General features: G+C 43.3%; 48 protein-coding genes and 1 tRNA gene (1 of these 49 cut by a window edge). 22 read left to right on the forward strand and 27 right to left on the reverse strand.

The genetic code is table 11. The features are described from left to right. The 3 genes from AB4Z45_RS19400 to AB4Z45_RS19410 all read left to right on the forward strand — a co-directional run. Positions 1-213 carry the 3' portion of a DUF4870 domain-containing protein gene (locus AB4Z45_RS19400; RefSeq protein ID WP_441878104.1) on the forward strand. 195 nt of this gene lie to the left of the window's left edge, so 213 of the gene's 408 nt are visible here — the last part of the coding sequence; the start codon falls outside the window, past its left edge; the stop codon is at positions 211-213. Positions 214-527: 314 nt separating this feature from the next. Then, the gene (locus AB4Z45_RS19405; RefSeq protein WP_441910957.1) at positions 528-1,847 is read left to right on the forward strand and encodes a hemolysin family protein; all 1,320 of its coding nucleotides are present in this window, start codon (positions 528-530) and stop codon (positions 1,845-1,847) included. 105 nt (positions 1,848-1,952) lie between these two features. Continuing rightward, positions 1,953-2,405 (forward strand): CBO0543 family protein, encoded by a 453-nt coding sequence (locus tag AB4Z45_RS19410; protein WP_441910959.1) that lies wholly within the window; start codon positions 1,953-1,955, stop codon positions 2,403-2,405. On the opposite strand, the gene AB4Z45_RS19415 is transcribed toward AB4Z45_RS19410, so the two are convergent. Then, positions 2,400-3,557 carry an AI-2E family transporter gene (locus AB4Z45_RS19415; protein ID WP_441910960.1) on the reverse strand — a complete coding sequence of 386 codons (1,158 nt, stop codon included), beginning with the start codon at positions 3,555-3,557 and terminating at the stop codon, positions 2,400-2,402. The genes AB4Z45_RS19410 and AB4Z45_RS19415 overlap by 6 nt on opposite strands. Positions 3,558-3,722: 165 nt before the next feature. Here AB4Z45_RS19415 and AB4Z45_RS19420 point away from each other — a divergent pair, with 165 nt between their 5' ends. From AB4Z45_RS19420 to AB4Z45_RS19455, 8 genes are all read left to right on the forward strand, one after another. Continuing rightward, on the forward strand, positions 3,723-4,391 hold the full coding sequence (locus AB4Z45_RS19420) for a PspA/IM30 family protein (protein ID WP_441910961.1): 669 nt from the start codon (positions 3,723-3,725) through the stop codon (positions 4,389-4,391). A gap of 114 nt (positions 4,392-4,505) precedes the next feature. After that, positions 4,506-4,907 carry a DUF350 domain-containing protein gene (locus AB4Z45_RS19425; protein WP_441910963.1) on the forward strand — a complete coding sequence of 134 codons (402 nt, stop codon included), beginning with the start codon at positions 4,506-4,508 and terminating at the stop codon, positions 4,905-4,907. A 22-nt stretch (positions 4,908-4,929) separates the two neighbouring features. Further along, positions 4,930-5,436 carry a DUF4178 domain-containing protein gene (locus tag AB4Z45_RS19430; RefSeq protein WP_441910964.1) on the forward strand — a complete coding sequence of 169 codons (507 nt, stop codon included), beginning with the start codon at positions 4,930-4,932 and terminating at the stop codon, positions 5,434-5,436. 10 nt (positions 5,437-5,446) lie between these two features. Continuing rightward, positions 5,447-6,190, forward strand: coding sequence for a DUF4247 domain-containing protein (locus AB4Z45_RS19435; protein WP_441910966.1), 744 nt, complete (start codon positions 5,447-5,449; stop codon positions 6,188-6,190). Positions 6,191-6,388: 198 nt separating this feature from the next. Next, positions 6,389-7,018, forward strand: a complete 630-nt coding sequence (locus AB4Z45_RS19440) for a TetR/AcrR family transcriptional regulator (protein ID WP_441910968.1) — start codon at positions 6,389-6,391, stop codon at positions 7,016-7,018. After that, positions 7,015-7,869, forward strand: coding sequence for an ABC transporter ATP-binding protein (locus tag AB4Z45_RS19445; protein WP_441910970.1), 855 nt, complete (start codon positions 7,015-7,017; stop codon positions 7,867-7,869). Before AB4Z45_RS19440 ends, AB4Z45_RS19445 begins: the two co-directional genes overlap by 4 nt. Continuing rightward, on the forward strand, positions 7,866-8,573 hold the full coding sequence (locus AB4Z45_RS19450) for a fluoroquinolone export ABC transporter permease subunit (RefSeq protein WP_441910972.1): 708 nt from the start codon (positions 7,866-7,868) through the stop codon (positions 8,571-8,573). The genes AB4Z45_RS19445 and AB4Z45_RS19450 overlap by 4 nt, the downstream gene beginning before the upstream one ends. Further along, entirely contained in the window at positions 8,570-9,301 is a 732-nt protein-coding gene (locus AB4Z45_RS19455) for a hypothetical protein (RefSeq protein WP_441910974.1), read from the forward strand. Before AB4Z45_RS19450 ends, AB4Z45_RS19455 begins: the two co-directional genes overlap by 4 nt. A gap of 26 nt (positions 9,302-9,327) precedes the next feature. Here AB4Z45_RS19455 and mnhG read toward each other — a convergent pair whose 3' ends face one another. The 6 genes from mnhG to AB4Z45_RS19485 are packed head-to-tail and all read right to left on the reverse strand — an operon-like array spanning position 9,328 to position 15,128. Further along, positions 9,328-9,690 carry a monovalent cation/H(+) antiporter subunit G gene (gene mnhG, locus AB4Z45_RS19460; RefSeq protein ID WP_076266573.1) on the reverse strand — a complete coding sequence of 121 codons (363 nt, stop codon included), beginning with the start codon at positions 9,688-9,690 and terminating at the stop codon, positions 9,328-9,330. Beyond that, complete coding sequence (locus tag AB4Z45_RS19465) at positions 9,674-9,958, reverse strand: Na(+)/H(+) antiporter subunit F1 (protein WP_339205809.1); 285 nt, start codon at positions 9,956-9,958, stop codon at positions 9,674-9,676. Before AB4Z45_RS19465 ends, mnhG begins: the two co-directional genes overlap by 17 nt. After that, positions 9,958-10,434 (reverse strand): Na+/H+ antiporter subunit E, encoded by a 477-nt coding sequence (locus tag AB4Z45_RS19470; protein WP_441910976.1) that lies wholly within the window; start codon positions 10,432-10,434, stop codon positions 9,958-9,960. Before AB4Z45_RS19470 ends, AB4Z45_RS19465 begins: the two co-directional genes overlap by 1 nt. A gap of 5 nt (positions 10,435-10,439) precedes the next feature. Further along, positions 10,440-11,918: a Na+/H+ antiporter subunit D gene (locus AB4Z45_RS19475; RefSeq protein WP_441910977.1), complete on the reverse strand. Its 1,479-nt coding sequence runs from the start codon at positions 11,916-11,918 to the stop codon at positions 10,440-10,442. Continuing rightward, positions 11,911-12,249: a Na(+)/H(+) antiporter subunit C gene (locus AB4Z45_RS19480; RefSeq protein WP_054025754.1), complete on the reverse strand. Its 339-nt coding sequence runs from the start codon at positions 12,247-12,249 to the stop codon at positions 11,911-11,913. The genes AB4Z45_RS19475 and AB4Z45_RS19480 overlap by 8 nt, the downstream gene beginning before the upstream one ends. A gap of 2 nt (positions 12,250-12,251) precedes the next feature. Then, entirely contained in the window at positions 12,252-15,128 is a 2,877-nt protein-coding gene (locus AB4Z45_RS19485; protein WP_441910978.1) for a Na+/H+ antiporter subunit A, read from the reverse strand. A gap of 262 nt (positions 15,129-15,390) precedes the next feature. On the opposite strand from AB4Z45_RS19485, the gene AB4Z45_RS19490 reads away from it, so the two are divergent. Further along, complete coding sequence (locus tag AB4Z45_RS19490) at positions 15,391-15,645, forward strand: hypothetical protein (RefSeq protein ID WP_441910979.1); 255 nt, start codon at positions 15,391-15,393, stop codon at positions 15,643-15,645. 23 nt (positions 15,646-15,668) lie between these two features. Here the strand turns inward: AB4Z45_RS19490 and rpsR are convergent, their stop codons facing one another. From rpsR to rpsF, 3 genes are all read right to left on the reverse strand, one after another. Beyond that, on the reverse strand, positions 15,669-15,953 hold the full coding sequence (gene rpsR, locus AB4Z45_RS19495) for a 30S ribosomal protein S18 (protein ID WP_054025756.1): 285 nt from the start codon (positions 15,951-15,953) through the stop codon (positions 15,669-15,671). Positions 15,954-16,064: 111 nt separating this feature from the next. After that, positions 16,065-16,586 carry a single-stranded DNA-binding protein gene (gene ssb, locus AB4Z45_RS19500; protein ID WP_054025757.1) on the reverse strand — a complete coding sequence of 174 codons (522 nt, stop codon included), beginning with the start codon at positions 16,584-16,586 and terminating at the stop codon, positions 16,065-16,067. A gap of 36 nt (positions 16,587-16,622) precedes the next feature. Next, complete coding sequence (rpsF, locus tag AB4Z45_RS19505) at positions 16,623-16,907, reverse strand: 30S ribosomal protein S6 (protein WP_054025758.1); 285 nt, start codon at positions 16,905-16,907, stop codon at positions 16,623-16,625. A gap of 271 nt (positions 16,908-17,178) precedes the next feature. Here rpsF and AB4Z45_RS19510 point away from each other — a divergent pair, with 271 nt between their 5' ends. Beyond that, on the forward strand, positions 17,179-17,361 hold the full coding sequence (locus AB4Z45_RS19510; protein WP_441910981.1) for a YjzC family protein: 183 nt from the start codon (positions 17,179-17,181) through the stop codon (positions 17,359-17,361). Between the two features lie 483 nt (positions 17,362-17,844). On the opposite strand, the gene AB4Z45_RS19515 is transcribed toward AB4Z45_RS19510, so the two are convergent. The 4 genes from AB4Z45_RS19515 to AB4Z45_RS19530 form a co-directional block, all read right to left on the reverse strand. Next, positions 17,845-17,935, reverse strand: a tRNA-Ser gene (locus tag AB4Z45_RS19515). An 80-nt stretch (positions 17,936-18,015) separates the two neighbouring features. Next, complete coding sequence (locus AB4Z45_RS19520) at positions 18,016-18,228, reverse strand: DUF951 domain-containing protein (RefSeq protein ID WP_054025760.1); 213 nt, start codon at positions 18,226-18,228, stop codon at positions 18,016-18,018. Next, a complete protein-coding gene (locus AB4Z45_RS19525; protein ID WP_076266582.1) occupies positions 18,218-19,093 on the reverse strand; it encodes a mechanosensitive ion channel family protein in 876 nt (291 codons plus the stop codon). The genes AB4Z45_RS19520 and AB4Z45_RS19525 overlap by 11 nt, the downstream gene beginning before the upstream one ends. A 31-nt stretch (positions 19,094-19,124) precedes the next feature. Then, entirely contained in the window at positions 19,125-19,379 is a 255-nt protein-coding gene (locus tag AB4Z45_RS19530) for a DUF3343 domain-containing protein (RefSeq protein ID WP_076266583.1), read from the reverse strand. Between the two features lie 112 nt (positions 19,380-19,491). Between AB4Z45_RS19530 and yyaC the strand changes: the two genes are divergently transcribed. Next, positions 19,492-20,100 (forward strand): spore protease YyaC, encoded by a 609-nt coding sequence (gene yyaC, locus AB4Z45_RS19535; protein ID WP_339205822.1) that lies wholly within the window; start codon positions 19,492-19,494, stop codon positions 20,098-20,100. Positions 20,101-20,115: 15 nt separating this feature from the next. On the opposite strand, the gene AB4Z45_RS19540 is transcribed toward yyaC, so the two are convergent. From AB4Z45_RS19540 to rpmH, 12 genes are all read right to left on the reverse strand, one after another. Beyond that, the gene (locus tag AB4Z45_RS19540) at positions 20,116-20,598 is read right to left on the reverse strand and encodes a DUF4446 family protein (protein ID WP_441910983.1); all 483 of its coding nucleotides are present in this window, start codon (positions 20,596-20,598) and stop codon (positions 20,116-20,118) included. Positions 20,599-20,625: 27 nt separating this feature from the next. After that, the gene (locus tag AB4Z45_RS19545) at positions 20,626-21,798 is read right to left on the reverse strand and encodes an aminotransferase class V-fold PLP-dependent enzyme (RefSeq protein ID WP_441910984.1); all 1,173 of its coding nucleotides are present in this window, start codon (positions 21,796-21,798) and stop codon (positions 20,626-20,628) included. Positions 21,799-21,902: 104 nt separating this feature from the next. Further along, positions 21,903-22,754 carry a ParB/RepB/Spo0J family partition protein gene (locus AB4Z45_RS19550; protein ID WP_441910986.1) on the reverse strand — a complete coding sequence of 284 codons (852 nt, stop codon included), beginning with the start codon at positions 22,752-22,754 and terminating at the stop codon, positions 21,903-21,905. After that, the gene (locus tag AB4Z45_RS19555) at positions 22,735-23,508 is read right to left on the reverse strand and encodes a ParA family protein (RefSeq protein WP_076266588.1); all 774 of its coding nucleotides are present in this window, start codon (positions 23,506-23,508) and stop codon (positions 22,735-22,737) included. Before AB4Z45_RS19555 ends, AB4Z45_RS19550 begins: the two co-directional genes overlap by 20 nt. A 207-nt stretch (positions 23,509-23,715) precedes the next feature. Further along, positions 23,716-24,534, reverse strand: a complete 819-nt coding sequence (noc, locus tag AB4Z45_RS19560; protein WP_076266589.1) for a nucleoid occlusion protein — start codon at positions 24,532-24,534, stop codon at positions 23,716-23,718. 585 nt (positions 24,535-25,119) lie between these two features. Continuing rightward, a complete protein-coding gene (gene rsmG, locus AB4Z45_RS19565; protein WP_441910987.1) occupies positions 25,120-25,842 on the reverse strand; it encodes a 16S rRNA (guanine(527)-N(7))-methyltransferase RsmG in 723 nt (240 codons plus the stop codon). Position 25,843: 1 nt separating this feature from the next. Next, positions 25,844-27,733, reverse strand: coding sequence for a tRNA uridine-5-carboxymethylaminomethyl(34) synthesis enzyme MnmG (gene mnmG, locus AB4Z45_RS19570; protein ID WP_441910989.1), 1,890 nt, complete (start codon positions 27,731-27,733; stop codon positions 25,844-25,846). 365 nt (positions 27,734-28,098) lie between these two features. Next, positions 28,099-29,478 (reverse strand): tRNA uridine-5-carboxymethylaminomethyl(34) synthesis GTPase MnmE, encoded by a 1,380-nt coding sequence (gene mnmE, locus AB4Z45_RS19575; protein ID WP_441910990.1) that lies wholly within the window; start codon positions 29,476-29,478, stop codon positions 28,099-28,101. A gap of 96 nt (positions 29,479-29,574) precedes the next feature. Beyond that, complete coding sequence (gene jag, locus AB4Z45_RS19580) at positions 29,575-30,198, reverse strand: RNA-binding cell elongation regulator Jag/EloR (protein WP_076266593.1); 624 nt, start codon at positions 30,196-30,198, stop codon at positions 29,575-29,577. Then, positions 30,195-30,947: a YidC/Oxa1 family membrane protein insertase gene (locus tag AB4Z45_RS19585; protein ID WP_339209793.1), complete on the reverse strand. Its 753-nt coding sequence runs from the start codon at positions 30,945-30,947 to the stop codon at positions 30,195-30,197. The genes jag and AB4Z45_RS19585 overlap by 4 nt, the downstream gene beginning before the upstream one ends. 272 nt (positions 30,948-31,219) lie before the next feature. Further along, a complete protein-coding gene (rnpA, locus tag AB4Z45_RS19590; protein WP_441910992.1) occupies positions 31,220-31,591 on the reverse strand; it encodes a ribonuclease P protein component in 372 nt (123 codons plus the stop codon). Positions 31,592-31,718: 127 nt separating this feature from the next. After that, the gene (gene rpmH, locus AB4Z45_RS19595) at positions 31,719-31,853 is read right to left on the reverse strand and encodes a 50S ribosomal protein L34 (RefSeq protein ID WP_054025773.1); all 135 of its coding nucleotides are present in this window, start codon (positions 31,851-31,853) and stop codon (positions 31,719-31,721) included. Positions 31,854-32,493: 640 nt separating this feature from the next. Here rpmH and dnaA point away from each other — a divergent pair. The 6 genes from dnaA to gyrB all read left to right on the forward strand — a co-directional run bounded on the left by dnaA (position 32,494) and on the right by gyrB (position 38,942). Beyond that, positions 32,494-33,849 (forward strand): chromosomal replication initiator protein DnaA, encoded by a 1,356-nt coding sequence (dnaA, locus tag AB4Z45_RS19600; RefSeq protein ID WP_076266595.1) that lies wholly within the window; start codon positions 32,494-32,496, stop codon positions 33,847-33,849. 321 nt (positions 33,850-34,170) lie between these two features. Beyond that, positions 34,171-35,313, forward strand: a complete 1,143-nt coding sequence (dnaN, locus tag AB4Z45_RS19605; protein ID WP_076266596.1) for a DNA polymerase III subunit beta — start codon at positions 34,171-34,173, stop codon at positions 35,311-35,313. A gap of 37 nt (positions 35,314-35,350) precedes the next feature. Next, the gene (gene yaaA, locus AB4Z45_RS19610) at positions 35,351-35,566 is read left to right on the forward strand and encodes a S4 domain-containing protein YaaA (RefSeq protein WP_339205835.1); all 216 of its coding nucleotides are present in this window, start codon (positions 35,351-35,353) and stop codon (positions 35,564-35,566) included. 27 nt (positions 35,567-35,593) lie between these two features. Further along, on the forward strand, positions 35,594-36,703 hold the full coding sequence (recF, locus tag AB4Z45_RS19615) for a DNA replication/repair protein RecF (protein WP_441910994.1): 1,110 nt from the start codon (positions 35,594-35,596) through the stop codon (positions 36,701-36,703). 30 nt (positions 36,704-36,733) lie between these two features. Further along, a complete protein-coding gene (gene remB / locus AB4Z45_RS19620) occupies positions 36,734-36,985 on the forward strand; it encodes an extracellular matrix regulator RemB (protein WP_054025778.1) in 252 nt (83 codons plus the stop codon). 46 nt (positions 36,986-37,031) lie between these two features. Next, positions 37,032-38,942 carry a DNA topoisomerase (ATP-hydrolyzing) subunit B gene (gyrB, locus tag AB4Z45_RS19625; protein WP_076266599.1) on the forward strand — a complete coding sequence of 637 codons (1,911 nt, stop codon included), beginning with the start codon at positions 37,032-37,034 and terminating at the stop codon, positions 38,940-38,942. Between the two features lie 32 nt (positions 38,943-38,974). On the opposite strand, the gene AB4Z45_RS19630 is transcribed toward gyrB, so the two are convergent. After that, the gene (locus tag AB4Z45_RS19630; RefSeq protein WP_256710812.1) at positions 38,975-39,748 is read right to left on the reverse strand and encodes a YheC/YheD family protein; all 774 of its coding nucleotides are present in this window, start codon (positions 39,746-39,748) and stop codon (positions 38,975-38,977) included. 288 nt (positions 39,749-40,036) lie between these two features. Between AB4Z45_RS19630 and gyrA the strand changes: the two genes are divergently transcribed. Then, entirely contained in the window at positions 40,037-42,520 is a 2,484-nt protein-coding gene (gyrA, locus tag AB4Z45_RS19635; protein ID WP_441910996.1) for a DNA gyrase subunit A, read from the forward strand. Positions 42,521-42,625: 105 nt separating this feature from the next. Further along, on the forward strand, positions 42,626-43,699 hold the full coding sequence (locus AB4Z45_RS19640) for an HD-GYP domain-containing protein (protein ID WP_441910998.1): 1,074 nt from the start codon (positions 42,626-42,628) through the stop codon (positions 43,697-43,699). Positions 43,700-44,078 lie beyond the last annotated feature (379 nt).

A 44,078-nucleotide genomic window follows, 5' to 3' on the forward strand; every position in this document is an offset into this window, starting at 1 on the left:
CATGCTGTACAGTCTATCGTCTTATCGGTCGCTTTCATCGCCGCTAATATTTTGTTAGGCTTTATCCCGATAATTGGTTGGCTGCTAGGGATATTGCTCGGTCTAGCCGCTTTCATTGCATGGATTGGCCTCATGCTGCTCACGCTGCAAGGGAAGCTGAATAAGCTGCCTGTCATCGGTGAGTGGTCAGAGCAGCAGGCAAATAAGTTTTAATATCGCCTAGACTACGAAATATAAGGTAAGTCGCTGCAAATCATATCCTTTCTTATATTTCAAAAACTGGACGGCCTGCTGCCGTTCTTTTTTTTATTCATTTCGAGTTCATAAGAACTATTCATTAAACCAGACAAATAATCTCGTAATCGCTAGGTATCGGCTAATATTGTTCTACTGGCTTCTCTAAATCGGTAAAATTGAGCTTTTGCAGCCGTATAACCCTTTTTCAGCGGTTTGATGAATTGGCAGAAAGTTCGTACTATTAAATAACATCAATTAAATACGAATAAGAAGGATTGTGAACATTTATTATGGGTATAGGACTTAATCTGCTATTAGTTGCTTTACTAATTGTGTTAACCGCTTTTTTCGTAGCTACTGAATTTGCAATCATTAAGCTTCGTTCCAGCCGTGTCGACCAGTTAGTCGTTGAAGGCAAGAAAAACGCAATTGCCGTTCAACGTGTTGTAAGCAATTTGGATGGTTACCTATCTGCCTGTCAGCTTGGCATTACAATTACAGCGCTCGGACTTGGTTGGTTAGGAGAACCTACCGTTGAAAAACTGCTTCTCCCTCTATTCGAGCAATGGAATCTAAACAGTAATTTGAGTCACATTTTGTCATTTCTAATCGCCTTTCTATTCATCACATTTATCCATGTGGTGGTTGGTGAGCTTGCTCCTAAGAGCATTGCCATCCAGAAGGCAGAGCTTGTCAGCTTCGCTGTTGTAAAACCGATTATTTTTTTCTACAAAGTCATGTACCCTTTTATCTGGGTCTTGAATGGATCTGCCAATGCGTTGGTTCGTTTATTTGGCTTAAAGCCGGCGAAGGAGCATGAGAATGCCCATTCCGAAGAAGAAATTCAAATTATTTTAACAGACAGCTTAGAGAGCGGTAAAATCAACAATACGGAATATGGCTACGTAAATCGGATCTTTGCTTTTGATGAAATTTTAGCTAAAGAAATTATGGTTCCGCGTACAGATATGATCGTCTTATATAAGAACAATTCGCTGCAAGAAAACATGGATATCATTCGCAAGGAACAGTATACCCGCTTCCCTGTTGCCGGCGACAGCAAAGACCATATCGTCGGGATGATCAACACGAAGCAATTGTTTCTTCAATATCAAGTAAACAAAGAAATTGATTTGCAAACACTTATACAGCCTGTCATGTCCGTATCCGAGGTGATGCCTGTCAAGACATTGCTAAAACGGATGCAGCAGGAGCGTGTGCACTTTGCGATCGTCGTAGATGAATATGGCGGCACTTCCGGCCTTGTAACGATTGAGGATATTTTGGAGGAAATTGTCGGCGACATCAGAGATGAATTTGATGCCGATGAACGCAAAGATATTGAGATGCTGTCGGATACCTCTTATATGCTGGATGGCAAGGTATCGCTTACTGAGCTGGGCGACCTCATAGGAGCTGAGCTTGAGCATGAAGAGGTCGATACGGTCGGCGGCTGGCTGTACAGTGAAATGGAAGAAGCTAAGCCAGGTAAACAATTTGGCTTTCATAATTTGACCTTTACCGTTCGTGAAGTAAGCAAACATCGCATCAATAAAGTTGAGCTGACGATTGGTCCACCCATTCGACTGCTCAAACCAGAGGTAGGTTAAAACAAAGAGGAAGGCGCACTTGGCGCCTTCCTTTTTTCTTTTTTTACGCATGCTGAACTGGATTCAGGACATTCTAATAAAAAATGTTCAAGAAAGGAACTTATAATGCTTATCAACATTATATTTGGGTTCTTTGTTCCTTGGATTGCCGGTATATATTTGGGCATAAAAAGCCCCAAAACCTTGCTTCTTATTTTCCCTATCGGAGCGGTCTCCTCTTTAGTCATTAACTCAATTGGTTTTCAATTAAAGTTTTGGGATTTCACGCCTCTTATCCCCAATGACGAGTCCGTTTCCGCTTTGCCTCTTGATATCGGTCTTTACCCGCTGCTAGCATGCTTTATGATCTGGTTGATCAATACACGCCCCGTATTAACCGTGCTAATCTTGTTCTTGTTCATACTGGGCACTACACTGCTTGAGTTTATGGCTCTAATCTTTGGCAAAGTAACCTACGGCAACGGCTGGAATATAGGGTATACCTTTTTATCCTACCTGCTGGCTTTCGGTATTGTATTTATATATTTCAAGCTGCTTAAGCGAAATCGGTTATTATAGCACGTTTTCGCCTTTCTTATCTTCTTCATAGAGAATGGAGCGGCTTCTAAACCATTCGAATAAATGAATCACAACGACCTTAATGACCGCATAACCAGGTACCGCAAGTACAATCCCTGCAAGACCAAACAAGTTGCCTGCTGTCAAAATAACAAAAATAATGGTAATCGGATGAATATGCAGCGTTTTGCCCATGATTTGCGGCGAGATGAACTTGCCTTCGATTAATTGAACAATCGTCCATATAACCACCATCTTCAGGAGCATGACAGGCGAAGTCACCATAGCGACAATTAAAGCTGGTGTAATCGCAATGGCAGGTCCTAGATACGGAATAACGCTTGTGCACGCAGCTACCAGCGCAAGCACAAGCGAGTACTCAAGGCCGATAATTAAGTAACCGATATATAATAGCAGCCCAATACAGAAGCTCACTATAATTTGACCTCGAATATAGCTGCTGACTTGTCCGTTCATCTCTGCCATAATTCGTTTCGTGTGCGGCTGAAGCTTGTTAGGCAGGACACTAACGATCGTTTCCGGCAGCTTTTTCCCGTCTTTTAGCAAATAGAACAAAATAAACGGAAGCGTCAATATCGCAAGAATAACCTCTTTAAGTGCTCCCACAAAGGAACCCACGCTAGTTAACGTTCCATTCAAAATGGACGTGGCTTGCTCTGTAATATTGGACGTCAGCTTCTCCGGATTTAAATTAAACCACTCTTGTACTTGAATAAATCCAGCGCTATCCATAAACTGCTCAAATTTAACCCGCAATTGCTCGCCATATTTAGGGAAGCTGTTCACGAAGCTCACGGCTTGCCCATTTAATAATGGAATGACGATGACCAGCAAAATTGTAATCAGTCCTGCTCCAACCAGAAACAGCATAATAATAGAATATATCCGTTTGACTCCCTTTCGTTCTAAGAAGTCGACGACTGGATTAAGTAAGTAATAAGCTATTCCCGCCAATATGACCGGCAGCAGCAAGGTCTTGAGCAGCACAGTTAAAGGCGTGAAAATGTATGAAATTTTCGTCAGTACCATAATGTTCAGTCCAACAAGCAACAAAACAAGCAGAAATAATACGAATTTATTGTTCAAAATAAATCGCTTAAACCGCTCCGTTCCAGTTTTGCTATTTTCCATGGTTATGCTCCCTCTTTTCTTCTCATACAGGTGATCATTTTGGTTTATTGTAGCATTTCTTTAAATATAAACGCGAATGGCACCGATTCTGCATTTACTTGCAACGACTCGCTTGCTCTTCGCGTATTATGACTTATGCGTACTACGATTCTAGGAGGGATTTCATTGTCCATATTTAAACGACTGCGTGATCTAACTTTATCGAATGTATATGCTCTAATTGAGAAAGCGGAAGACCCTGTTAAGTTGACCGATCAATATATTCGCGACATGCAAGAGGATCTAGCCGATGCCGAGAAAGCAGTCGCAGCACAAATTGCCATTGAGAAAAAATTCAAGCAGCTTTATGAAGAGCAAGCACAGCTGATAGAGAAGCGCAGTGAGCAAGCACAGCTGGCAGCACAAGCGCAAAACATTGAGCTCGCTCGTCGTGCCTTGGAAGAGAAGAAAACAGCCGAACAAAAATCAACGGAGTACAAAACGAGCTTCGATCAGAATAAATTGCTCGCAGACAATCTACGCGGCAAGTTGGATGAGATGCGCCAGCAGCTCACTGAGCTTAAAAACAAACGTGAGACACTCGTCGCTCGTTACAACGCAGCCAAGGCACAAACGGAAATCAATAAAGCAATGTCTGGCTTCGGAACCGATTCTGCTGCTTCAGGCATGAAGCGTATGGAAGAGAAGATGCTGCAAATGGAAGCGCAAGCTGAAGCCAGCAACGAATTGAGCGCCAAAGGAAAATCGCTTGATGCTGAGTTTGAGAAGCTCGGCAAGGATAAAGCGGTCGATGATGAGCTTGCCGCCTTGATGAAGCAATACGAGAAACAGTAATAGCTTAGTCACTTCATAAATATTATCTAGTGTGGCCGCTTATGTTACGAATCGGAGGACCGGTTTTAACGGAAGCGGTCTTTTTTATAAATTGGACCATTGGAGGAACTGACGATGTCTTGGATTGACCTTATTCGAATTCCAATTTGGACAGGTGCTGGAGCTATTTTGTTAATCATCATCATGTTTTTAGACTCGCGTTTTACGAAGTACAATGATTTGCAGGAAATTAAAAAAGGAAATACCGCGGTAACGACTCGCTTCGTACTCAAATTATTTGCTCAAGCGTACATATTGTCCCAATCCATCAGTAAATCAAGTGAAATGTGGGAAGCTCTACTCATCTCGCTCATCTCCTTCGTGTTGCTGCTCATACTAGAGTTGATCGTAGAGAAAATCGTCATCGCTATCAGCGGTATGAAGCTGGAGCAAGGTATTCATGAGGGTAAAGTCAATTACGCATTATTTGCAGGCTCTCTGCATGTTGCAGGTGCACTAATTATCGGGTCTATCTAATTATTCAGAAGGAGTATATACGATGAGCTTGTTCAAACGGATCAAAAACCTGATTGCTGCTTCTCCGCCGCCCATTGCTGAGAAGAGCATAATGACATTGTCACCTGGCGATGCTTGTGAGGTTTCCTTAATAACCTATAACGTCACAGGCAGAACTCATAATCGTGCACGCAACGCGATTGTCCTCACGCTTCAGGATGGCATAACTATTCGTTATTTAACGATAGAGGAGCGAGAAAGAACCGTATTCGCGCTTTATGACCCTATAGACGGACGCTTGGAGTCGATTGACGAGGTGCCTACCATTTTGGAGCTGGATGAACGTACGTATCATATGGAGGAGCAATTCTCCGGTTTAATTACGGCGGCCGGCAAAACGCCATACATGCAGGGAGGCGAACAGTCTGTATGGCAATATCAATCGGATGATATGAAGCTGCTTCGTATCGAATGGCAAAACGGGCGCTTCATGCTCTATGAAGGAGAAAGCGTGCTGCCTGCAGATGTTCGCGTGCTGCGCGGCGGCTAGGAGGATAACGATGAACAACTGGTGGCATCAATCTTTGAAATACCTGCTTCTGCTTAGCTTTATCATCCCGCTTCTCACAGCATGCACCATTTCAGATACGGTTAAGGAGCAGTACCCGTTAGAATCAGTCAACGGCTCTGGCAATCAAACCTCTTACGTCTATCGTGCCGCAAATCGTTCCGTTCCTGATGTCGCTTCAGACTTTAACGAGCAGCGTAAACCGAAGCAGCAGAGCGAGACAAGTACTGAGCGGATGTTTCTCGTCTATTCCGATGAAGTCATCGATTTGCAGCAGGCTCCTGATGCACCGGAAGATACACTAATCGAAATTAACTCAACGGAATATGTACGTCAGAATTATAGCTTAAGCTTTCTCCAAGCCTATTTAATCGCGAGTGTTCTTGATGATCTGTTTGATAAGGGCAAATACGGCAGCGGCAAATACCGAGGTTATTCGTCAAAGGATACATACAAGCCTAAGACAACGTACCGCATACCTACTGTTGATGATAAGAAGCTTGCACCGCCAGTTACCGTTAATCGTACCGGCTCGGTCATGAGACGCTCCAAAGAGGCGGGTGTTTCCTCCTCCTCCAAAGAAAGCACGAATAAAATTACGACAAAGCCAGCGACCAAAGGCAAGATTGTGAAAGACAATAAGCAAAAGAATAGCACAAGCAAAGTATTCACCAAGCCGCGAACGTCTAAACCTTCCATTAAAGTTGGCAAAAGCAGAATTTCAAGGCGACGCTGAAGCTAATAGTGGCCGCTTGGACAGAGAAATATAAGATAACAGCAGCAAATGATCTGCTTTCTAAGATTTCAAAATAAGGGCAGTATCCTCTACTTGGGTACTGCTCTTTTATTATGCTTGACTGAAATCTCCTTTATCGCTTATTGTGAATATAAAATAAAATAATTCATAAAATCATAAAAAGAAAAGAGAATCCATATGCCCAAAAAATTCAGTGAGCAAGAGAAACAATGGATTAGCAAAAAGCTGTTCGAAGAGGGCAAACGCTGCTTCGAAGCTGCTGGTCTTCGCAAAACAAGCATTGAAGATTTAACGAAAGCTTGCGGCATTGCACAAGGCTCCTTCTATATGTTTTTCAATTCGAAGGAGGAGCTCTTTTATCACATTCTGCTTGAAGAGGAGGCTTTAATTCGCAATCGTCTGCTTGCTTCGTTAAATCGGAGTGAACTCGTAACCAAAGAGAGTATTCATCAATTTCTTATTGAATCCTTCCGTCTATTAGGCGAAAGCCCTTTGGTTCGTCAAATGTATTTGGAAGGTGAATTTGCTCAGCTTGTACGCAAGCTGCCTCCAGAGCTCTTGGAACATAATTTCTCGGATGATGCAGATGCCTTAATGCCAATTATTCACCATTGGCAGGCAGCTGGCATTCTCGCTCATACAAAGCCTGAGCTTATCGTCAGTATGATTAGAGCGCTTGTCCTTCTTACCTTGCATAAGCAAGAAATCGGGCCAGGCATTTATTCCGATACCATTTCATTTATGCTTGATATTGTTGCGGAAGGTATGTATGCAAAGCGTGATTTAGGAGGCGAAATTATCAAATGATCGAAGTGAACCAACTTGAGTACAGGTATCCCGGTACAACAAATACGATTCTGCACGGCCTTACCTTTTCAATCGCGCCGGGAGAAGTATTTGGTTTTCTCGGTCCATCAGGTGCTGGAAAGAGCACCACGCAAAAAATATTAATCGGTGCACTCAAAGGTTACGCAGGCAGTGTGCGCGTTTTGGATCATGAAATCAAGAGCACTGGTCCCGACTACTATGAACAAATCGGCGTTGCTTTTGAATTCCCCAACTTCTACAGCAAGTTTACAGTCCTTGAAAACTTAAAATTGTTTCGTTCTCTTTATGCAGGCGTTACCTTGGACCCTATGCAGCTCCTCTCCCAGGTCGGGCTGCAGGATGCAGCGAATATGAAGGTTTCGCAGCTATCCAAAGGCATGAAGATGAGGTTGAATTTTTGTCGTGCATTGCTGCATCAGCCAAATATTTTGTTTCTCGACGAACCGACCTCCGGCCTTGATCCCGTAAATGCAAAGCGGATGAAAGAGTTGATTTTGGAGAGGAAAGCTGCAGGCACTACCATCGTCATCACAACGCATAACATGCAAGCAGCCGAGGAGCTTTGCGACCGTGTTGCTTTTATTGTCGATGGTCAGATTAAGCTTATTGATTCTCCTAGAGAGCTAAGACTGCGACATGGCCAAAACAGTGTTCGAATTGAATATTTAAAGCAGCATGAGCGGATAACCGAACATTTTTCTATGGATGGGCTTGCGGGGAATCAGCAATTTATGAACCTTATACGTCATGAAAAAATCGAAACGATTCACTCCTTAGAAGCAACTCTTGAACAAATATTTATTGATGTGACAGGCAGGGCTTTAGTATGAGAATATGGATGACCGTATGTCATGATCTTCGTTTCCAGTGGCGCCATAAATTTTACCTGATCTACATGCTCGTCTGCACAATATATCTCCTATTGCTCCACTCTATTCCCACAGACTACAAAACAACCGTTGCTCTATTGCTTACCTTCTCTGATCCAAGTGCGTTAGGGTTAATTCTAGCCGGCGGCATTGTCTTGCTTGAGAAGGACCAAGGCATTCATGACAATCTGTTCGTAACACCGCTTCGTGTAACCGAATATTTGCTCGCCAAAGCCTCTTCTCTTGCCTTGCTCTCGATTTCATCTGCCTGGGCTATACATCTATTTTCCATTGGTGTACCCGCTTCACCCTTTCATTTCACAATTGGCATCCTGCTTACATCCAGCTTTTTCACCTTGTTATCCATTGGCGTAGTTGTACGCTCGCAATCGGTAAACGGTTTTATTCTACGCTCACAGCTCTATGCTCTGCCGTTTGCGCTTCCTCTACTCGGCTTCTTTCACATAGGCAATCCATATTTATACATGATCATCCCTACGGAAGGGACCCTCTTGTTGTTAAAATCGATGATCAAACAGCCCACTGTCGCAGAAACGATGTATGCCATTTTCATTTTACTATTGGGCAACACACTCGTTTTCTTATGGGCTAAACGGTCATTTCAGCAGGTCATTCTTATGAAAATAGGAAAGAGGAATTCATGATGATACTGAAAATTAAAGCTTTTATGAAAAATGATGCGAGGCAAATTAGGATGGATCCTATGCTTATGGCCAGTTTATTTGGTCCCCTAGCCATTATCGTGGTTGCACGTTATGTCTTCCCTCCATTATCCGATTGGATACAGGAGCAGTACGGCTTTTTATTGATGGATTATTCCAATTTCGCGGTAACGTTCCTTATGCTTGTCATACCGCTGCTTCCAGGGACAATGGCTGGGCTTCTAATGCTCGATGAACGGGATGAAAATATGATTGCTTATTATGCGATTACCCCTTTCACACGCAAAGGCTATTTTTTGTATCGATTACTGCTGCCATGCGCTCTTGCAATAAGCTTAGCCAGTTTATTTATCCTATTATCGGGCATGGCAAAGATTCAAATCGAAAGTTTGTATACCATCGTATTGCTAACCCTAGAGGCTCCATGTTTGGCTTTGTTTCTAGCGACTTTTGCTTCTAATAAGGTCGAAGGCTTAGCCTTGTCCAAAATAAGCGGTTTACTTTTTGCAGGGCCTATTATTGCTGCCTTCACCCCCTTGCCGTGGCAATATTTAGGTGCATGGATTCCAAGCTACTGGCCTGCCAAAAGCTATTTATTAGGCATAGCAGGCGAGCCTTCAGCTGCTTTAGGGGTATTTGGCATCGGGCTCGCCTATCATCTTATTTTATTAATAACCATGTTTCATTCCTTTTTGAAACGGATCGATTAGAAAGGTATGCTGGCCTTTGCTGGCAATTATCCCTGTTCCTCTTTAGAGGCGTCCTTCAAATCATCCTGTATGCTTTTATTCCATAGCGGTACGCCTGAACGATAGGCCGCTCTTCCATTCAAATGTCCGGCTACCGGTCCAGTGATGAATACGAACACAATACCTAATAGCAGCTTGGCGCTCGTATGCTCCAAATAAATCATAAAGTATAGGAAAGCGGCTACCAAAATGAACAACACCCCAAGCGTCGCGCTTTTGGTTGCCGCATGTGATCGTAAATAAACGTCAGGAAGCCGAATTAAGCCAAAAGCGCTTAGAGCACCAATTAATGCACCAAACAAAACCATCAGCCCAATAATCAGCTCTCCTGCTTTACTTATCATCTCCATGTTCAAAGACGACACCCCTTTCAATATATCTTGCAAAAGCGGTTGTCCCAATAAAGGTCAATATGCCGATCAATAATATGATATCGAAATAATTTTGTGTTTTTAACAGCATGCAAATGACTGCAATCATCGATAATAAAATGACACCAATCGTATCCAAAGCAGCGATCCGATCCGTTATGGATGGACCTTTGAGCAGCCGGTACATACAACCCAAAATAGCTAGTGACAGTATAACTAATGATGCAATAAGCAAAGTGGACAGCATTACCGAGTCACCTCCATAATCGCTTTTTCAAAAGAATCCTTGATTTGCTGTGAGAGCAGCTCCGCATCATCCATATCCATCGCATGAATATATAATGTTCGGCCATCCTTGGATACGTCGAGCGTCAGCGTCCCTGGTGTCAAACAGATTAGGCAGGACAACACTGTGATTTCCCAATCTGTTTTGAGCTCGGTTTGCAGAGCAAAAATTCCTGGACGTATGGCGAGCTTAGGACGAACGATTAGTCCAATCACAACGAAGCTGGATACAAACAATTCTTTTATGAACAGGACAAGCAGCTTAAGGATTGCCCATACTCTCCTCATATAAAAGTCATGCGGCCAAAAGCGGCTGAGCAGCCCTATAAATAAAATACCGATGATGTAACCTACGATGAACCGCGGAGCCGACCAGTCATTGTGAAGAAACATCCATACGATAGAAATGATTAAGTTTAATAAGATTTGCAAAGCCATCTCATCTACTCCTTTAATACGGCATCGATATACTGCGCCGGATTGATAAGCGTATGCCCTGCTTCAGAAACGTATTGGTACACCCACTCTGAGCCGATGCCCATCGCAACGACGATCACGCATAACCCTGCTGCAGAAACGATAAATCCTTTATTAACGGCAGGCAGCGATTCGGCGTTTTTCATCTCTGCACCCCAGAAAGCCGCCATAAATATTTTGATCAAGGAATAGAGCACGATGAAGCTTGATGCTAGCGACACAGCTGTAAGCCAGAAATATTTTTCCTGAAAGCCGCCCATAATGATCAGCAGTTTTCCGGTGAATCCACTAAGTGGAGGAATGCCTGCAATGGCTAACGCTGTGATAAAAAACATCCAGCCCATAAACGGATAACGCTTGATCAAGCCTCCCATTTCCTTTAAACTCCCCGTACCAGCAATATACATCAGCATTCCTCCAATGATAAAAAGGAGTGCCTTGGCAACCATATCGTGCAGCAAATAGAAAACGACTCCATCTAGCGCTTCCTTTGAGCTCACTGCTAACCCAAAAGCTAGAAAACCAACGCTGATGATGACATTGTAGTTCAAAATACGGCCAATATCGGAATAAGCGGCTGCCCCGAAAGCGCCTAAAACCATCGTTGCAGCGGCCATCCAAGCCATCCAATGATGCGTAATCGCAGGTTCATGATAAAAGATAAGCGTAAATGTCCGTATGAGAGCATATAAGCCTACTTTCGTGAGCAGCGCTCCAAACAAAGCGGATACCGCTGCTGGAGGCGCACTATAAGAGCCGGGCAGCCAGAAAAATAGGAACAGTCCCGCCTTTAAAGAAAATACGATCATGAACAGTATCGCTATGACGTTCAAGACGCCGCTCTGACCTACTTCAGCTATGCGCTGTGATAAATCCGCCATATTCAAAGTACCTACAACTCCGTACAAATAGGCGACTGCTGCTACAAATAGTGTTGAGGATAAAATATTAATTAAAATATATTTCAACGTTTCGCGGAGCTGCTTCTTCGTCCCTCCAAGCACGATAAGCGCATAGGAGGAAATAAGCATAACCTCGAAGCAAACAAATAAATTAAACAAATCTCCCGTAAGAAACGATCCGCTCACACCGACGAGCAGAAACTGATAAAACGGATAAAAATAATATTTTTCTCTCTCCTTGCCGATCGTACCGAATGCAAAGAACAAACAGAAGGTGCCGACAATCGAAGTAGCCAGAACAAGCAATGCGGCAAGCATATCCCCAACGAACACAATACCATACGGCGGCAGCCAGCCTCCCATGTGGAGCGTTTGAATGCCCTCCGTTTTTACTTGATAAATAAGGACAATAGCTGCAGCCAGATTAAAAAGCATACCAACCGCACTTATCCAGCGCTGCAAGGTCACACTATTTTTAAAAAATAAAAGAATAACTGCCGTACACAAAGGAATGAGAAGCGGGAATACAAGCAGGTTATTCATCGTCATTCCCCCTTAACTGCTCCATATCATCAGTACCCAGCTTCTGATAAGCCTTATAAGCGAGTACAAAGAAAAACGAAGTTACGCCAAAGCTGATAACGATAGAAGTAAGAATCAGAGCCTGCGGCAGCGGATCAACATACGTTTCCGCCTTTTCGCCAAGCAGCGGCGCAGCTCCTGTTTTCAGCTTTGACATCGTAAGCAGCAGCAAATGAACGCCATGGGTAAGGATAGAGGTTCCCAAAATGATACGCAGCAGGCTTTTGGACAAGATCAGATACACCCCGACTGTAAAAATAACACCGATTGCGAGTGACATATACAATTCCATAGCTACTTATCCCTCCCTATCGTTAAAATGATGGTCATCGTCACGCCAATAACGGTCAAATATACCCCTAAATCAAACAGCATTGCCGTAGCAAGCTCCGTATCGCCCAATAGCGGCAGCTCGAAGTGTCCAAAGGCATGACTGAGAAATGGTGCGCCAAATATAAAAGATCCTATTCCCGTCAAAATAGCTATAGACAGCCCAATCGCTGTTAATACTCGGAAATCGATAGGAATAACCTCACGCATCGTCTGCAATCCAAAGGCCATCGTAAGCAAAATAAATGCAGCCGACGCCATTAATGCACCGATAAATCCTCCGCCTGGATGGTTATGCCCTGCGAACATTAAATACACTGAGAACGTCAATATAATGAAGATAACGACTTTCGCTATCGTCTTCAGAATAACATCGTTGCTTCTTACTACTGGAAACGCCAGCTTTCCTCTATTGCTTTGCTTAGGCAAAAACACTCTTTCATCCTCTGTGTCCAGCTTCAGCTTAATCATGGCATAAATACCTAACGATGCGATGGCAAGGACAACAATTTCAAGCATTGTATCGAAGCCGCGGAAATCAACGAGGATGACGTTAACCACATTTTTGCCGCCCGCTAATTCGTAGCTCTCTTTTAAGAAAAAGTCTGAGATAGAATCAAACGCGCGATTGCCGCTTGCACCAAGCGCAATTAAAGTCATTATAATCCCCACACTAAGCGCAATAACGAAATTAGATAGTCGAAAACGCAGTGCGGCTATTTCCTTGCTCAGCTTCGGCAAATGATAGAAACATAAGAGGAACAGCGTCACCGATACTGTCTCGACGATCATCTGAGTCAAAGCTAGATCAGGCGCCTGTAGGATGACAAAAAACAAGGTGACCATATAACCTGCCGCACCCGTCAAAATGATAGCCATCATTCTCGACTTCGTAAACGGTATAGCAATAACCGATACGACTAAGACGATAATAATAACCGCCTCATATACCGATATTGGTGCATAATCCGAGAACTGAAACACATTCACTTTCTCTTGGATCATCGTTAACCCAAGCGACACAATCAGAAATACAAAAATGTACATCAAGTAGTGGCGAATGGAACCCGTCATATAACGGTTGGTCAACCGATTGGAGCCATTATTCAATACTCGAAGCCCTCCATCATACATTTGGTTCAATGAGATGTGCTGGAAGAGCGGTTGATTGATCCACTGGATACGTTGATGAAACTTGAACAAAAGTGTCCCTGCAATAACAACGCCCATCGTCATAAATATCTCAGCTGTCCAGCCATGCCAGAATTGAATATGCACAAGGAATCGCTCGCCGGGCAACAGCACATTCGGATGAATCGCAGCCATCGCCGGTTCAATTAAAGAGTACGCAAGCAGATTTGGGAACAAACCGATAACGACAGCTAAAGAAGCAAGAATGACCGGAGAAATAAGCATGCCGAGCGGCGCTTCATGCGGCTTCTTCGCCAGCTTCTCAAACTGTGCTGGTCCCGTAAACGTTCTAAATAGCAAAATCATGCTGTATACAAATGTAAATATGCTTGCAACCCATGCGATAACGGGAATGATAGCCAGCATAAATGAAACGTTGAAAAAGTCCAGCTGCCTAATATTAAGAGCCGCTGTAAAAAACATTTCCTTGCTCAAAAAGCCATTAAACGGCGGCAGGCCTGCCATCGAGAAAGCTCCAATAAGCGCAATGGAGAAGGTTATTGGCATTAGAGCCATAAGACCGCCTAGCTTGCGAATGTCCCTCGTCCCTGTTTCATGGTCAACGATTCCGACAACCATGAACAAAGCGCCTTTAAATACGGCATGGTTGATCAAGTGAAAGATGGCCGCCATCGTTGCTTTTGCATAAAAGAGTGAATCTGTACCTCCTGTGTAGAAAGCCGCCGCCGATCCAAGTCCAAATAAACTCATCAGCAGGCCTAGTTGGCTAATCGTTGAGAAAGCGAGCAATGATTTTAAATCCGTCTGCTTCATCGCTCGGAAAGAGCCATAAATCATCGTCACAAGACCAAAGATCGAAACGAGCCAGAACCATGCCGACTCTCCAGAGAAAATTGGACTGAACCTTGCGACTAAATATAAACCTGCCTTAACCATCGTCGCTGAGTGCAGATACGCACTTACAGGCGTTGGAGCCTCCATCGCATCGGGCAGCCAAATATGGAATGGAAACTGCGCCGATTTTGTAAATGCACCAACTAGAATAAGCAGCATCGCGGGCAAAAACAATAAATGGCCGCTTAGCGTATCAACGCCGCCGATGATTTCACGAATACTAAAGGTGCCTGACATCACATACAGCAGTACAAAACCAGCAAGCATGGAAAGGCCGCCGAATACTGTAATGAGCATAGATTTTAATGCGCCATACCTCGATTTCTCTCTATGGTTCCAGAAAGCGATCAGCAGGAACGAGGAAATGCTCGTCAGCTCCCAGAAACCATACAGCACAATAAGGTTATCTGATAGGACAACCCCGAGCATAGCTCCCATAAATAGAAGCAAATAAACATAAAAGGATGCTATCGCTTCCTTATTTTTATCCAAATAATAAATCGAATAAAGGACGACTAACGCGCCAATTCCCGTAATTAATAAGGCAAATAATAAACCTAAGCCATCCAAATAAACAGTGAAATTGACTCCTAATGAAGGAATCCACGGGATGGTTGCTGTTATGGTTTCACCGCTTTGAATCGCTGGTATTTTCCATAGAAAATAACTAAACAGCAGAATTGGCAAAGGCAGAATAATCCAACCCGTATGAAGTCCATGCAGCAGCTTTCGCAGCAAAGGGCTAATAGCAGCCATAATAAATGGTAAAATGATGATGATAGATAGCAAGAACACTCTCCCCTTCCTCTACAAATGACTTCCATAGCTTTTCCCTATTTCTATAAAAGTTACTTCCATTTCTGCCGGAGCCTTAAAAAAACGCAAAAAGAGCCCGCTGTTGGCAGGCTCCTCCGATAAAAAAAGTTAATTTAGTTGTTTTTTGACTACACTTTAGTATATCGTTCAAGTCTAAAATTGTCAAAAGAATTGAGATGACAAAGCGAGGAGAATGAAAATAGTTAAAATGGGGATTACTCTTACTAAAGGAGTGATCATCATGCGGCATACAAAAATAGCGATCAGCTCATTCATTTTCATTCTGATTTTAGCTGGCGCATGGCAGTTGGATCAGCAAATGGATCAGCAGCGGAGCAAACAGCTGCTGCAGCCTGCATCCTTACTGCAATACAAAATATATTCAGCGCATGATTCCATCCATCATTTAGAGCCATATTCCCCTTATTTACCTCGTGAATATATGCGTATCATTCGATTAGAAATACAAAAAAAGCCTACTGAGAAACCTCAGTAGGCTTTTTGATTCCAGACATCAACCTATTCAGTCGTGTAAGGAAGCAATGCGATTTGACGTGAACGTTTAATTGCGATTGTAAGCAAGCGTTGGTATTTCGCGCTTGTACCAGTCACACGACGTGGCAAGATTTTGCCGCGCTCGCTAATAAACTTTTTCAACAAATCAACATCTTTATAGTCAATTTTAGAAATTTTGTTTACAGTGAAGAAACAAACTTTACGGCGTTTGTTGCGTCCGCCTTTACGTCCGCTGAACTTACGTTCTGGACGCTCGTCGCCACCGTTATCTCTTTGCTTGAAAGCCATGATAGGTATCCTCCTTATCGTTGAAAATATTACAATTACACAACAGCTTTATATCTCAATAAAGGCTGTGCAACTGCTCCATTGACATGTGCAGCCTGAGCTACACCATTATCAAAATGGCAAATCATCCTCTGATATATCAATCGGGCGTCCGTCATCCTGAAACGGATCACGGCTGTCGTTACGTGAGTTATTACCAGATGGACGGTTACCGCTGCTTTGGGACGCATTGCCGCCGAAATTGCTTCCGCCGGTGCTTGTACCGCCGCTGTAGCTGCTTCCACCCTCTTCACGCGATCCACCGCCATCTTTGTTGGATTCCAAGAACCGAACGTTATCAGCGATAACTTCCGTCACGTAGACGCGTTTGCCTTCGTTGTTCTCGTAATTCCGAACTTGAATGCGACCTTCAACCGCTGTTAAGCGGCCTTTGCGCAAATAGTTGGCGCAAGTCTCGGCCAGTTGACGCCATGTTACAACCGGAATAAAATCCGCTTCACGCTCACCTTGACCACCGCTTGTAAACGGACGATCTACCGCTAACGTAAATTGTGTAACTGCGACACCTGCAGGTGTATAGCGAAGCTCTGGGTCTCTCGTCAATCTACCAATTAGTATAACACGATTCAACATCGTTTCTGACCTCCCAATCGAACAATCCAGCTTGGATTAAGCGGCGTCTCTGACGATCAACGAACGGATAACTTCATCCGTAATCTTCATGATACGGTCAAGTTCATTTACAACTTCAGTAGTTGCATTGAAATGAACGAGTACAAAATAACCATCACGAAGCTTGTTGATTTCATACGCAAGACGACGTTTTCCGCTCACATCTTGCTTTGTGACTTCTCCGCCATTGGAGATAATGCCATGGAATTTGTCAACGATCGCTTGCAAGGCTTCTTGCTCAACGTCTGGACGAACGATGTACATTACTTCATATTTGCGCATATTGTTTCACCTCCTCTTGGACTAACGGCCCCATAAATGGAGCAAGGAACGAGCTTCTGCTCGCATCTCTATACTATATCAAATCTGAACGCCTATGACAAGCGAAAATAGATGATGTTACTGCGCAGGCAACTTTTGGCGATGGTTCATCCATTTTATAGCCGTTATCTGCTACTCATGCAAATTCCATTGCCCGCTAATACTACAACATGAAGGGATAGACCAGTGTATTTATCTATCCGCTCTAACTATAAGCTGGAGGCTGATCATAATGGGTGAAGGTACAATGTTTTCGCCGGGCGACAAAGCTCCGAATGATGGCACATACATCGAGGACGGTGTGAACTCATTTCATATGGGTATCAATAATCCGAAGAAGGTTAAGCTCAGCAAAGGGCAGCGTTTTCCTGAAACCTCTAATCACGAGCGTAAATGGAAACGAATGGGCCATTAATTTTTCTACTTGGTTTTGAATAATAAAACATCAGTTTGGCCATTCTAATTTTTGACGGTGCAAGAGAGGTGTGGTTCCATTGAACCATTTCGGCAAACGCAGAGACACTATACCCGTCTAAAAACGGATTAGCTCTCATAGCGTGAGGATTTCGTCCACTCAGGAGAGAAGCGGAGGGTTGTGCCAAAGACACTTGTCTGTAACACACGCGCATTCGAGCATTGATACACGTTACCGTTCAATCGGCCGTGTATGATTGTGCTCAAAAGGATTTAATGAAGCTTTAGCTGATTTGTTCCGATTGACGAATGATGTTTCAACAGCTTGCAGTGAGAATTGATCGACTCAGCCATTATTCACCGTCAGGAAGAGAGCTCGCAAGAGCTCTCTTTTCTATATTATTTAGTCCGTTGTTGTTCCAAATCTATTAAAAAAGACATAAAAAAACGGTTCCTCTGAAGGAACCGTAAATGTTTGAAATAATGGCGGAGAAGGTGGGATTCGAACCCACGCACGGTTTGACCCGCCTAGCTGATTTCGAGTCAGCCCCCTTGGGCCTCTTGGGTACCTCTCCGCATGTAAAAATTATTGTATCACAGTGCTTGTCAACGCGCAAGTATTTCCTTAAAATCCCTCAGCCGTTCGTACTTCTGATTACGTTAAGCCTTCTTCTGAGGCTTTGGAGCGCAGCACCTTTTTCATGTTTTTTTCAAATTTAGCTCTAGGTATTAGAACGCTGTGCTTACAACCGACGCATTTAATGCGGATATCCATCCCCATTCGAATGACTTCCATTTCATTAGAGCCGCATGGATGCTGTTTTTTCATTTGAACAACATCACCTAGCTCAAATTGCTTACGCTCCATCTTTTTCGCCTCCCTTTCCATTGCGATGATAAGTGACCATTCGAGGATACGGAATTTCAATACCACTCGCATCTAATGCTTTTTTCAGCTCCATATTTAACTTGCGTGATACGATCGGATGCGTATTCGGTCGACACTCAGCAATCACTCGAAGCGTTACCCCTGTTGGAGCAATAGCCTGAATACCAAGCACTTCCGGTGCATTAATTAAATTTTCATCCTTCATCGTGATCATCGTATGTCGAATGACCTCTAGCGCACGATTGACTTCTTCCTCAAAAGCAATCGAAATATCAACAACTGCGATGCTATTATTAATCGAGAAGTTTGTAACCTCATTGATCATGCCATTGGGAACAATATGAACCTCACCGGTCCAGCTCTGAATACGGGTTGTTCGAAGTCCAATGACTTCTACGGTCCCTTTGAATTGCCCTGTCTGAATCACATCGCCTACAGCGAATTGATCTTCGAGTACAATAAAAAATCCCGTAATAATATCTTTCACCAGGCTTTGCGCACCGAACCCGACAGCAAGTCCGAGTACACCTGCCCCTGCAAGCAATGGCCCTAAATTAATCCCGAATTCAGACAATATGAGCATAATGGTTATAAAATAGACGACGTAGGAAGTTACATTTTTCATCAGCTTGCCTACGGTTGTCATTCGCCTTGTGTGGTTGATCAACATCTTGTTCTCACGCTCTAAAATAATTCGATCAATGGTTTTATGGATTACCCATACAACTACACGGCCAATGAATAAGAACATAACGATTCGCAGCGCAGAACTACCAAATGCTTGCCATAATTCATTGTTTGTCAACCAATCAACAAATTCATCATATCGTTCTCTGATTGACATCACAATTCCTCCTCATTAACTTTGAATATATTTACATGTCGATTTGCTCATAACCGGCTTCAATCGGCTTAAATATACCTCTAACTTCCACGTTTTCCTGCACAATAACTTCCTTAACCGTTATCAAATCTTCCTCAGGAAAATGAATAGATAATGCGCAGCCGGCTGTAATTTCCTTCGGCGTGGGACATATGTCAATTTCAATATCTGCGTATTCGAGCAGCATTTCTGCACGCAATGCTTGCTGAGTTGAATCGAAGGCAATTAACACAAGCAAGACCTCCATTAAATTAGCATGACAAACTTTCTTCGCAAACAAAATATCAAAACTATCTGACGTATAAAATGGTTGTCCTATCCATATACTAGTAGCATATCGGTATAATCGGAGGGATTCTATGAAGCTTTCATTTATTAAAGAGACGCCTTTGAAGGTACCCTACACCACCGCAAACGTAATTGGCATGCTAGTAAATCGACTTACAGCCATGCTCGAAGAAATGGCTGCTGCACGCCCCATCGTAGTTGTCTGCGTAGGCACGGACCGTTCAACAGGTGACTCTTTAGGACCGCTGATTGGAACCTCGCTATCGAAATACCGCAGCCCTCATTTTTCACTATTTGGCACGCTTGAAAATCCGGTTCATGCTATGAATTTAGATGATACCCTTATCGAGATCAATCGGCGGTTCCACAAACCATTTGTGATTGGCATTGATGCCTGCCTTGGTCAAGTATCCAGCGTAGGCAGCATTCAAGTTGGTGTAGGCCCTGTGCGTCCTGGTGCTGGCGTCAACAAGGACCTTCCTCCAGTTGGCGACATTCATATTACTGGTATCGTTAATGTAGGCGGATTTATGGAGTATTTTGTGCTGCAAAACACTCGTCTGCATCTCGTTATGAAAATGGCCGACATTATTTCGCTCAGTCTATTTACTGCTATTGCGAACAATGCGCATATCACGACCAGCGTTCTTGAACAAACCGCAGCATCGGATAATATTTAATAACAATTAAGCTTCCTATTTTGCCTCCAAAATTGCTTTATGCTCTTCTGGGGTTAATGGGTAAACGGATTGACCTTTTTCAAGAGGTTTTGCATAGACATAAGTATTTTCCCTGCTATGAATACCTGAAAATACGGCTCCATCCTTCTCATCATTGATAATTGCGATTGAAAAGCTGAGATCACTGCCCTGTTCAGCAAAAGCGTTATAACGAATGACGCCTACTTTTCCTTTTTGCTTTGTTACAGTAGATTGCATTTCAATTAGCTGCGCCTTCAGCCCCGCATTCGCTTGCTGCTGCTCGGCAAGGCCTTGCTTCAATTCAACAATGACATCTTCCATATTCGTCACACCTGTATTCCCCATAACCGCTGTATATTGCTTTCTTAGCTTTTTCAGCCGTCCGCCTAAAACCGCTATCCAAATGAATAATACGATGGCAAATAACGCAATGCCCACCGTAACTGCATTCATCGGATTTGATGTCCAATCTTCCATCTTAGCTACTCCGCCCCCAGTTCAATGCTAAACGCCATATTGCTGTGCAATCTCTCTGATTGCACCTGTTAACGCATCAATTTCTTCATTCGTTGTAAATACACCGACACTTGCTCGTATAGCTCCTGTTTCCAATGTTCCTGCACAAGCATGTGCGAGTGGAGTGCAATGAAATCCAGCTCGCACAGCAATTCGGTAATGCTGATCCAAGATGAATGATAATTCAGAAGGATCAACGCCCTCTAGGTTAAAAGCTACAATACCTGTTCTTTGTTCCCCAAGCTCTGGTCCCAGTATTTTGACTCCCTTTACTGGTTCAAGGCCTTGCATTAATCTCTGAGTAAGCATCCATTCCTTAGTATGGATATTGTGCACCGTCTCATTCAGAACATACTGTACACCGGTTTTGAGCCCTGCCAATCCCGGTGTATTTTGTGTTCCCGCCTCATAACGATCAGGCCTCACTTGAGGCTGCTCTACAGCCTCAGATTGGCTCCCTGTTCCGCCATGCAGTAAAGGCACCAAATCAAGCTCGGGATCGATGTACAGCCCTCCTGTGCCTTGTGGACCGAGCAACCCTTTGTGTCCCGGGAATGCCAGCATGTGAATGCCCATTGTTCTTACATCTATAGGTAAAATACCTGCGCTTTGCGCGGCATCAACTAACAATTTTATTCCATGCTTCCTTGTTAGTTCAGCTATATCCGCTACAGGCATAATTGTTCCTAACAGGTTGGAACTATGATTAACAATAGCAAGTGTTGTGTTAGAACGAATAGATGAGGCAACATCATCTATGTTAATATTTCCACGTTCATCCGATTCTACATATGTCACTTCAATACCGATCGTCTGTTCCAGAAAATATAAAGGTCTTCTTACTGAATTATGTTCAACTGAGGTTGCGATAACATGATCACCAGGCTTCAACCAACCTTTTATCGCCATGTTTAATGACATCGTCGTATTAGAGGTGAATGCTATATCATTCGGGTTTTTTATGTTAAATAGTTTAGCCAATTGTTTACGCGTTTCAAATAATATTCGACTTGCTCGCACAGCCATAGCATGACTGCCTCTTCCCGGATTAGCAGCGTCATTTAACATAGCATTAACGACTGCTTCTGTTACTGCAGGCGGCTTAGGCCAAGAGGTTGCCGCATGATCCAAATAAATGAGTGATTGATTATGATTGCTCACGAATTTCACACCTTTCCTAGCTGCCTGCTCACAACAATGGCATACCTTAGTTTAATCTTTCAAAAGCAAGATTACAACTAAGGTATGCCATTGTTTGGTATAGTCTATGCCATGTATTGAAGCAATTCTAGCAAACGTTCCAAATCCTGTTTACTATAGTATTGAAGCTCAATTTTACCTTTATCTTTTTGCTGTTTAATTTTTACTGTCGTTTTAAATCGTTCACGAAGCGACTCCTCTAAATGGTCAATATACGGATCGCGTTTTTTCTGACTCGGCTTGGCTGTATCTTCCGGCTGCTTCGAATCAAGCTTCTGAATCGCCTCTTCAAGTTCGCGGACACTCCACTCTTGAGAAACGGTAAGATCTGCTAATTCCTTTTGCACCTTATCATCTTTAATGCCGACCAACGCTCTTGCGTGACCCATAGAAATTGTTCCACGTGAAACATTATCTTTTATTTCAGTTGGCAACGAAAGCAATCGAACGAAGTTGGCAATATGAGAACGGGACTTTCCGACCTTCATGGACAACTCTTCTTGCGTAAGCTTGAACTTATCGATAAGCGCCTGATAAGCAATTGCAACTTCAATTGCATTCAAATCCTCGCGCTGTAGGTTCTCTATTAAAGCAATTTCCATAACCTGTTGATCAGTAAACGATCTTACAACAGCAGGTATAGTCGCATTTCCACAATATTGCGAAGCGCGGAAACGTCTTTCACCTGCTATGATTTCGTAACCTTTCAATACTGTACGAACAATAATAGGTTGAATGATGCCATGCTGCTTAATGGATTCTGCTAATTCTTTAATCGAATCCTGATCAAATGTTTTCCTAGGTTGATACGGATTAGGCCTTAGTTGGGATAAGGTAATTTCAATCACTTTATCATCGTCATTCACAGAAAGCGATGGGATAAGCGCATCCAGCCCTCTACCTAGCCGCTTGCTCATACATAATCACTTCCTTTGCGAGTTCAAGATAAACTTCTGCACCTTTAGAACGCGGGTCGTATGTGATAATAGCTTGTCCATGTGATGGCGCTTCACTTAAACGTACATTACGTGGAATAATCGTTTGATACACTTTTTGTTGGAAATACTTTTTCACTTCTTCAATAACTTGAATTCCCAAATTCGTTCTCGCATCAAGCATGGTCAGAAGAACACCCTCAATTTGAAGCGATGTATTTAAATGCTTTTGAACGAGTCGAACCGTATTAAGCAATTGACTCAAACCTTCAAGAGCATAATATTCGCACTGAATAGGAATAAGAACAGAATCAGCTGCGGTTAACGAATTTATCGTTAATATCCCAAGTGACGGAGGACAATCAATAAGCACATAATCGAAATCATCCTTAACCATATGCAAAGACTTTTTCAAACGCAGCTCTCTTGATATCGTCGGCACTAATTCGATTTCGGCACCAGCCAATTGAATCGTTGCTGGAATGATTTTCAGACCTGGAACAGCCGTCTCGAACATTGCATCTTTTGGATGGACTTCATTAATAAGCACATCGTAAATACAATTCGTTACGTCCCCTTTGTTAATACCGAGACCACTTGTTGTATTCCCTTGTGGATCAATATCAACTAGCAGCACTTTTTTACCAAGTGATGCAAGACAGGCAGCTAAATTGACAGACGTTGTCGTTTTTCCGACACCGCCCTTCTGGTTGGCTATTGCAATTATCTTCGACAAAACCGGCTCACCTCTATGTGTACAACTTTTATGTGCTATTTTCTTAAGATCCATTAACGTAAAAATGATAATAACATAAAACTTGTTAATTATCATGAATCATACACGTGCAGCACATTTAATAAAAAACTAGCTACAAATGGCATCGCCGCCCTCAGTGAGGACGGCACAAATAAGCATTAAATTATACTATTTTTAGATATAACTCTATCTTTTAGGGATCTGGATCGTAATTTCATAATGATCTTCATGATCCTTTTCATTCGTCTTAATTTGCAATCCAGAACCAGAAACCATTTCAATGGATTGTCTGATTGTATTAAGGGCCAGACGTACGTCCTTAGTAAAAGAAATACGTTTCGCTTTCTTGAGTTTGGTTGACTCTTTTAGGAAAGCGATTCTAACCTCAGTCTGCTTAACATTCAAATCTTTAGTTATGATTTCATCTAATACTTTAAGCTGCAATTCTTCATTATCGAGCGACAACAAAGCCCTTGCATGTCGTTCCGTAATTTTCCGTTCCATTAAAGCCATCTTAATCGTATCATTCAACATTAACAATCTTAATTTATTGGCAATCGTCGATTGACTTTTCCCTAAACGCTGAGCCAAGCTTTCCTGTGTTAATTGATGAAGCTCGATTAATTTTTGATAGGCTATCGCTTCCTCAATTGCTGATAAACCTTCTCTTTGAAGATTCTCAATTAATGCAATGGAAGCTGTTTGTGAATCGTTGAATTCACGAACAATACCAGGGATCGTATCGTAACCAAGCTTAGTAACAGCACGCCAGCGACGTTCCCCTGCTATGATTTCATATCTTCCATTACGCATACGAACAACGATAGGCTGAATAACACCATGCGTTTTTATCGTTTGACATAATTCTTCAATTCGGTCATCATCAAAAATCGTCCGCGGCTGAAATGGGCTTGCGTCGATTTCTTGAATCGGTATTTGCCGAACTTCTTCTTGCGGTATGCGCTGCTCGGACAGGCCGAACAATCGAGAAAATTGTTCTTTCATATCGATAATTACCACCCGATCATGAGATAAACCTTGTTTCTAATCACTTTAAAAGAAACCATATCGCCCATCATAGTAATGGGAAGCATGCGTTTCACACAAAATGTCAGCATTAACACTAGTAAACTAGGAAAATGTCTCCATTCTATTAAAAAGCAATTACAAGGTTTTTGCAATAAATACGCTTCAGCAGTAAGATTGGTTCATTGCCAATTGGATTATTTCGGTTACTAGAACCTCTCTCAGGTAATAATCGTCAACTGCACGGCGAACATCCATAACAAAATTCATTCGGAAATGATAGGAGAGGCTTCAGTTAAAATATAATCAGGTATGGCTGTAAAGCTTGATACGATGCTTATATTTGCCCGTGATACGAACTTCAATGTGTCTTATGAAGACGTTTCTTGGTTCGTCTATGTAACGGTATCGTCCAGTCTCTTCATCTACTATAATAATTCGACTATCACTGGACGATCTCCTGCTTGACATCATTTTAGAACAAATAATTGTTATAAGAAAATGGAAGTTCTTTTCCCCAAGTAACCATTTGCAAAATGTTTCACGTGGAACATTAGATGCCAGCTACATAAGTGGCTGTTTTAGTGGAGTGCCTGCTTTTCTAGGGTATCTACGCGGAGTAGCATCTAGCTTCTCTATTAAAATAATATGTCGCTCGGATTGCTCGTTTGGAAGCGATAACTGATGCTGAGATTTAATTTTTCCTTTGAGCTCTCTTAGGCTAAAAGCTGCCTCCCGAACTTCTTCATCCGATTGCGAGCCTTTCATTGCAGCAAACAACCCGCCTTTTTTTACGAAGGGCAAACAAAATTCATTTAATACATTTAATCTCGCAACTGCCCTTGCCGTTACTAAATCATACTTGTCACGGTGGTCTGGTAATTGTGCAATATCTTCAGCCCGGCCATGCAAGCATAAAACCTGATCTAAACCAAGCTGCTCTGTCAGATGCGTTAGGAATTGTATTCTTTTATTCAAAGAATCAACAATCATGATTTGTAAATGAGGAAAACAAATTTTCAAAGGGATACTAGGAAAACCCGCTCCTGAGCCTATATCAGCAAGCTTGAGAACACTGTCCATCTTCGTATAAAAAGAAAGCGAAACGGAATCATAGAAATGTTTCTCGTATACAGCATCACGTTCGGTAATGCCGGTCAAATTCATTTTCTCATTCCACTCAACGAGCAGGCGAAAATAAGTTTCGAACTGTTCGAGCTGAACGGGAGAAAGCGGAATGCCGCTCTCCTCCATTCGTTTTGTAAACCATTTTAAAGTTTCGTCCATATTATGATCCTCTCGCTGCAGTAACACGGTTGTAATGCTCCAAGTATACAAGCAGTATGGAAATATCAGCTGGCGTAACGCCGGCAATCCGTGACGCTTGACCAATAGATAGCGGTCTGATAACTGAAAGCTTTTGCTTCGCTTCAGATGCTAAGCTGCGAACATCACTATAATCAATGTCATCAGGAATACGTTTTTTCTCCATTTTGTTCAAACGTGCCACTTGCACAAGCTGCTTCTCAATATAACCTGCATATTTAATTTGAATTTCAACCTGTTCCTTCATTTCCTCTGTCATTTCGGGAACGGAAGGTACGACCGATTCCAGCATCGCATAAGTAACTTCCGGTCGACGAAGCAACGATAACGCATCAGTGCCATGCTCCATTGGAGCTGTACCCGCTGCTATCAGCATTTCATTTGCTTGATCAGGCTTTACTTTAGTTCCGCGTAGACGTTCAATATCCATTTCAACCAATTCTTTTTTACGCAAAAATTTATTGTAACGTTCTTCCGAAATAAGACCGATTTCGTAGCCCGTTGGCGTTAGACGATAATCTGCATTGTCATGGCGAAGAAGCAATCGGTATTCCGCTCTTGAAGTAAGCAAACGATAAGGATCGTTCGTCCCCTTCGTAACAAGATCGTCGATCATTACACCGATATAGCCATCTGCACGACCGATAATAATCGGTTCTTTCCCTTGTACCTTGCGTGCAGCATTGATGCCTGCCATAACGCCTTGTCCCGCTGCTTCCTCATAACCAGAAGTTCCGTTTATTTGTCCAGCTGTGAATAATCCATCAATCACCTTTGTCTCCAAAGATGGCCACAGCTGTGTAGGAACTACCGCATCATATTCGATCGCATAACCGTTACGCATCATCTCAACTTTTTCCAAACCTGGTATAGAACGTAAAATACCAAGCTGTACATCTTCCGGCATACTTGTGGAGAGACCCTGTACATAATACTCAGAAGTATTTTTACCTTCTGGCTCTAAGAAGATTTGGTGTTTTGGCTTATCAGCAAAACGGACGATTTTATCTTCAATAGAAGGACAATATCTTGGGCCCGTTCCCTCAATCGCACCTGAGAACATTGGGGCACGATGAAGATTGTCATTAATAATTTTGTGCGTCGCTTCAGATGTATACGTTAACCAGCAAGGCAATTGCTCGTTTGTTGAAGATTCCGTCTCATGCGAGAAAAATTTCGGTTTATCGTCGCCAGGTTGAATTTCTGTTTTCGAAAAATCAATCGTATCTTTGTGAACACGCGGAGGCGTACCCGTCTTGAAACGTACAAGCTCCAAACCATGCTCCTTCAAGCTTGCCGAAAGTCTAACAGACGGCTGTTGATTATTTGGTCCGCTCTCATACATCAGCTCGCCCATAATAATTTTGCCTCTCAAATAGGTTCCCGTTGTAACAACCGTAGTCTTTGCACGGTACTCAGCGCCTGTTTTCGTAACGATCCCTAAGCATTTTCCATCCTCAACAATAAGCTCTTCAGCCATTCCTTGTCTCAGAGTCAAATGAGGTGTTTCTTCAATCGTCTTCTTCATTAGATGCTGATAATCAAACTTGTCAGCTTGCGCACGCAGTGCATGCACTGCTGGACCTTTACCTGTATTAAGCATCCGCATTTGTATGAACGTTTTATCGATATTACGTCCCATCTCACCGCCAAGAGCATCAATTTCACGCACCACATGGCCTTTTGCAGGTCCGCCGATAGATGGATTACATGGCATAAAAGCAACCATGTCCAGATTTATTGTAAGCAGCAGCGTTTCGCAGCCCATACGTGCAGCCGCAAGTGCAGCTTCACAGCCTGCATGCCCCGCTCCAATGACGATCACGTCATATTCACCAGCTATATATCTCATTGTCCTTTACCCTCCCAAAGGTTTTCGTAGAAAACCACTTCGTAAGCATTAACTTAGGTTTTCGTTGAAAACCACTTCGTAAGCATTATCCTAGGTTTTCGTAAGCATAACCGAAGGCTTTCATTGAAAACTTTCTTATGCCCCATCATTTCAGTGAAACCTATATGCTGAATAAAATAACGATTAGCTCGATATTCTATTTCCTTAATCAACACTTAGAGCTGCACTAATCTTAATTAACACAGGCAGCTGGAAACACTGCCTCATTAGCAAAATCACTTTTTAGCAGCGAACTAACTTTACTTCTTCATTAAGGCCACACGTTGTAAGTTTAATTCATATCGGCTGCAAAAGCCTACTTCCATCTATTTCCCTAAGCAGAACTGCGAGAAAATTTGATCAATTAATGAATCTCCAGCCTCATCACCCAAAATTTCACCAAGTGACTCCCACGCGGATCTGGCATCGATCTGAATAAGGTCAATCGGTATTCCTGTATCAGATGCCTCTATTGCATCGACTAGCGATTGTCTTGCCCGCTTCAATAAAGCAATATGTCGAACATTGCTCACATATGTCAGATCACCTGATTCGAGCTGGCCTTCAAAAAACATCTCGCTAATCGTTTTCTCTAAACGGTCTAACCCATCTTCCTCAAGAACCGACATTTTAACGATGGAATCGACCGGAATCGACTCCTCCACCACCTCAATTTCTAATTGACGCGGCAAGTCAGTCTTATTTATGATCGCAATGACTGGGCGACCCTTCATTTGCAACAATAGCTCCCGATCATCAGCCTGCAACGGCTCATTATAGTTCAGCACTAGCAAAATGAGATCCGCTTCTTCAAGCGCATTGCGAGAGCGCTCCACCCCAATTCGTTCAACAACATCCGTTGTTTCACGAATACCAGCAGTATCGAGCAGTCGAAGTGGAATTCCGTTTAGTGCTACAAATTGTTCAATGACATCGCGAGTCGTACCCGGGATATCAGTAACGATAGCCTTATTTTCCTGCGTCAGTACATTCATAAGAGACGATTTACCGACATTGGGACGCCCAACGATTGCTGTTACAATACCTTCTCTTAGTATCTTGCCTTCGTTTGCGGTTTTTAACAGACGATCTATTTCATTAATAGCAGAATCGCATTGGTCACGAATAAACGAGCTCGTCATTTCCTCTACGTCATGCTCCGGATAATCGATGTTCACTTCTATATGGGCAAGCAGCTCAATGACCGTCTGCCGCAAAGCTTTAATCCTCTTCGACAGAACGCCCTCCGCTTGTTTGCTGGCAACGGAAAATGCTCGATCAGATTTGGAACGAATCAAATCGATAACAGCCTCTGCCTGCATAAGATCGATTCGACCATTCAGGAAGGCACGCTTCGTAAACTCGCCTGGCTCCGCTGTGCGATAGCCGTCCAGCTGCAATACGACATCAAGCACCTTTTTAACGGCGATAACGCCACCATGTGCATTAATTTCGACAACATCCTCCGCGGTAAATGAACGGGGGCCTCTCATCAGCGTAACAAGTACTTCTTCAACCTCTTCTCCAGACCTCGGATCGAGAATATGACCATAATGCAGCGTATGTGTATCCGCATCATTTAGATTTATTTTCGAACGAAAAACACTCGCGATACCTGCAATTGCCTCAGGTCCGCTTACTCTTATTATTGCGATTCCGCCTTCTCCGACTGCTGTGGAAATGGCAGCTATCGTATCATGTACCATTGCTGTCAGCACCTCTCAAATGGAAAAACAGCAATGACCATTATGAGCCATTGCTGTGGATAGCGTATTGATTCGTATACATTTATATTGTACAGCTTATTGTCTTAATGCAATAACGACTCGCCGGTTCGGCTCATCGCCTTTACTAAACGTTTTCACCTTAGGGTGGTTCTGCAACTGCGAATGAATAACTTTGCGCTCATGCGGCGACATCGGCTCCAAGACAACTTCTTTCCTGGTGCGGATAACTCGTCCCGCCAAACGATCGGATAAATCCGCTAACGTTTTGCGGCGGCGCTCCCGAAAATCTTCTGCATCAAGTACGATACGCAAATGACTGTCTGAATAACGATTAGCCACAATATTAACCAAGTACTGTAATGCATCCAACGTTTGTCCGCGACGTCCAATCAGCATGCCAAGATCTCCACTGCCTGTTACAGCAATATGTATACCGTCTCTTGTTTGCTTTCGATCGATGTTTACTTGCAATCCCATCGTGCCAGCCACTTCACGGAGGAAATTCTCCGCTTCAAGCATGGGATCGGGAATAAGCTCAAGCTCAACTTTCGCTTCCTTTGCGCCGAACAGTCCAAAGAAACCTTTGGTTGGCTGCTCAAGCACAACTTGTTTAACGCGGTCTTCAGTTACTTGCAATTGTAATAATCCGTTACGTACAGCATCTTCTACCGTTTTCCCCGATGCAATGATTTTCTTCATTTCGCAGGGGCCTCCTTACCTTTGTCAGATGAACGAACGTATAGGAAGTAGTTTTGAATGATTGTGTAAATGTTGCTGTAAACCCAGTACAAAGGAAGAGCCGCTGGGAAAGAAAGTGCCATTACAAAAATGAGCACAGGGAAGATCGCCAGCATCATGCCCATACCTGGCATTGTTTGTGTTTGCTGCTTCTGCATCATCTTTGACTGAATGAACGTTGTAGCGGCAGCAAGAATAGGAAGAATGTAATACGGATCTTTCTCTCCAAGCTGAAGCCACAAGAATGTATGCTCACGAATATCAGGGTTTTTGTAGATTGAATTGTACAAAGCGATAAAAATCGGCATTTGAACAATTAGAGGCAAGCAGCCCGCCATCGGATTTACTTGATGCGTTTGGAAAAGCTTCATTGTCTCTTCTTGCTGTTTTTGCGGATTGTCTTTGTATTTTTTCTTAATTTCAGCCATTTGCGGCTGCAACGCCTGCATAGCTTTGGAGCTGCGGTATTGTTTTAGCGTTAACGGCAAAATCAATGTTCTTACAATGATCGTCAGGAGCAATATCGCAAGTCCGTAGGATTCGCCAAACCAGCCTGCGAACGTATCAAGCGTTAAGGCAAAGTAATAAACGACGTTCTTCTCCCAGAAGTTCCCCTTCAATAGATCAGCAGTCTCGGTTGTCTCTGTTGATGGAGCGCCGCATCCTGCAAGCACACCCATAAGCAGAACAAGACCGAACACTAAAATCATTTTCTTGTTTTTCGTCCAAAACAACAACTTTAAAACTCCTCTCTGAAAGCCATTACATCAAGCGTCAGCGGCAATAGCCGTACTCTTGCGGCGCAGCATATGTTTCGTGGAAAAATACAGGCATTGTATGACTAATACAATCTTATATTTTCAATCTAGACTATACCATAATTTATGGGACAAAGAAACAACGAGACTATCCATGCATCCGCTTTCTTGGCGCATGCTGTATCACGTTTTTTAGGCATGCGAAGCAAGCCGGCAAAATATCGTTAATCTGCCTGCTTCTCCTTTGGATTACTCGTGCTTTTCAGCAAACCGGCCTTCTTCAATACATGAAGAACGCTCTTCTCCATATCCTTCATCTTCATCAATGTAGCAGGCTTTCTTACTATTAGTATGAAGTCGGTTCTGGGAACGATTCGATTGGCTTGGTGACGAACAATTTCCTTAATCATTCTGCGCATGCGATTACGTACTACCGCATTGCCTATTTTTTTGCTTGCCGATACACCAAGGCGAAATGGTTCCGCCGATGGTTGTTTCGACCAATAGACGACGAATTGCCCATTCGCAAACGATTTGCCGCCTCGATAAATCCGGCTGAAGTCTTCACGATTGCGAAGACGCAATTTTCTATGCACGACTGTTGGCCACCGTTCTCTTGTTCATCTTCTAAGTATAGTCAGCAAGCGAGCAGCCTAAGCTGCTGCTCACTCACTCCTCATCCTCACAAGCAAAAAAAAAAGACCACCGGACGTGGTCTTCTGCTTATGCGCTCAGTACTTTTCTTCCTCTTTGACGACGCGCTGCCAAAACTTTACGTCCGTTCTTCGTGCTCATCCGTTTGCGGAATCCATGCACTTTCGCGCGTTTGCTTACATTAGGTCTAAATGTAGGTCTCATCGTTCTGCACCTCCTATACTGCGTGTTTCCAATCAAGCGTAAACGGCTCTCGCCGTCATGGTTTGACGGAGCAGCATCGTTTCGCGGTGTATATAAGCAGCATTATAAGCATGCACCTATAACGTCTTATATTTAAAAAAACGCTTTTTTTATTAAACCATGCCCAGCCCCAAAAGTCAATGATCAGCTCCAGCACCCTCTTGTTGATAAAAATAATTTCAAGTCAGCTGTGGATAAACGCATGAATTGACTTCGTTTTTCAAAAACTAATAACATGTGCACAATCCACAGGCGGGTTAAACGAACTTTGTCGAAATCTTAACAAGATATAAACAATATGTAGTGGTGTAGATAACTTTTATGCACAAGCAGTTGAGAATGTGGATAAAATATGCGATTTCGTTGAAATATAAGGCATCTTTTGCTATGATAATTATGTTTTCACTGTGGATTAGATCAATATTGCCTCAGTTTTATCAACAGCCTGTGGATAACATTGTGAACAAACTCATCCCCTATTTATAACTCATTCACTTATTTCTCTTCATAATGTGGATGCTTTCGTTATAATACCCTTGTTTTCGACATTTTTTCTTGCAACTGCGCCACTTGTGGCGATTTGGATAAGGAGTGACAGTCTGTGGACAGCCATACCTATGATTTATGGCAGCAAGTGTTGTCGATCATACAGACGAAATTGAGCAAACCGAGCTTTGACACTTGGTTCAAAGCAACGAAAGCTAATTTTGTTGATGATTCCATGCTTGAAGTAACAGCGCCGACAACATTTGCGGCCGAATGGCTGGAGGGCCGTTATACGAAGCTAATAAGAACGACACTGTTTGAGTTTTTGGGCAGACAAGTTGATGTTCGCTTCTCTATTGAGGAACCGAAGGGTGCGGAGCCCGCATATATGTTCCCGCCGAAAGCGGTGCATTCCCCTGTCATGAATGAGGAAGCGACACCTACTCATATGCTTAACCCGAAGTATACGTTTGATACATTCGTTATCGGTGCTAACAACCGTTTTGCGCATGCAGCATCGCTAGCCGTAGCGGAAGCGCCGGCCAAAGCTTACAATCCATTGTTTTTATACGGTGGAGTCGGGCTAGGAAAAACCCACTTAATGCATGCCATTGGACACTACATCATGGATCACAACCCGAATACGAAAGTTCTTTACATCTCGTCTGAGAAATTCACCAACGAATTCATCAACGCTATCCGTGACAATCGTGGTGAAAGCTTCCGTACGAAGTATCGCAATATCGACGTTCTACTTATTGACGATATTCAATTTCTAGCCGGAAAAGAACAGACGCAGGAAGAGTTTTTCCACACCTTTAATGCGCTGCATGAGGAGCGGAAACAAATTGTCATTTCAAGTGACCGGCCTCCAAAGGAAATTCCTACGCTGGAAGAAAGGCTTCGTTCTCGCTTTGAATGGGGACTTATTACCGACATTCAGCCGCCGGATCTGGAGACGCGGATTGCAATACTGCGCAAGAAAGCACGCGCTGAGAATCTAGATATTCCTAACGAAGCGATGATCTATATCGCTAATCAAATCGATACAAATATTCGTGAACTGGAGGGTGCCCTTATTCGGGTAGTCGCCTATTCATCCTTGATAAATGCAGACATTACGTCGCATTTGGCGGCAGAAGCGCTTAAGGATATCATTCCTTCCAGCAGACCTAGAATGATTACGATGCATGATATTCAGACGAAGGTTGGGGAGTTCTACGGGCTGCGGCTAGAGGAATTCAAAGCGCGGAAACGAACGAAGGCGGTAGCCTATCCTAGGCAAATCGCAATGTATCTATCCAGGGAGCTCACCGATTTCTCGCTTCCGAAGATTGGCGAGGCTTTCGGCGGGCGTGACCATACAACCGTCATCCACGCACATGAGAAAATTACACAGCAGCTTAAAATAGATCAGGACCTGTACAAAATCATTCAAAACCTGACCGAAAAGATCAAAAATCATATGTGAACAACTAAGCAAGCCTATGCACAAGCTATGCACATGTGGATAGGCTTGCTTTATCGGTCTTCCATGGGGTTATCCACATATTCAGTGCCCCTACTACTACGACTACTAAAAATCTTTAAAAAAACATCATCAAATACGGGAAAACGGCTGATGCCAGCCTTTACAGGCAAAAGCTCGCTTCGCGGTGAAGTATAAGGTTTGTATAACGTTTAAAAATAAACGCGAAATCATCAACACATAACCAAATTACGCCATTTTCAAAAAAATTGTTTGTGAGAGCTCATACTTGGATGAATTTATAAGAACGCTAGGAGTGAAATCATGAAATTAACAATCTCAAAAAATGAATTAAACGATGCGATCCAGCAAGTAGCAAAGGCTGCTTCCTCACGTCCTGCTATACCTATTCTCGGCGGTATCAAAATTGAGGTTACTCATCTTGGGGTAACACTTACAGCAAGCGATACCGATATCTCTATTCAAAGCTTCATCCCTGTGGAAAGAGATCAATTCGTTATTGCACATGTGGATAAACCGGGAAGCGTCGTTTTGCCCGCAAAGTTTTTCGTGGAGATTGTAAAAAAACTCCCATCCGAGCAAGTCGTTATCGATGTGAGCAATACTTACCAGACGATGATTCGTTCGGGCTCTACTGAAATACAAATGGTCGGACTTGATCCGGAAGAATTTCCAGTACTTCCTTCCATCGAACAAAACGATATATTGCAAATGCCTGGCGATCTATTAAAAGCAATGATTCGTCAAACTGTGCTTGCAGCCTCAGCAAGTGAACAAACGCCTATTTTGACAGGTGTACTTTGGAACTTGCTTGAAGGGGAATTAAAATTTGTAGCAACGGACCGCCACCGTCTAGCAAGCCGTACGGCACAAGTTGAAACAGAAGCGCAGCTCAAATTCAGCAATGTCGTCATTTCAGCCAAAACACTAATTGAGCTATCCAAGCTCGTTCCAGAGCAAAATGCTCTTGTCGATATCGTTGTAACAGACAACCAAGTGTTGTTTAAACTCGGAAATGTATTATTTTATACACGTATCCTTGACGGAACTTATCCCGATACTTCTAAAATTATTCCGCAAACGTTCAAAACAGAACTTGTACTTGATACAAAAAATGTGATGGACGCGATTGATCGTGCCTACCTCATGTCTCGTGAGGAAAAAACGAATATCGTTCGCCTTATGACGCTTGAGGATGGAACGATTGAAATTTCATCCAGCTCGACTGAGCTTGGACGAGTAACGGAGCAGCTTGAAGCAAAAGAATTTAACGGCGAGCCTCTTCGAATCGCATTTAACTCTAAATATATGCTAGACGTCCTTAAAGTCATTGATAGCGAGCAATTGTTTATTGGCTTTACAGGCGCAATGAGCCCTATTATTATTCGTCCTATGGATCATGCTTATAGCATGTATGTCATCTTGCCTTATAGAACAACGGGCTAAATCTCAAATATAAGCAAGAAAGGGCTGACCTATTTTCATGAAAGAAATTGCCATCAAGACGGAATATATAACGCTGGGCCAATTTTTGAAGCTTTCTGATTGCATTCAAACCGGCGGTCATGCGAAGTTTTTCCTTCAAGAAAACACTGTCGTTATTAACGGAGAAGCGGACAACCGCAGAGGAAGAAAATTGTATGCTGGCGATAAAGTAGAAGTTGAAGGCTGCGGCGTCTTTACGGTAGGTAGAGAGTAACGCACCAACGGACCGGGAGGTCAAAACGTGTTTTTAACGAGCATAAAGCTGCAAAATTATCGGAACTACAGCGAGATTGACTTACAGACGCCGAATAAGGTCAATATATTTCTTGGGCAAAATGCTCAAGGCAAAACCAATTTGCTAGAGGCGATATTCGTACTTGCGTTAACGAAGTCTCATCGCACCTCTAAGGATAAGGAGCTTATTGGCTGGCAAGAAAGCTCCGCTCGCATTACTGGCGAGGTTGATAAGAAGTACGGAGCGATTAAGCTGGATCTCCTTTTCTCAGCGCAAGGAAAAAAAGCGAAAATAAACGGACTTGAGCAGCGTAAGCTCAGTGATTTCATCGGTTCGGTAAATGTCGTCATGTTTGCGCCAGAGGATCTTGAAATTGTAAAAGGAACGCCGGGAGTGCGAAGACGGTTTCTCGATATGGAAATCGGACAAGTACAGCCCGGCTATTTGTATACACTCCAGCAATATGGAAAAGTGCTGCAGCAGCGCAACAATTTTTTGAAAGCCTCCTATCCTGGAGGGGCAAATCAAACGATGCTTGAGGTGTGGAATCAGCAGCTCGCAGAGCATGGTGTTAAAATCATGAAAAAAAGGAAACACTTTATACATAAATTACAAACGTTTGCAGAACGAATACATGCAGGCATAACGAACGGGACTGAGCAGCTCACCATTGACTACCGTCCTTCTTTTGATACAGATGCCCAGCAAGATGAATCTGTTTTATTTGATCAATTTATGATAAAGTTAACACAGGTGAAAGATCAGGAGATTCGCAGAGGCGTTACGCTCGTGGGTCCGCATCGCGATGATTTGGCGTTTTTTATCAACGGCAAAGAAGCGCAAGTCTACGGCTCACAGGGGCAGCAGCGAACAACGGCCCTGTCTTTAAAATTGGCAGAAATAGAACTCATTAACGAGGAAATCGGTGAGTATCCGATTTTGCTGCTTGACGATGTGCTGTCAGAGCTTGATCAGAACCGTCAGACGCAGCTTATTGAGACATTTCAGAGCAAAGTACAAACCTTTATTACAACGACCGGCCTTGAAAGCGTGAATGTGAGCAGGCTTCAGGATGCCGGCATCTATCATGTGCATGACGGCCGAGTGACACGTTAAATTGCGAATAGGAGAGGTGGGGAAGAGGACATGTACATCCATTTGGGCGGCGAGAAAATAATTCGGGCTGCGGAGCTCGTGGCCATCTTTGATATTTCTATCGAGCAATCCTCTAAACTATCCAAGCAATTCGTTGCGGGAGCACGCAAGCGTAAGGACGTTGAAACGATAGGCGAGGAAGAGCCAAAATCGATCGTTGTAACGAAGCAAAAAATATATTATTCGCCTATTTCATCCTCTACGCTTAAGAAAAGAGCCCATCAGTTTGTGGCTAACGGCTAGAGCGAAGGCGATCAGGAACAGCAGTTGAGAGGAGCAGTGAAGTTGCATGTCTTTGGAACAGCATACGTATGACGAGAGTCAGATACAGGTCTTGGAAGGTTTAGAGGCGGTACGCAAACGTCCGGGGATGTATATTGGCTCCACTAGTGGCAAAGGTCTTCACCATCTCGTATGGGAAGTTGTTGATAACAGTATTGACGAGGCTTTGGCCGGTTATTGCTCAAAAATCGAAATTATCGTGCATGAGAATAACAGCGTAACGGTTATCGATAATGGACGCGGTATCCCTGTAGGAGAGAATGCGAAACTGAAAAAATCGACGCTAGAAGTCGTTATGACTGTTTTGCATGCGGGAGGCAAGTTCGGCGGAGAGGGCTATAAAGTATCCGGCGGCTTGCACGGGGTCGGCGTATCTGTCGTAAACGCACTGTCCGAGCTTGTCATTGTTCAAGTAAAACGCGAAGGCAATATCTATCAGCAAGAGTACCGCAAGGGTGCTCCGCAGTATGATATTAAAATTGTCGGCGAGACAACGGAAACAGGTACTCAAGTAACGTTTAAGCCTGATACAGAAATTTTTACGGAAACGACCGTATACGACTATGAGACGCTGCAATCGCGTATTCGCGAGCTTGCGTTTTTGAATAAAGGCATTGAAATTGTGCTTAGTGACGAGCGTACTGGCGTATCCAATACGTTTAAATATGAGGGCGGTATTATCGAGTTTGTAAAATACTTGAACCGCAATCGCGAACCTTTGCATGAGCTGCCAATTTATGTGGAAGGCTCGAAGGATCATATCCAAGTAGAAGTCGCTCTACAGTATAATGACAGCTACACCGAGAATATATACTCTTTCGCAAATAATATTAATACACATGAGGGCGGTACGCATGAGTCGGGCTTTAAGAGCGCACTTACACGTATTATTAACGATTATGCCCGCAAATCAAATCTCATCAGGGATAATGATTCGAATTTCTCCGGCGATGATGTGCGTGAGGGCTTGACGGCTATTATTTCTGTCAAAATCCCGGAGCCGCAATTTGAGGGACAAACAAAGACTAAGCTTGGCAACAGCGAAGTCCGCGGAATTGTAGAATCATTTTTTGCCGAGAAGCTGCAGGAATTTCTAGAAGAGAATCCTTCTGTTTCGCGTAAAATCGTAGAAAAAGGCCTATCTGCTGCTCGTGCTCGTGAAGCAGCGCGCAAAGCGCGTGAGCTGACTCGCCGTAAGAGCGCTCTGGAAGTTGGCTCTCTACCTGGTAAGCTTGCTGACTGCTCATCCAAGGATGCATCGATCAGCGAACTGTACATCGTAGAAGGTGACTCTGCCGGTGGATCTGCCAAGCAGGGCCGCGATCGTCATTTCCAAGCCATTTTGCCGCTTCGCGGTAAGATTTTGAACGTAGAAAAAGCGCGTCTCGATCGTATTCTTGGCAATGCTGAGATTCGGGCAATGATTACAGCGATGGGCACCGGTATAAGCGATGATTTTGATTTAACTAAAGCACGTTATCACAAAATCATCATTATGACGGATGCGGATGTCGATGGCGCTCATATTCGTACGCTCATCTTAACGTTCTTCTATCGCTATATGCGTGAAATTATAGACGCTGGCTATATTTATATTGCACAGCCTCCTCTATTCAAGATCGAGCGTAATAAGGTTATTCGCTACGCGCAAACCGAGAAGGAACGCGAGAAGATTTTGGCTGAATTTGGAGAAGGCGTAAAAGTAAACGTTCAGCGCTATAAAGGTCTTGGAGAGATGAACGCTACTCAGCTTTGGGAAACAACAATGGATCCTGAAAGCCGCACGATGCTCCAGGTAACGATTGAGGATGCAATTGAAGCGGATATCGTGTTTGACACGCTTATGGGCGATAACGTTGAACCACGCCGCGAATTTATTCAAAAATACGCTAGATACGTAACGAATCTAGATGTTTAAAATAAAGGATTTCGTAAAGAAGCAGCCGCCCATTATGGACGACTGCTTCTTTTTTTAAATCGGCCATAGGCGACTGCATAACGATATACTTTATGAAAAACATTTTGATCAGGCAGCTTTCGAAAGATAAATGGATCGGGTAATGTATTGACTTCCAAAATCCATGGATGCAGTTTTGCATCAATAGCGATGTCCACGCCTAGCTCTTTTATATTGGGGTAGGCACCTTGTAACTGGTTGGCAATCGTAATGCTGACTTTTCTTAATTTGTTTTTGAAGGCAGCAAGCTCTGAAGCATTAGCATGATCGCCCATGAGCCGCTCAAGTGCCATCGGAGTCCCGCCGCTGTGATAATTGGTTACTATTTTCGCAGGATGGGCGAGTCTTCCGATAATGCCAGTGGCCTCCCATTCGTTATGAGGGTTTTTCTGAACCATAACGCGAATATCGAAGCGCCGCTTTTGATGTTTTAGCAAATGGATACCTTTTTGAACAAGATAGCTTCGCTTCTTCGTTTGCCCAGCTAGCTTATGGTATAACTGGTCGAGTGTTGAGAAAAACAAGATTTTTGTCCCTAGCTGATAGCGATAACCGAGAGCAGGTACAGTAGTTCTCTCCACGCGGATGACGCCATTGCCAAACGTACCGTTTATCGGCTTGACGTAGACCATACCATATTCACTAAGCATTGACTGTAGGCTGCCGCGTCCGAATAGTTTTGTTGGGGGCATATATGAGCGCAAATAGTCAGATTTCAACATGACTTTTGTTTTGGCCCATTTGCTCGTAACGCGTTGTATGCTCAACGATTTTTCTCCTTTCAAAATGCTGCTTTTACAGGTCATCGATTTGAAATGATGCAGGAGACAGACTTTCGATTGAGTGGTATAATGAAAGTTGGGTCTGTTTATTTTATGGCAGGTTTTCATGTATGGAGAGCGGTAATTCACCTATTTTTAGCAAGTAAAGACGAAAGTTTCGCAGGAATTCCAAAAGCATGAGCGCAAAAGGTTTATATGCTCGCTTTTTGAGAAAGTAATATAAGAGTTATGTTGATTTAAGAGTAGCTATAGATGGCGTCAGGGAGGTAAATCATGGCGGAAGAACAACGTATGTCTGTAAGAGATCGAGATATTGGTACGGAGATGCGGGATTCCTTTATGGATTACGCAATGAGTATCATCGTAAGTCGCGCTCTTCCCGATGTTAGGGATGGACTTAAACCAGTGCATCGACGCATATTGTATGCGATGTCTGAGCTGGGCATGTCACCGGACAAGCCCCATAAGAAGTCAGCGAGAATTGTAGGAGAAGTAATCGGTAAGTATCACCCGCATGGTGATTCCGCAGTTTATGAGTCAATGGTACGGATGGCACAAGATTTCTCCATGCGTTATATGCTCGTAGATGGACATGGTAACTTTGGTTCAGTTGATGGCGACTCTGCAGCTGCCATGCGTTATACGGAAGCTCGTCTTTCGAAGATGGCAATGGAGTTGCTGCGCGATATCAACAAGGAAACGATTGATTTCGTTCCTAACTATGACGGTGAAGAGTCGGAACCAATTGTATTGCCAGCACGTTATCCAAACCTTCTCGTAAACGGGGTTACTGGGATAGCGGTTGGTATGGCTACGAATATTCCACCTCATAACTTGAATGAGGTTATCGACGGAGTACAGGCGCTTATTGTTAATCCTGACATTACGCCACTCGAACTCATCGAACACATAAAAGGTCCTGATTTTCCAACAGCCGGTTTTGTAATGGGCCGTATGGGGATTCGTCAAGCTTATTTGACAGGCCGTGGTTCGGTAACAATGCGAGCAAGGGCGACGATTGAAGAGAATAACGGCAAAGCGCGCATTATTGTGCATGAGCTGCCTTATCAAGTCATTAAAGCTCGTTTAGTTGAGAAAATTGCCGAGCTCGTTCGCGAGAAGAAAATTGAAGGTATTACAGATTTGCGAGATGAATCGGATCGTAACGGCATGCGCGTAGTCATTGAGCTTCGTCGCGATGTTAACCCGAGCATCGTACTTAATAATTTGTACAAGCATACACAGCTGCAATCCAACTTTGGGATTAACATGCTGGCACTCGTAAATGGTGAGCCTAAGACGCTTAACATACGCGATATGCTTTATCATTATTTACAGCATCAGATCGAGGTCATTCGTCGTCGTACGGAGTTTGATCTCAAAAAGGCTGAAGCTCGCGCACATATCTTGGAGGGCTTGCGAATAGCGCTTGACCATTTGGATGAGGTCATTGCACTCATTCGCGCTTCCCAAACAGCTGACCAAGCTCGTGAAGGCTTAATTACAAGATTCTCGCTCAGCCATGAGCAGGCGCAAGCGATTTTGGATATGCGTTTGCAGCGCCTGACTGGTCTGGAAAGAGATAAAATAGAAGCAGAGTATGCAGAACTTATGCGTAAAATTGCTGAATATAAAGCGATTCTAGCTGATGAGCAGCTTGTGCTCGATATTATTAGCACAGAGCTTGCTGAATTGAAGGAACGTTTCGGTGATGAGCGTCGTACGGAGATAATGGCAAGTGATGAGGAAATTCTCGATGAGGATCTTATTCCTCGTGAGGATGTTATCATCTCCATTACTCACACGGGCTATATCAAGCGTTTGCCGGTTGGCACTTACCGCAGCCAGAAGCGCGGCGGCAAAGGCGTTGTCGGCATGGGTACTAAGGATGATGACTTTGTTGAGCATCTATTTGTATCCAATACGCATCACTACCTGCTGTTCTTTACGAACAAAGGTAAGGTGTATAAGCTGAAAGCCTATGAGATTCCTGATCTTAACCGTACTGCACGCGGTACGCCTATTATCAACCTCATTCAAATTGAACAGGGTGAGACAATCAATGCGGTCATACCTGTACAAGAATTTGATTCGGAACATTACTTGTTCTTTGCTACAAGGCAAGGGGTTGTGAAGAAGACTCCGCTTGATGACTACGTCAACATTCGGAAAGTCGGATTGATCGCAATCTCACTTCGTGAGGACGATGATCTAATTGGCGTTAAGCTGACTGACGGCAACCAGGAAATTATTATGGGAACGGCGCAGGGCATGTCCATACGTTACTCTGAGCAGGATGTCCGTTCGATGGGACGTTCCGCTACAGGCGTGAAAGGTATCCAGCTTGATGATGAAGATACCGTTATTGATATGGATGTTATCGTACCGGATAATGATATCCTGATCGTTACCTCCAAAGGTTACGGCAAGCGGACACCAGTGGCCGATTATCGTATTCAGAACCGTGGCGGTAAAGGGATTAAGACGCTTAACGTAACCGATAAGAATGGACCGATCGTCTCACTCAAAGTGGTTGAGAATGATGAGGATCTTATGATTATGACTTCATCTGGCACGATGATTCGTACCAGCATGGAAGGCATATCTACGATGGGACGGAATACGCAAGGCGTAAGGCTGATTAATACACGCGAAGATGATACGGTAGCGACTGTTACACGTGTTGCTCGCAGTGAAGAGAATGAAGCTATAGATGAAAATGAAGAGCAAGATGGCGGCGAAACGACGCAAGAATAAATGAAAGCAGACGCAGCTGACTCCGTCGCATGACGGGTCAGCCTAGGTTTGCTTTATTTATGGGAGTACATAATTACTATTCAGGCACAAGGGGAGAGGACTCTCGTGGCAGCAGTAACATTATTACATCTCAAATTAGGCGACAAAATCATTGAAGATGTCCTCACCCCACTTGGCAGTGTTTTATTTCAAAAGGGAAAGATCGTTACCCCTAAAGAAATAGAAATATTGCAAGCATTTCTCGTCACAAGTGTCGAGATTGAATCCAATATTGATTTGAGCAAGACAAAAGAGGATACCGATGAGGATGCAAGCCAAGAACCGAGTTCAGCATTAGTCGCATCTCCCCTTCATGAAGAGTACGACAAAATGATTATTGTTTTACGCCAAGTATTTAACTCTGTTGCAGCGGGTCAAGCCATGCCGATCATGGATGTACGCAAGCAGCTAGAGAAAATGCTGGAGCACATAAAGAGCTACAACTTGCTGACCTTTGTACCGCGTCAATTTTTGGAGAAAGACTATTTGCTTCATAACAGCATTACGTCTGCATTAACCTCCTATCAAATTGCACAGTGGACGGGTTTTCCTCAAAAGGATTGGATGCAAATTGCATTTGCCGGTTTATTGCACGATATCGGCAACGTCCGAATTGACAAAGCAATCTTGACGAAGCCTAATACATTATCAACAGAAGAAAAAGAAGAAATGATGCGTCATACGGTTCTTGGGTATCAATTGCTCAAGAATGTATCTGCTCTTAATGAGGGTGTAAAGATGGCGGCGCTTCAGCATCATGAGAAGGTTGACGGAACAGGTTATCCGCTCGGCATTGATGCGACGAAGATAAACCCGTACGCCAAGATCGTAGCGATTGCTGATATATTTCATGCAATGACTTTGAACAAGGCATATAGGAAAGCTGCATCTCCGTATCTCGTATTGGAACAAATCCAAAGCGATTCCTTCGGGAAGCTGGATCCTACTTATGTCCGTACATTTGTAGAGAAGGCTACTCAGTTCCATAATGGAACGGTCGTTAAGCTTAGCGATGAACGAATTGGAGAAATTGTATTCTCGGATCGTAATTATCCGACTAGGCCTTGGGTATCCATTGAAGGTGTCATTGTAAACTTAATCGTAGACAGGCATCTTCATATTAAAGAAGTGCTCAGATAAGCGAATTCGTCAAAACTTTAAGTAAGTACAGTGTAATGATAAGGAGACTAAACGAAGTCTTCTCACCGTAACACTGTACTTACTTTTTTTATTGTATTAGAAGAATAATTAATGAATGTTAGGAAATTATATAATATGTTGTAGAAACAAGCCATTATGGCTAGCTGCAAAGGTGAAAAGAAGGTATGAAATGCTAATGCAAAAAGTTTTTCGCAAATAATGAAAAAAACACTTGCAATGCTATATACGCCTATGATATATTATCTAGGTCGCCAACGAGATACACGGTCGACAAGAGAGAAAAGATTGCTCTTTGAAAACTGAACAACGAGTAATAACTGCCTCGCAAATCCTTCGGGATAAGCGAAAAAAGCGATAA

It is taken from the genome of Paenibacillus sp. MCAF9 (assembly GCF_052114265.1).
In the GTDB taxonomy this organism is placed as follows: Bacteria; Bacillota; Bacilli; order Paenibacillales; family Paenibacillaceae; genus Pristimantibacillus.

Coding starts and splice junctions, on each gene's coding strand:
- AB4Z45_RS19405 (WP_441910957.1), top strand. CDS start 528: ATGGGTATAGGACTTAATCTGCTATTAGTTGCTTTACTAATTGTGTTA.
- AB4Z45_RS19410 (WP_441910959.1), top strand. CDS start 1,953: ATGCTTATCAACATTATATTTGGGTTCTTTGTTCCTTGGATTGCCGGT.
- AB4Z45_RS19415 (WP_441910960.1), bottom strand. CDS start 3,557: ATGGAAAATAGCAAAACTGGAACGGAGCGGTTTAAGCGATTTATTTTG.
- AB4Z45_RS19425 (WP_441910963.1), top strand. CDS start 4,506: ATGTCTTGGATTGACCTTATTCGAATTCCAATTTGGACAGGTGCTGGA.
- AB4Z45_RS19430 (WP_441910964.1), top strand. CDS start 4,930: ATGAGCTTGTTCAAACGGATCAAAAACCTGATTGCTGCTTCTCCGCCG.
- AB4Z45_RS19435 (WP_441910966.1), top strand. CDS start 5,447: ATGAACAACTGGTGGCATCAATCTTTGAAATACCTGCTTCTGCTTAGC.
- AB4Z45_RS19440 (WP_441910968.1), top strand. CDS start 6,389: ATGCCCAAAAAATTCAGTGAGCAAGAGAAACAATGGATTAGCAAAAAG.
- AB4Z45_RS19445 (WP_441910970.1), top strand. CDS start 7,015: ATGATCGAAGTGAACCAACTTGAGTACAGGTATCCCGGTACAACAAAT.
- AB4Z45_RS19450 (WP_441910972.1), top strand. CDS start 7,866: ATGAGAATATGGATGACCGTATGTCATGATCTTCGTTTCCAGTGGCGC.
- AB4Z45_RS19455 (WP_441910974.1), top strand. CDS start 8,570: ATGATGATACTGAAAATTAAAGCTTTTATGAAAAATGATGCGAGGCAA.
- mnhG (WP_076266573.1), bottom strand. CDS start 9,690: ATGGAGATGATAAGTAAAGCAGGAGAGCTGATTATTGGGCTGATGGTT.
- AB4Z45_RS19465 (WP_339205809.1), bottom strand. CDS start 9,958: ATGCTGTCCACTTTGCTTATTGCATCATTAGTTATACTGTCACTAGCT.
- AB4Z45_RS19470 (WP_441910976.1), bottom strand. CDS start 10,434: ATGGCTTTGCAAATCTTATTAAACTTAATCATTTCTATCGTATGGATG.
- AB4Z45_RS19475 (WP_441910977.1), bottom strand. CDS start 11,918: ATGAATAACCTGCTTGTATTCCCGCTTCTCATTCCTTTGTGTACGGCA.
- AB4Z45_RS19480 (WP_054025754.1), bottom strand. CDS start 12,249: ATGGAATTGTATATGTCACTCGCAATCGGTGTTATTTTTACAGTCGGG.
- AB4Z45_RS19490 (WP_441910979.1), top strand. CDS start 15,391: ATGCGGCATACAAAAATAGCGATCAGCTCATTCATTTTCATTCTGATT.
- rpsR (WP_054025756.1), bottom strand. CDS start 15,953: ATGGCTTTCAAGCAAAGAGATAACGGTGGCGACGAGCGTCCAGAACGT.
- ssb (WP_054025757.1), bottom strand. CDS start 16,586: ATGTTGAATCGTGTTATACTAATTGGTAGATTGACGAGAGACCCAGAG.
- rpsF (WP_054025758.1), bottom strand. CDS start 16,907: ATGCGCAAATATGAAGTAATGTACATCGTTCGTCCAGACGTTGAGCAA.
- AB4Z45_RS19510 (WP_441910981.1), top strand. CDS start 17,179: ATGGGTGAAGGTACAATGTTTTCGCCGGGCGACAAAGCTCCGAATGAT.
- AB4Z45_RS19520 (WP_054025760.1), bottom strand. CDS start 18,228: ATGGAGCGTAAGCAATTTGAGCTAGGTGATGTTGTTCAAATGAAAAAA.
- AB4Z45_RS19525 (WP_076266582.1), bottom strand. CDS start 19,093: ATGTCAATCAGAGAACGATATGATGAATTTGTTGATTGGTTGACAAAC.
- AB4Z45_RS19530 (WP_076266583.1), bottom strand. CDS start 19,379: ATGGAGGTCTTGCTTGTGTTAATTGCCTTCGATTCAACTCAGCAAGCA.
- yyaC (WP_339205822.1), top strand. CDS start 19,492: ATGAAGCTTTCATTTATTAAAGAGACGCCTTTGAAGGTACCCTACACC.
- AB4Z45_RS19540 (WP_441910983.1), bottom strand. CDS start 20,598: ATGGAAGATTGGACATCAAATCCGATGAATGCAGTTACGGTGGGCATT.
- AB4Z45_RS19550 (WP_441910986.1), bottom strand. CDS start 22,754: ATGAGCAAGCGGCTAGGTAGAGGGCTGGATGCGCTTATCCCATCGCTT.
- noc (WP_076266589.1), bottom strand. CDS start 24,534: ATGAAAGAACAATTTTCTCGATTGTTCGGCCTGTCCGAGCAGCGCATA.
- rsmG (WP_441910987.1), bottom strand. CDS start 25,842: ATGGACGAAACTTTAAAATGGTTTACAAAACGAATGGAGGAGAGCGGC.
- mnmG (WP_441910989.1), bottom strand. CDS start 27,733: ATGAGATATATAGCTGGTGAATATGACGTGATCGTCATTGGAGCGGGG.
- mnmE (WP_441910990.1), bottom strand. CDS start 29,478: ATGGTACATGATACGATAGCTGCCATTTCCACAGCAGTCGGAGAAGGC.
- jag (WP_076266593.1), bottom strand. CDS start 30,198: ATGAAGAAAATCATTGCATCGGGGAAAACGGTAGAAGATGCTGTACGT.
- AB4Z45_RS19585 (WP_339209793.1), bottom strand. CDS start 30,947: ATGATTTTAGTGTTCGGTCTTGTTCTGCTTATGGGTGTGCTTGCAGGA.
- rpmH (WP_054025773.1), bottom strand. CDS start 31,853: ATGAGACCTACATTTAGACCTAATGTAAGCAAACGCGCGAAAGTGCAT.
- dnaN (WP_076266596.1), top strand. CDS start 34,171: ATGAAATTAACAATCTCAAAAAATGAATTAAACGATGCGATCCAGCAA.
- yaaA (WP_339205835.1), top strand. CDS start 35,351: ATGAAAGAAATTGCCATCAAGACGGAATATATAACGCTGGGCCAATTT.
- remB (WP_054025778.1), top strand. CDS start 36,734: ATGTACATCCATTTGGGCGGCGAGAAAATAATTCGGGCTGCGGAGCTC.
- gyrB (WP_076266599.1), top strand. CDS start 37,032: ATGTCTTTGGAACAGCATACGTATGACGAGAGTCAGATACAGGTCTTG.
- gyrA (WP_441910996.1), top strand. CDS start 40,037: ATGGCGGAAGAACAACGTATGTCTGTAAGAGATCGAGATATTGGTACG.